The sequence below is a fragment of the Dactylosporangium cerinum genome, from assembly GCF_042653625.1.
Taxonomy (GTDB): Bacteria; Actinomycetota; Actinomycetes; order Mycobacteriales; family Micromonosporaceae; genus Dactylosporangium; species Dactylosporangium cerinum.
On sequence record NZ_JBHSIU010000118.1, the window covers coordinates 1 to 50,722 of the forward strand.

Sequence of the window (50,722 nt, forward strand, 5' to 3'; positions counted from 1 at the left end):
ACGGGGTCATATCAATTGGCACTGGCTTAACAAGCACCCTGTTGAGTTCTCAAACAACCAACGCACACCGCAGAGCCAAACTGTTTCCAGTCCCGCTCACCCAGGGCGCTTCGTTCTGCTTTACTCTAGCACATCCGCTTTGCGGAGTCAAGTCCGGCTCGCCGTACTTTGTCCCGTTTTGCAGACACACAACTGCTCTTCCGGTAACCCGGTCGAGTGTCGTATGGTTGCGGCAGGACGTCCGCTGCGGCTCACTTCCGTGACCCGCGTGCCTCGTCCGCATCCCTGCCGGCTGTAAACCTTACCCGCTCCGCGTCCCGCATCCAAATCGACGCTGTCGACTGGCTGCCGTCCGCCTCGTGGGCATGACCTTCGGCCGGTCACCCGGTCGCTGGTCGTTTGGCTTCTCGGCAGGACGCCCGACGCATGTCGTCCGTTTCCCCGCCGGTCATCTACGTTACCCGGGTTCCCGATCTCCACCAAATCGATCACTCGCTCGGTGGTGTCCGTGGTCCGGTCGCGCAGAGCGCCACCGGGCAGATGCCCCGTGGCGCTCGCAAAAGCTACGTGGAGTGCTGCGACAGAGTCAAATCGAGCCGAGCTCGACCCCGGCGAACGTCCGCTTCCCCTTCCGCAGCACCAGCAGCCCGCCGGCCAGGGCGCGGTCGGCGGCCACGAGTTCCTCCGCGTCACTCACCCGTTCGTTGTTCACGTACGCACCACCCTCCGCGACCGTCCGCCGTGCCTCGTTGCGACTGCTGACGAGACCGGCGGCGATGAACAGGTCGGCGACGGACGTGCCAGGCGCTGCCCGCACCAACCCTGCTTCTGAAAGGGCGGCACGCAGGGTCGACGCGGACAGGGTCGCGAGCTCCCCGCGACCGAACAGTGCCTGCGACGCGGCGATCACCTGCTCGGTCTCGTGCGTGCCGTGCACCATGCGGGTGAGCTCCTCCGCGAGCCGGCGCTGGCCGATCCGCGCCGCGGGCCGGTCCGCCGTCTCCTTCTCCAGCGCCTCGATCTCCTCCCGGGACAGGAACGTCAGCTTGCGCAGCAGCCCGCCGACCAGGTCGTCCTCGAGGTTCACGAAGTACTGGTACAGCGAGTACGGCGACGTCATCGACGCGTCCATCCACAGGCTCCCGCCGCCGGTGGACTTGCCGAGCTTCTCCCCCGCGCTGTTGACCAGCAACGGGGTGGCCAACAGGTGCGCCGACTCCCCGGTGACCCGGCGGATCAGGTCGGTGCCCGCGGTCAGGTTGCCCCACTGGTCGCTGCCACCGGTCTGCAGGCGGCATCCGTGCCGCCGGAACAGCTCCAGGAAGTCCATCCCCTGCAGGATCTGGTAGCTGAACTCGGTGTAACTGATCCCCGCGTCGGAGTTGAGCCGCGCGCTGACGGCGTCCTTGGTCAGCATCTTGTTGACCCGGAAGTGCTTGCCGACGTCGCGGAGGAAGTCGATCGCCGACATCGGCGCGGTCCAGTCGAGGTTGTTGACCATCTGCGCCGCGTTGTCGCCGGTGAAGTCCAGGAACGGCTCGATCTGCCCACGGATCCGCTCGACCCACTCCGCCACCGTGTCCGCCGAGTTGAGCTGGCGCTCGGCGGACGGGCGGGGGTCGCCGATGAGGCCCGTCGCCCCGCCGACCAGCGCGAGGGGGCGGTGCCCGGCCAGCTGGAGGCGGCGCACGGTGATGATCTGCAGGAGGTTGCCGATGTGCAGGCTCGGCGCGGTCGGGTCGAACCCGCAGTAGTACGTCAGCGGTCCCTTCGCCATCTCGGCGCGCAACTCGTCGAGGTCCGTCGAGAGCGCGATCAGGCCCCGCCACTGCAGATCATCAAGCACATCGGTCACGCCCGCGATTCTCGCACCCGCCCACTTCGGTGGCCCAACGCATTCCCGCCGGTGCTGTTCGTTTCCTCTGCGGCAGGTGTACGCCATGTGCCTCGCCCACGGCACTCATCCGATCGTTCGCCGGAAGTGTCGTAGCTGAACGCTAGGGTTGTCCCATGGCGGTTGTGAAGATCAACGCGATCGAAGTTCCTGACGGTGCGGGCCCGGAGCTGGAGCGCCGGTTCGGCGCCAGGCACGGTGCCGTGGAGGGGTCGAAGGGGTTCCTGGGCTTCGAGCTGCTGCGCCCGGTGGCCGGTGAGACCCGCTACTTCGTCTACACCCGGTGGGAGACCGAGGAGGACTTCCAGGCGTGGGCGAAGGGTCCCGCGCTCGAGGCGCACTCCGGTGAGCGGGCCAAGCCGGTCGCGTCCGGCTCGAGCCTGCTGGAGTTCGAGGTCGTGCAGCACGCCGACCCGGCACCCGCCGCCGAGGGCTGACCGTTGGAGCGCTTCGTCCTCTTCCCCGGACGGCATCATCTGCTGACCAGGTTCCAGGCGGACTACCTGCGTGGTCTCGCCGGCGCCGGCGGGCAGACGGTCGTGTGGGCGGTGACGAGCGCCAACCATCAGAACACCAAACGCAACCCCGTCGGCTATGACCGGCGGCAGGCGGCGATCGAGCGGTTCAGCGTCCAGGAGGGCCTGCGGTCCCTGGTCGTGCCGGTGTTCGACACCGCGCACACCGACCGGTTCGCCGGCGTCACCCTCAAGAGTGTCGAGTCGGTGCTCGGGCGGACGCTGACGCCCCGGGACACGGTGGTGGCGTGCTCGACGCCCGAGGTCGCGGCGATGTATGCGGAGTTCGGGTTCGCCATCGCCGGGGTCGAGGCCGAGCAGGACCCGGTGCCGGACCGGCCGTGGGACGTGCTGCTGCGGCTCGCCGCCGGCGACCCGGCGTGGCGGGACCTGGCGCACCCGGCGAGCCTCGACCTCTACGACCGGTATCGGCTCGCCGAGCAGGTCGCCCAGGTCGTCAACGACCCGGTCGTCGGCGAGGAGGGTGGGCTCACCACCACCCGCGACTACCGCACCTACGCCGAGGCGTTCGAGGCGAGCGCCGAGCGCAAGTGGGACCTGGTGCGCCGGCACGTGCGTCCCGGCCGGATCGTCGACGTCGGCTGCGGCGCCGGCGCGGTCCTCGCCCTCGCCGACCGCGAGCCGGCGCTGCGGGAGAGCGACCTCATCGGCGTCGAGGTGGCCCGGCACCTGTTCGAGGAGTGCGTCCACCGCAAGGCCCAGGGCTGGTTCACCAACCCCAACGTCTACTTCTACTGCCGCAACGTGCTCGGCGGCGCCGTGTTCGCGCCGCGGTCGGTCGACACCACGCTGACGTTCGCGCTGACCCATGAGATCTGGTCATACGGGCAGCAGATGACGTCGCTGCGCCGCTTCGCCCAGGCCATCTACGACCACACGGTGCCCGGCGGCGTCTGGATCAACTCCGACGTCTGCGGCCCCGACAACCGCGACCTGCGGGTGCGGCTCGACCTGCAGGGCGCGGCCGGTGGCGCGCCCGCCGACCTGGCGGGCCTGTCCCGGGACGCGATCGCCGCCCTGGTCGAGGGTCTGCCGACCCGGGCCCGACTCGACCGGTTCGCCGCCGACTTCCACTTCCCGCTGCCGTTCGACGCCCGTCCCGACGGCACCATCGACATCGCCCTCGGCGACGCGATGGAGTTCCTCACCCACAAGGACTATCCCGACAACTGGCTGTCCGAGGCGCACGAGCAGTTCTGCGGCCTCGAGTTCGCGGACTGGAAGGCGCTGCTGACCGACGTCGGCTTCGAGGTCGACGGCGCGTCGCACTCGTGGCGCAACGACTGGATCGTCGAGCACCGCCTCGCCCCGGTCGCGCACCTGTCCTCCCAGGACGGCACACCACTGCCGTGGCCCGACACGCACGTGCTGCTGGTCGCCCGCCGCCCGCTCAACACCTGACCCCGGCGCGCCGCCGCGGGTTTCCGCCCCCGGCGCCCGGCTCGGTCCGTTCACTCACCATCCATCGGAGGTGGCTCACGTGAAAGCGCTGCAATATTCCGAGTACGGTCCCTCGAGCGTCCTGCACGTCGTCGACGTCCCCGAGCCCACGCCCGGTCCGGGCCAGGTCCGGATCCGGGTGCGTGCCGCCGGCATCAACCCGTTCGACTGGAAGGTCCGCAGCGGTGCCTTCGGCGACACCACCCCGACCCGGCTGCCGGTCATCCCGCACGGTGACGTCTCGGGCGTCGTCGACGCCGTCGGCCCCGCCGATCCGGGCAGTGCCTCGGGCGGCTCCCCGCCACGGGTGGGCGACGAGGTGTTCGGGCTGGCCGCCGGTGGTGGTGCCGCCGAGTTCGCGGTGCTGAAACTGTGGGTGGCGAAGCCGGCTGGGATGTCGTTCGAGGAGGCCGCCGGGCTGCCCGGCGTCGTGGAGGCGGCCGGGCGGGCGCTCGCGCTGCTCGGCGTCGAGAAGGGCCAGACGGTCGTCGTCAACGGCGCCGCCGGCGGTGTCGGCATCGCCGCGACCCAGCTCGCCGTCGCCCGCGGCGCCACCGTCATCGGCACCGCCAGCGCCCGCAACCACGACTTCCTGCGCTCCCTCGGCGCCGTTCCCGTCACATACGGCGAAGGCCTCGTCGACCGGGTCCGCGCCGCAGCGCCGCAGGGCGTGGACCTCGCCCTCGACGCCGCGGGCCACGGCGCCGTCGCCGACCTGATCACCCTCACCGGCGTCCCCGCCGCCGTGGTCAGCCTCGCCGACTTCGACGCGCCGAAGCTCGGTGCCCGTGTCACCGACGGCTCGGAGGGCCGCGCCTGGCACACCCTGGACGAGGCCGCCGACCTCTACCGCCAGGGCCGCTTCACGATGCCGGTGGAGCGGACGTTCCCGCTCTCCGAAGCGGCCGCCGCCCACGACCTGAGCCAGTCCGGCCACGTCCGCGGCAAGGTCATCCTCATCCCCTGACCTGGCTGTCACCGCACCACACCAGGTGCGCCTCTCCCCCGCACCGCACCCGGGGGGTGAGGCGCACCGCGCCGGGCGGGCCGCAAGCTCAGGTGCCGGGGAGCTCGACCGGTGACGGATCTGGGCGTTTCGGGAAGCGGTCGTCGCCGGACGAGCGGCCGCGCAGGTGGCGGCCCACCCACGGCAGCAGGTGCCGGCGGCTCCAGGCCAGTTCCGCGCGCAGCACCTCGTGCCGGCGTCGGGCCGGGGCGGCCGGCAGCGGCAGCGTCCAGGTGTCGTCGGTGCCGGGCAGGCCGACGGCGTGGGCGAGGGCGGCGGCGATGCGTTCGTGGCCGGCGGTGTTCGCGTGCAGCCGGTCGTCGCTCCACAGCCTCGGGTCGGACGCGACCGGGTATGCCCCGAGGTCGAGCAGGATCGCCCCGCTGTCGGCGCACGCCTTGCGGATCGCGGCGTTGAGGGCGACGACCCGGCCGCGCAGCGGCTTCGCGATCGGCATCACCGGCACCGGGTCGGGCAGCGTGAACGTGAGCACCGTCGCGCCCCTGGCGACCAGGGCCTCCTGCATCGCGAAGAGGTCGCCGGCGACGCCGGCCACGTCGAACGAGCCGCGCAGGATGTCGTTCATGCCGGCGACGACGGTGGCGAGGTCGGGTGCGAGGTCCAGCGCCGGGCGCAGCTGCTCGGCGCGGATGCGGGCGGTGGTGCGCCCGCGGATCGCCAGGTTCGCGTATTCGAGGGGGTGGCCGGGCTGCGCGTGCGCGACGTGCCGGGCGAACCGGTCCGCCCAGCCGCGGTAGCCGCCGGCGCCGTCGGGGTCGTCCATGCCTTCGGTGGTGCTGTCGCCGATCGCCACGTAGCGGTGGAACATCAGGCGCCCCGGCGGGCGTAGTCGTCGCGGGCGTCGAGGACCTCGGTCAGGTGTTCGGCGGCCCAGGCGCGGCAGGCGTCCATGGCCGGGAAGAGGGTGCGGCCGAGCGGGGTCAGCGCGTACTCGACCCGGGGCGGAACCTCGTCGTACGCGGTGCGGGTGATCATGCCGTCGCGTTCGAGGGCGCGCAGGGTCTCGGCGAGGACCTTCGCGGAGACCCGGTGCAGCGGCACCCGCAGCTCGCTGAAGCGGCGCGGGCCTTCCTCGAGGCAGACCAGCACCATCCCGGCCCACTTGTCGCCGATCTGGAACGGGGTGGCGTTCGACGGGCACGCGGGGTCGAACAGGTCGCGTGGCAGCGGCGAGATCACACCGCCGACCGTAACGCACGCCCCGGTTACGTTGCAGTTACCGACGTCTCCCGTTCTACGGTCCCCGCCATGACCTCTTTGGTGGTGTTCGGAGCGGGTGGACGGGCCGGTCGGCGGATCACGGCCGGGGCGCGGGAGCGAGGGCTGCGGGTGACTCCGGTCGTGCGGGATCCGGCCCGGCACACGGACGTGGAGAGTGCGGTCGCCGGGGACGTCACGGACGCGGACAGCGTCGCCGCCGTCGCCGCGGGCCACGACGTCGCGGTCAGCGCCATCTACACCGCGGACGTCGACCCGACGAAGCTGTACGGCGACGGCACCCGCGCGCTGCTCGACGGCCTGGCCCGCGCCGGGGTCGGCCGGCTCCTCGTGGTGGGCGTCGCCTCGACCCTCGAAGGGCCCGACGGGGTGAAGATCTACGACAGCGCCGACTTCCCCGATGCGTACCGGCCGTTCTCGCTCGGTCGCGCGGCCGAGGTGGCCGAACTGGAGCGCGGGCCGGTGGACTGGGTGCTGTTCACGCCGACGATGCAGCTGGTCGACGAGCCCGGCACCGGGTCGTACGCGATCACCGCGGACGGGCGGATCGTCGACGGGATCACGACCTACGCGGACCTGGCGGTGGCGATGCTGGACGAGGCGGTGTCCCCCAAGCACCACCGCGCCCAGCTCACCGTCCGGAGTCAGACCGCGTTCTGATACGTCCGGAACGTCCGCGTCGACAGCCACACCATGGCCGCGGCGAGGGCGAGCAGACCGCCGCCGGCGACCAGGTCGGGTGACTCGCGTCCTGCCTGGAGCGCCCAGTTGACCGGGTTGCCGGCGGCGATCGCCTGCATCCAGCCCGGCATCAGGCTCTTGGCGATGAACGCCGAGGACAGGAACGTCAGCGGCAGCAGCAGTAACGTGTTGAGCCCGATGATCGTCTCCCGCTGCCGGACCAGCATGCCGACCGTGTTGGAGAACGCGCTGAACACGGTGCCGAGCAGCACCGACGCGACGATCAGCAGGACCCCGGGGAAGCTCGCGCCGGCCGCCATGCCGAGCAGCGCGATGATCAGCGACTGCACGGCGGTGCTGATGGCCTGCTCGATGACGGCGGCGTTGAGAATCGCGCCGCGGCTGACCGGGGTGATCAGGAACCGGTTCATGGTGCCCCGGTCGATCTCCTCCAGCACGCCCATGCCGGACCACATGCTGGACGACACGGCGCTCATCACGATCACGCCCGGCACCAGGTAGTCCAGGTAGCTGCCGGTGCCGAAGCCGGGCAGCTCGACGACCCGCCGGAACAGGTTGCCGAACAGGAACAGCCAGATCGCCGGCTGGATGAGCATGATGAACAGGAACGCGGGCAGCCGGACGAGCGCCTGCAACCGCCGCGCCGTCAACCAGAACGTGCCGCTCATGCCGCCACCTCCGCCACGCTCCGGCGCCGGCCCGAGCCAACACCGCGATTCCGGTGACCGGACCCTCCGCCGTGCTCCGGACCACTCACACCGGCCCCTCCGATGCGCTCCGGACCACTCACACCGGCCCCTCCGCCGTGCTCCGGACCACTCACACCGGCCCCTCCGATGCGCTCCGGACCACTCACACCGGCCCCTCCGATGCGCTCCGGACCACTCACACCGGCCCCTCCGATGCGCTCCGGGCCGTTCACGCCGCCACCTCCGCCGCGATGCGCTGGCCGGCGTGCTTGAGGTAGACGTCGTCCAGCGACGGCCGGGCGACGGTCACGCTCGCGACCGGCAGCCCCGCGGTCTCCAGGGCCGCGAGGACCCCCGGCACCGCGGCCGCTCCGTCGTCGGCGCGCGCGGACAGCCGCCGCTGGTCGACGGAGACGTCCCGCAGCCCCGGCAGCGCCGTCACCACCCGCACCGCGTCGAGGGCTTCGTGCGTCCCTCGCAGCTCCAGGTGCACGGCGTCGCCCCGCAACTCCGCCTTGAGCTGCGCAGGTGTGCCCTCCGTGACGATCCGGCCGCCGGCGACGATCGCGACCCGGTCGGCGAGCCGGTCGGCCTCGTCGAGGTAGTGGGTCATCAGCAGGATCGCGAGGTCGGCGCCGGCGAGGCGGGCGATCTCCGTCCACAGCCGGGCGCGGCCCTCCGGGTCCAGGCCGGTGGTCGGCTCGTCGAGGAACAGCACGTCGGGGCGGTGCACCAGGCCGAGCGCGACGTCGAGGCGGCGCTGCATGCCGCCGGACCAGCCGCGGACGGCGCGGTGCTGGGCGTCGGCGACGCCGAACGTCTCGAGCAGTTCGTCGACGCGGCGTCGCAGCGTCGCGCCCCGCATCCCGAAGAGGTGGCCCTGCAGCATCAGGTTGTCCCGGCCGGACGCGGCCGGGTCCAGGCCGGAGCGCTGCGAGACGACGCCAATGACGCGGCGCACCCGCTCAGGGTGGCGCAACACGTCGTGGCCGCCGACGCTCGCCGTGCCCGAGTCGGGGCGGGCGAGCGTGGTGAGGATCTTGACGGTGGTCGACTTGCCGGCCCCGTTCGGGCCGAGCAGGCCGAGCACCTCCCCGGGTTCGACGGTCAGCGACAGCCGGTCGAGCGCCGTGACGTCCTTGGGGTACGTCTTGACGAGGTCGTGTGCCGTGACGGCAGCGGACATGGTGGTCTCCGGTTCCGTGGGTCGGGACCGGTCCTGCGGGAGTTCGCTATCCTGGCGGTTGCACACACCTTCGCCGGGCTCGTTCCCGCGGGATCGGTCGAGGTCAGGCCCCGGCCCGGTGTTCCCGCACCGGACCGGGGCTTTCTGCGTGGTCAGGGATCCATGAACGCCTCGACGTCCAGCTCTCCCGTGTCGTGGTAGTTGCGCCAGGCGGCCATGCCCGGCAGTGTGCCGGCCCGTAGCTCGGCCAGGAGTCCGCGCAGCCAGTCGGCCTCCGCCTGCTCGATCGCGATCGAATACTCGGTCTCGACCAGGAAGATCCTCGGCACCAGGTCCTGGGTCTCCACCAGGTCGGCCCTGGCCTCGGCGAGCCGCCGGTCCAGGACGTCGATGCGCTGCGCGACGAGGTCGATCACCTCGTCGGGTGGGAGCACGCCGAGGACGGACAGGGCCGTCTTGAGCCTCGGGAACTCCCGCTCGGGGACGCCGACGATCTCGCGGAGCCAGTCGAGGGCCTCCTCGTGGCCCGCCTGGGTCAGCTGATACACCGTGCGCTCCGGCCGGCGACCTTCCCGGGTCGTCTCCGCCGCTTCGATGAATCCGTGCTTCTCCAGGTTCTGCACGACGGTGTACAGCGAACCCCACTGGATCTTGAGGTCCTGCTCCTTGCCGCGGCCGCGCAGCTCGGTGGCCATCTCGTAGGGGTGCATGGGCCGCTCGACCAGCATGGCGAGCAGCTGGAGGCCGAGCAGGTTGCCGACCTTGCGTCGCTTCGCCATGCCCCACCCCCGATGCTCGCCGCCGTTTACTCGTCCACGAGCATACGCCGACGAGTGCCCGGTCACAACGTCATGAGTGCGCGAACGCCTCGAACTGCTCGGCCACACCGGACAGGTCGTCCTGGACCGCCTCGCTGCGCTCGTCCCCGACGGCGGTCTCGAGGCGCCAGCGGCGCTGGCCGGGCACGTACGTCACCCGGATCGAGGACCCGTCCCCGCGCCACAGCACCGCCGACAGGTTGTCGGCGTCGAGCCGCCCCAGGAACTCGCGGATGTCGTCGCCGGTCGGGTGGTGCGCGAGCGAGCCGTCGTCGGTCGACAGCCGCGGCACCGGCACCAGCAGCAGCCGGCGCGGCTGCCACAGCGCCGCGGGCTGGTGCCGGCCGGGCCGCTGGAAGCACAGCAGCTCGCACTCGTCGGCGAGCTTGTGCACCAGGTCCAGCGCCTCCTGCGGCGTGTCCGGCCGCAGGCTCAGCAGCACATGTGTGTCCGCCGCGACGACCGGCCCCGCCCACCAGGGCGCGTCGATCCCGGCGAGCACCGCACGGTGGAACCGCTCGACCCCCGGATCGGCCGCGGCCCATCCCGTGTCACCGCGCCGCAGCGCCTCGAACCGGTCGACGCCCTGCTCAACGGTGATCGGCCGGCTCTCGAACCAGACACCGACCTCGATCAGTTCTGCCATGGAAGACCACCGTACGGAACCGCCAAAAACCGGCGCAACTCAGCCACGCAGAGTCTCCGGTCCATCACCCGGTCATTCGGCTCCCGGTCCGGTTCCGGCGGAGGTCCGCAGCGTGATCAGGTCGGCCAGCCCGGTCGCGTCCGGCGTGGCGAACGGCAGCACCCCGCCGTCGTGCAGCACCACCTCCACGACGTCGAACGGCAGCACGCCGGCCCTGCCCCAGTCGGTCACCCGGGTCGGCCCGGCCTGCCGCACCGCCGCGATGTCCGCCCACGAGACCAGGATCGGGGCCTGACCCGCACCGCCGCCCGGATCAGGACCTCCGGCGCCCGGCGGGCCCGCCCCGGTCCGTCCCGCGGTGGGCCGGGCCGGGCCCTGGGGCGCTGCACCGTAGCGGGGCGCGGGCCGGGCCGGCGCCCACCGCGCCGTGGCGTGGCGCACCGCCGCCCGGCGCCGGGCCGCGGCCCGGCGCAGTGGTGACCGGCGCAACCCGACCAGGAGCCCGAGCGGTTGCGGGGCCAGGCACACCGGTACACCCGCACCGAACAGAAACGCCGAGCCGACGCCGAACTCCCACAGCCCGGCGGCGCAGTCCAGTGCCAGGTGCCCGGCCCACACCTGGGCCCCGCCCACATTCGCCGCCCGCTGCCGGCGCCGGCTCCACCACTGCCCGGCCAGCACCGGTGCGACCAGGCCGGCGCACACGGCGGCGAACAGCGCGATCGCCTTCCACAACCCGGCGAGCAGCAGCGCGACCGGGACCGCCAGGACGAGAGCGGCCCACCACGGACGCCCCCGGCCCCCCACCCCGCCATGGTGACGCACGCCGGACCGCACCCGACCTCGGCGAACGCTCCCGCCCCGGCCACCTCACGCCAAATACCGCCCGGGGTTTGTGCCCAGCCGGGCGCGGCGCGAGGATGGGCCATGCTCTCGACCCGGGTCACCCAGCCGGCAGCACCGCCCACCACCTCGTCGACGCTCCCGCCGGCGCGGGGCGTGGCCGGGGCACGGCGGGTGCGGTTCGTGCTCAGCGCCGTCGCCGCGGGCCTCGCCGTGCTCGTCCTGGCTGGGTGCGGGTCCGGGGACCAGGGCACCGCCCAGCCCGCCCAGCCCGCCCCGTCGGGCAGCGCCGCGGGCAGCGCCTCGGCCGGACTCGGTGCGACCTCCGCGGCGGCCGGCCCCTCACCGTCAGGCCCGGTGACGGTCGCGGTGCCGGCCGGCGTGACCGCGGGGATCGTGATCTTCGATCGGCAGTCGGGGACGTTCGTGGTGCAGCAGAAGGCGAGCTGGCGGTTCAGGTCGGCGTCGCTGGTGAAGCTGCTGATCGCGCTGGACTACTTCTGGGACCGGGGGCCGTCCTACACGGTGCCGGCGGCGGACCGGCCGAAGCTCGACATCATGCTGCGCAGCAGCGACGACACCGCCGCGACCGGGTTCTGGAAGGCCCGCGGGCAGCGGGAGATCGTGACCCGGATGGTGCAGCGGCTGGGGCTGCAGGACACCGCGCCGCCACCGGCGAACCAGCCGGGCTACTGGGGGTACACCGCCGTGAGCGCCGGTGACCTGGTGCGGGTGTACCAGTACATCCTCGACAAGGCGCCGGCGCCGGTGCGCGACGTGATCATGGGCGACCTGCACCAGTCGACGAAGTGCGGGACGGACCGGTATGACCAGTCGTTCGGCATCCCGGGTTCGTTCCGGAAACCGTGGTCGGCGAAGCAGGGCTGGTCCGGGTTCGGCGACAACCCGGCGACACCGTGCGTGGCCGACGCGTCGCTGCCCGTCGATGCCGGGCAGGCACACTTCGTGGACGCCGCCACGCCGAACCAGCCGGACATGAGCGGCGAGGTCCTGCACACCACGGGCACGGTCGGTGACGGCGACCGGTACATCGTGGCGGTGCTGTCGGTGCATCCGAACGGGACGCAGTTCGCGAAGGCGGCCGCGGCGTTGACGAAACTGACCGGGTCGCTGCCGCTGCCCGCCGCGGTCAAGGCCGGCTGAGCGGCCCCGCGACGCCGGCGCCGGGGTACCGCTGAACGCGCGGCGCACCGCGTCGTCGAGGTGGACCGTTACCCACCGGACGGGAATTCCTGCGCGGGGCATGTCGAGCGACGCCCGCCGGCACCGACCTGTCCTCAGAAGGCACCGACGCTGAAGGAGCGACGTTTCCGTGAAGTACCTGCTGCTGATCCACATGAACCCGGACGTCTGGGCGACGCTGACGCAGACCGACGTGGACGAGGTGATGGCCGGGCATGACCGGTTCATCACGACGATCACCGAGTCGGGAGAGATGGTGAGCACCCTCGCCCTGGCCGATCCGAAGGAGAGCGCGGTCGTCCGGATCAGGGCCGGGGCGGAGACGGTGACCGACGGGCCGTACGTGGAGGCCAAGGAGTTCCTCGCCGGCTTCTACCTGGTTGAGTGCGAGACGAAGGAACGCGCGGTGGAGCTCGCCGCGATGATCCCGGACGCGAAGTGGAACGCGATCGAGGTCCGCCCGATCGTGTTCAGCCAGTAGGCACGCACCGTCACCACTTCGATCCGCTGCGAACGGGGCGGCCGTTTCTGTCGGTCGCCCTCCGTAGAATCGCCGCGTGGACAGCACCGTGGGGGTTGAGACGACCGGGCCGGCACTCGAGGTCCTGGGGCGGGTGTTCGGCTATGACACGTTCCGGGGCAGCCAGCAGGAGATCATCGAGCACGTCATCGGCGGCGGCGACGCGCTGGTGCTCATGCCGACCGGCGGCGGCAAGTCACTGTGCTACCAGATCCCGGCGCTGGTGCGCGACGGCACCGGCGTGGTGGTGTCGCCGCTGATCGCGCTGATGCAGGACCAGGTGGACGCGCTGACCGCGTTGGGGGTGCGGGCCGGATTCATCAACTCGACGCTCGACTTCGACAGCCGCCGGGCGGTCGAGGCCGCGTTCGTCGGCGGGCAGCTGGACCTGCTGTATCTCGCGCCGGAGGCACTCGCGTCGCCGGGGACGATGCGGTTGCTGGAGCGGGGCAGGATCGCTCTGTTCGCGATCGACGAGGCGCACTGCGTGTCGCAGTGGGGGCACGACTTCCGGCCCGACTACCTCAACCTCTCGGTGCTGCACGAGCGATGGCCGGACGTGCCACGGATCGCGTTGACGGCGACGGCGACGACGGCCACGCACAAGGAGATCGGCACCCGGCTGGGGCTGACCGGCGCGCGGCACTTCGTGTCGAGCTTCGACCGGCCCAACATCCAGTATCGAATCGTGCCGAAGCAGGAGCCGCGGCGGCAGCTGCTGGAGCTGCTGCGCACCGAGCACCCCGGCGACGCCGGCATCGTCTACTGCCTGTCTCGCGCCAGCGTGGAGAAGGTCGCGGAGTTCCTGAAGGACAACGGCGTGCCCGCGCTGCCGTATCACGCGGGGCTCGACGCGCGGGTCAGGGCGGACAACCAGGCGCGGTTCCTGCGGGAGGACGGCCTCGTCATGGTCGCGACGATCGCGTTCGGGATGGGCATCGACAAGCCCGACGTGCGCTTCGTCGCACACCTGGACCTGCCGAAGTCGGTGGAGGGCTACTACCAGGAAACCGGCCGGGCCGGGCGGGACGGCCTGCCGTCCAACGCGTGGCTGGCCTATGGGCTGCAGGACGTGGTCCAGCAGCGCAAGATGATCGAGGGGTCCGAGGGCGACGCCGCGCACCGGCGGGGGCTGGCCCGGCACCTCGACGCGATGCTGGCGCTGTGCGAGACGGTGGAATGCCGGCGGGTGCAGCTGCTGGCCTACTTCGGGCAGCAGAGCGGACCGTGCGGCAACTGCGACACGTGCCTGAGCCCGCCGGAGTCCTGGGACGGCACAGTGCCGGCGCAGAAGCTGCTGTCGACGGTGTTCCGACTGCAGAAGGAGCGCAACCAGAAGTTCGGCGCGGGGCAGTGCATCGACATCCTGCTGGGCAGGAAGACCGACAAGGTCGTGCAGTGGCACCACGACGAGCTGACGGTGTTCGGGGTCGGCGCCGACCTGCGGGAGGCCGAATGGCGAGCGGTGGTGCGGCAGTTGCTCGCGCAGGGGCTGCTCGCGGTCGAGGGTGACTACGGCACGTTGGTGCTCACCGACGACAGCGCCGAGGTGCTCGGCCGGCGGCGGCAGGTGATGCTGCGCCGGGAGCCCGAGCGGCCCGTGTCGGCGGCGAAGGTCGCCAAGCAGCGCAGCGCAGCCGCCGCGACGGAGCTGCCGGCGCAGGCGGCGCCGCTGTTCGAGCGGCTGCGTGCGTGGCGTTCGGCGACGGCGAAGGAGCTGAGCGTCCCGGCGTATGTCATCTTCCACGACGCGACGCTGCGGCAGATCGCCACGGAGGCCCCGACGACGCTCGCGCAGCTGTCGACGATCAGCGGTGTCGGGGAGAACAAGCTCGCCAAGTTCGGTCAGCAGGTCCTCGACGCCCTCGGCGACCCGGAGCCGGCGTGATCGGCGCCGCCGCCCGCACCTCGCCGCGGATGGCACCTGAGCTGCTCCAGGAAGGCACGGCCGGCCGGGCAGACCAGCACCCGAGCTGCTCCAGGAAGGACGAGCGGGCAGACCAAGCACCCGAGCGGGCAAACCAGCACGGGCAGGCAGACCAGCACGAGCACGCAGACCAGCACAGGCAGGCAGACCAGCACGAGCACGCAGACCAGCACGAGCAGGCAGACCAGCACGAGCAGGCAGACCAGCACGAGCAGGCAGACCAGCACAGGCAAGCAGACCCGCACGGGCAGGCAGACCAAGCACCCGAGCGCTCCGAGGAGACGTAGCCGGGCGGGCCGGCGAGCGGCCCACCGCGACCCGTCGCGGTGACAGCACCTCGACCTGCACGCGGGTCACCTCGCCGACTGTCCGCGCCCCGCCGCGGCGGGCATTCGTGACCCGCCGCAGTGGCTTTCGGGACCCGCCGCAGTGGCTTTCCGGACCCGCCGCGGTGGCCCTTCGTGGCCCGACCCGGTGGCGCCGACGACCCGCCGTCACGGCAACCGGCGACCAGCCATGACTCCAGCTCGCCACCCACCACCGTGACCGGGCGACCCATCGCAATGACAGCCGACGACCAACCTCACGGCAGACAGCGACCAGTCGCGGTGACAGCCCGCAGCCCACCACCGTGACAGGCGACCCGTCGCGGTGACAGCCGGCGAACCGCCGAATTCACAGCCGGGGACCCGCCGCGGTGACAGCCGGCGAACCGCCGTCCCCGCCCGCCCACCGGACGGGCCGCCGCTCGGGTAGCGCCGGCACGACCGAGCCGTCGACGAAGATGCCGTGCCACAGGGAGAACGACAGCAGGATCCACAACTTCCGGGCGTTGTCGGCGTCGCCGCGTTCGTGCTGTTTCAGCAGTTCGTGCCCGTATTCGAGGTCGATCAGGTGCCCCGCTCCCGACGTGGACAGCACGTGGTGGGCCCATTCCGCGAGTTCCGTGCGCAGCCACCGCCGGGCCGGCGTCGGGAAGCCGAGCTTCGGCCGGTCGGTGATGAAGTCCGGCACGATGCCCGCGAGGGCCCGGCGCAGTGCGTACTTGGTGGTGCGGCTGCCGGCCGGGACCTTCAGCCGGTCGGGCAGCCGCGACATGACCTCGAACACGCCCCGGTCCAGGAACGGCACGCGCAGTTCCAGCGAATGCGCCATCGACATCCGGTCGGCCTTGGTCAGGATGTCGCCGGGCAACCACGTGTTGACGTCGATGTGCTGCATGGTGGTGACGTCGTCGAGGTCCGCGGCCTCGGCGTAGAGCGCCGCGGTCACGTGCTGGTGACCCACCCCCGGCTCGCCGCGGAGGATCCGGGCCTTCTCCTCGTCGCTGAGGACACGTGCGTTGCCGAAGTAGCGCGTCTCGATCGGCGTCGTGGCCCGCTGCAGATAGCTCTTGCCCTTGACGCCCTCCGGGATCGCCCGGGCCAGGGCACGCAGGCCGCGCTGGAGCGGTGCGCCGAGGCGGCGCACCGGCGCGAGGGACCGCGGCTCCCGGTAGATGGTGTAGCCGCCGGCGAGCTCGTCCGCGCCCTCGCCCGACAGCACCACGGTGACGTGTTCGGCCGCCGTCTGCGCCAGGAAGTACAGCGGGACGATCGACGGATCGGCGACCGGGTCGCCGAGGTGCCAGATGATGCGCGGCAGCGCCTCCATCACCTGCTCCGGCTTGACGATAGTGGGTATCAGGTCGACGCCGAGGTGCCGGGCCGACCGCTCGGCCACGTCGAACTCGGAGTACGCGGTGGCGGTGTCGAAGCCGGCGGTGAAGGCGTGCAGGCGGGGATGGACCTCGGCGGCGAGTGCGACGATCGCGGTCGAGTCGATCCCGCTGGACAGGAACGCGCCGACCGGGACGTCCGCACGCAGATGGCAACGCACGCTCTCCCGCAGCGCGTCGCGCAGTTCGTCCACAATGGACTCCTCCAGGACCGCCGGGTCCGGGCGGAACGTGGGCCTGGCGTATCGCCGGACCACCGGCGGGTAGCCGAGCGCGCGGGTGAGCAGGCCGCCGCTGGGCAGCCGCGCGATGTGCCGGTGCAGGGTGTACGGCTCGGGCACGTACTGCATCGTCAGGTAGAGCGACAGCGCGGTCCGGTCGAGCTCCCCGCCGGCGATCCCCAGCAGCGGCGGCTTCTCGCTCGACAGCCACAGTCCCTCGATGGTCGGCAGGTAGTACAGGGGTTTGATCCCGAACTGGTCCCGCGCCGCGTGCACCGTCTCGGTGGCCGAGTCCCAGAGGGCGAAGGCGAACATGCCGCGGAACCGCTCCAGCGCCGCGTCGCCCCAGTAGTGGTAGGCGGCGGCAACCACCTCGCTGTCGCCGTCGGTGGCGAACTCCGCGTCGTGCCCGCGGATGAGTTCCTCGCGCAGTTCCTCGAAGTTGTAGATCTCGCCGTTGAACACCAGCGTCCACCGGCCCGCGTCCGGCCCGCTCGGCGGGTACTGCAACGGCTGCCGGCTGCCGTGCACGTCGATGATGGCGAGCCGTTTGAAACCGGCCGCCACGCATTGTCCGGACCGTTCCAGGGCCATGTCGTCGGGGCCGCGGTGGTGCAGCAGCTCGAGCTGCCGTTCCACCTGGCCGAGGGTCTCTGGGGAGATAGCGAAGTCCCCCACGTACATCAGGAAGCCGCACATGGCGTCGTTTCCCTTCGGTCGCCTCGCGTGGCAGCGGTGTCGGGCCGCAGACCGCTCTGTCGGCGGTCGCCGGTGAGCCGTCGCCGGTGAGCTCCCGGCGGTGCCGGCCGAGCCCCCGTTCGAACGGCCACAATGCGCCGCGCGATCCAGCCGAACAGAACCCGCCACGTTCGGCGCCCGATTGCCCGGCCGTCATCCGATCGCTCCTCACCAGGGGATACAGGTGGGTGAACCAGCCCAAGGGTGACTATCCGGGCGGCCGGGCCAGCCTGCCGTTTGGCCGGACGACCCCTCGGGTAGCGGCGCGCCGGTCACATCGGTCCGTCCCGGATCGGCAGGAAGCGAACCACCCGTTGTCTTGTTGGGGAGTAGCCAATGCGCCTCGTCCGCGTCCGACGCCGACCCGCACACGAAGCCGGCACCGACGCGCCGAGCCGCTCAGCGCTGGCACGCGGGCTCAGGGGGATGGCCCGGCTCGCCCTGTGCGGTGTCATCTCGGGTCTGGTCGTGGCCGCCGGTGTGCTCCCGCTCGCACTCATCGGCGGCTCCACGGTGAACGCCGGCCGCGACGTGTGGGTGAACCTGCCGTCGAACCTGGCGATGCCACCGCCGCCGCAGGCCACCTACGTCTACGCCAACGACGGCAGGACGCTCATCACCACGTTCTACGACGAGAACCGCAAGGACGTGCCGCTGGACCAGATCGCACCGGTGCTCCAGCAGGCCGTCGTCGCGGCCGAGGACACCCGCTTCTACCAGCACCGCGGTGTCGACGGCAGGAGCGTCCTGCGGGCGCTGGTCTCCAACGGCCGGGGCGGCGCCCAGCAGGGCGCCTCGACGCTGACGATGCAGTACGTCCGCAACGTGCTGAAGAACGACCCGAGCCTGTCGCCGCAGCAGCGGGTCGACGCGGGTGCCGACACGCCCGCCCGCAAGGTGCGTGAGATGCGCTACGCGACGATGCTGGAACAGCACCTGAGCAAGCAGGACATCCTCAAGGGGTACCTGAACATCGCCTACTTCGGGGCCGGCGCCTACGGCATCTACGCCGCGAGCCAGACGTACTTCGGCAAGTCGGCCCTGGACCTGACGCTGCCCGAGGCGGCGCTGCTGGCCGGGCTGCTGCAGTCACCGGACGGCGACAACCCGATCAGCGGCGACCGGACCGCGGCCCTGCAGCGCCGTGCCTACACGCTCGACGCGATGACGAAGATGGGGGTGATCAGCGCCGCGGACGCCGCCGCGGCGCAGGCCCAGGAGCTGAAGATCAACGAGCGCGACCTGCCCAACAACTGCGTGTCCGTCCCGCCGGCGCACAACGACTGGGGCTTCTTCTGCGACTACTTCCGCCAGTGGTGGGGCAGCCAGCCGGAGTTCGGCGCCACCCGCGCCGAGCGCGACGAGACGCTGCGCACCGGCGGCTACACGGTGGTCACGTCGCTCGACCCGGGGATCCAGGCGAGCACGCTGAACCAGTCCCTGAGCGTCTACGGCTACGGCAGCGCGCGGTCGATGCCGCTGGCCGTCGTCACCCCCGGCAGCGGCCGGGTCCTCGCGATGGCCGTCAACCGCCACTACAGCCTGGCTCCCAACCCGCCCCAGCACCCGCGGTACCCGAACAGCGTCAACCAGCTCATCGCGGGCGGTGGCGGCGTCGCCGGATATCAGGCGGGCTCGACGTTCAAGATGTTCACCATGCTCGCCGCGCTCGACGCGGGCCTGCCGCTGAACACCAGGTTCAACGCACCGAGCCGGCTGGCGACCGGGTGGCCGGGCAGCGGGCCGGGCAGCTGCGGAGGCCGGTGGTGCCCCGCGAACGAGTCCCCGAGCTGGATGAACGGGGACCGGACGATGTGGAACGGCTTCGGCCGTTCGGTCAACACCTACTTCGTCTGGCTCGAGCAGCAGATCGGCGCGCGCCGCGTGGTCGAGATGGCGCAGCGGCTCGGCATCACGTTCCGCTCCGGCGCGGACGCCGCGATGGCGGCCAAGGCGGACCAGTGGGGGTCGTTCACCCTCGGCGTCGCCTCGACCACACCGCTCGACCTCGCCAACGCCTACGCCGCGGTCGCCGCCGGAGGCCTGTACTGCCAGCCGCTGCCGGTGCTGTCGATCACCGACACCAACGGCAGACCGGTCGACGCCGCCGCCCCGAAGTGCCGGCAGGTGATCAGCGCCGACGTGGCGGCCGCCGCGACCGACGCGGCCCGGTGCCCGGTCAGCCGGTCGTCGGCGTACAACAAGTGCGACGGCGGCACGGCCGAGAACGTGTCCGGCATCCTCGGCGGCCGCCCGGTCGCGGGCAAGACCGGCAGCTCCGAGTACAACTCGACGGAGACGTTCGTCGGCTTCACCCCGCAGATCGCGGCGGCCGGCATCGCGGTGAACGTGGACAACCCCAACGACCAGGTGGGCAGCGGCGTCGCCGGCTCGGTCAACGCCGCCGTCGCGCAGACCATCGCGGCCGCGCTGCGCGGCCAGCCGGTCCAGGCGTTCCAGCCACCCAGCCGGGTGCGGGCCCTGGGCCGCTGACCGCGCCGGGTCAGGCAGAATACCCGCGCAGGGCGGTCCAGTGGGCGAGCTTGGCCGTCGTCAGCGTGTAGTACCCGACGCCCAGAGCGTCCGCGGGGTCGGCGATCTTCACCGTCCTGCCGCCGTTGCTGTAGCCCACCACCGTGAGGTAGTGGCCGCCCGGGTACGAGTGCGAACCTCCCTTGTCGTCCACAGTGGAGCCGGCGATGTTGGCGACCACGGCGTAGCCGTTGGTGATCGCGTTGACGATGTCCGCCTGCATCCGGTCGATCTCCGCCTGGGTGGCCGACTGACCGGTGATGAAGTGCGACTTGTAGAAGGAGCTCTTCGTGTACGCGTTGAGCGACCGGGTGGTGTCGTCGGCGGAGTTGGTGCCGTTGACGGTCGTGCGCAGGCTCTGGGCGACCTCGGACTGGGACGGGTACAGCTCTCGCGCGGTCAGTGCGATGCGGGTCGCGGCCGGGCCGCAGAAGTAGTAGTTCTCCTGCCAGGCGAACCGGTACGCGAGCTCCTTCGCCGCCGGCGGAGCGGCCGGCGTGGTGGCGGCCGGTGTGGTGGCGGCGGGCGGGGCGGCCGTGGACGGCGCCGCACCGGCGGCCTTCGAGGGGGTGGTCGCGGCGTTGGGCGCCGCCTGCGTCCGCTGCCGGTCACGCGCGGCCGGTGCGGCACCGGACCACGACGGATCCGCGGAGGTCAGCGACTGCGCGTCGGCCATCGGCGCGGGCGCCGAGGCGTGCACGGCCACGCCGACGACCGCCGTCACCGCGAGGACCGCCGCGGCGGCCGCGATCGGCAACACGCGGGAACGTGCCGCGATCGGCAGCACGCGGGAACGTGCCGCGACGGGACTCTGGTGCCTGGGTTTGTACAGGTAGCTCACGGGTACCTCGACAGACATGCTGGATAACGGCTGCTGTTGCCGGTGCCGGACGTGATCCGGGCAGCGGGCCGGCCCGACCGGCGCGGGCCGGTGCGGTGAGGACCGGCGGCTACCGGGCCGGGCCGAGGGTCGAGGTGGTGCGACACGGGTGATACCGGGTCAATGGCTGCACGGTGGTGCTCCTTCCGGTGCCGCCTACCGGGTTAGCTGACGGGTTCGGGCGGGAAGATCGCCCTACCTCGGGGCGCAGGCCCCGCGGATTCACCCCGGTGGTGCTCGGTTCCCCGGCTCGCGTGGACGCGACTCAGCGGATCCGCCGCGGTGTCATCCGAGGTGGGTGACGGTGGGCCGGGCGGATGCGAGGACCCTACCGGGGCGGCGCAAGGGCACCGGATCCCGCCGTGCGGCTCGGCTACCGGGCGAGACGACGGCGTGGCGAACGGACCTGGTGCACACCGTGGGCGGGCCGCCGGTCGGCCGGGTGGCGCCCCCGGTGCACCTCGCCGACCGCGTCCCGGCGCTCTGCGGCCCGCCCGGTCTCCGGTCGGCTGGTCCGCACGCCTGCCAGGACCCCTGGTCAGGGCCACCCCTAAGCTCGCCGGATGCTCCCGGGCGCCGATGATGACCAGCAGCTCAACGGTGCGCAGGTGCGCGGTCCCCGCCACCTCCGCCGCTCCCGCCGGGGGCGGCACGCGACCCGCTTCCGGCTGCGCGCACCCGTGCCGGCGCAGCTGCGCCGGCACGCCGTCGCCGTCGCCGCCGTCGCGGCGGTCGCCCTGTCCGCGACGCTGTCGTCGTCGACCGGGCCGGTCGCCGCGCCGGTGAACGGGGTGGCGCTCGCCGTCGACGACGGACGGTCGGCGGCCGACGCGCCCGCCTCGCGCAGCCGCGCCCGGAAACCCGCCGACGGCGCGGATGCCGCCCCGGCACCGACGACGGCCGCCCCGACGACGGCCGCCAAGCCGCCGGCGTCGCCGTCGCCGGCCGGGCAACCCGCGTCGCCCTCGCCGACCGTGCACGCGCCCGTCGGCGGGCTGACCCAGGCCGAGATGAACAACGCCGTCGCGATCATCGAGGTTGCCCGGCAGCTGAACCTGCCGCGCCGCGCGGCCGTCGTGGGGATCGCCACCGCGCTGCAGGAGAGCCACCTGCGAAACCTCGCGAACCCGAACCTGCCGCAGTCGCTGCAGCATCCCAACGAGGGCGTCGGGTACGACTACGACTCGGTCGGCCTGTTCCAGCAGCGGCCGAGCTGGGGTTCGGTCGACCAGCTGATGGACGCGCGCGAGTCCGCGCGCAGGTTCTTCGCGGCGCTGGCCCGGATCCAGGGCTGGGAGCAGCAGGCCGTCACCGTCGCGGCGCAGCTGGTGCAGCGCTCGGCGTTCCCGGACGCCTATGCGAAGTGGGAAGGGCTCGCCCAGCAGATCGCGGACGCCGTCGGGTAGGGACCGCCTCGCGCGGTCCCGGGTCCTCCGCGATGTCACCCACTTCCCGGCCCGGCCTCGCACGGACGGGCACGACGATGCCCCCATGTCCATGCACAGGCAGAGAACATGAGACGGCCCGGCCGGACGGCCGTTGCGCTGGTCGCGCTCGCGTTGGGAGCGCAACTGGGCCTATCGGCGTGCCACAGTTCGAAGAAGCACACGGCGGCGAAGTGGACCGCTCCCGCGCCGCCGGTGGTCGCGCTGGCCGTCAGCCCGGCGGCGGGTGAGTCGGGGGTGCCGATCAGCACCGAGATCGGCACGAAGGTGAGCGACGGGAAGGTCACCGAGGTCGCCCTGACCGACGCGGCGGGCCAGCGGGTCGCCGGCGAGCTGCGCGACGACGGGTCCTCATGGGTGCCTGCCACCGCGCTGCGCTACGGCACGGCCTACACCGCGAAGGTCACCGCGGCCGGCACCGACAACAAGCCGGTGACCCGGGAGACGGCCTTCACCACGGCGGCGAAGCCCAGCGGCCCGGTCGTCACGTCCGACCTGATGCTGACCAACGGCGGGACCTACGGCGTCGGCATGCCGATCGTCGTGCAGTTCGGCTCCGACGTCCCGCAGGAGTCACGCGCCGCGGTGCAGCAGCGTCTGTTCGTGAAGAGCGATCCGCCGCAGGCCGGTGCGTGGCACTGGTTCGGCGGCCGGCAGGTGATGTACCGGCCGGAGCAGTACTGGCAGCCGGGCACGAAGATCACCGCCCGCAAGGCACTCAACGGCGTGCGGATCGGCGCCGGCCACGCCGACGAGGACTTCGCCGCGACGGTCACCATCGGCCGGAAGCTGACCATCGACATCGACAACGCCACGAAACAGCTGAACGTCTACCAGAACGACGCGCTCGTGCGGAGCATGCCGGTGAGCCTCGGCAAGCCGTCGACGCCGACGTCGAGCGGCGTCACCGTGGTCATGTCGCGGGAGGCCTCGACGGTGTTCCGCACCCCGGAGTACACCGTCGCGGTGCAGTACGCCATGCGGCTGACGTGGGGCGGCCAGTACATCCACGCCGCGCCGTGGTCGGTGGGCGACCAGGGGAGACGCAACGTCTCCCACGGCTGCACCAACGTCTCGACCGCGAACGCGAAGTGGCTGTACGAGCAGACACTCGTCGGCGACCCGGTCACCACGCGCAACACCGGGGTCCCGCTGGATCCCGGTGACGGCTGGACCGCATGGGACCTGTCCTGGGCCGACTACAAGACCTGACGCGCCGGCCCGGCGAGGCTGTTTCCCGCCGGGCACCCGAACCAGCGAACCCGAACCAGCGAACCCGAACCAGCGAACCCGAACCAGCGAACCCGAACCAGCGAACCCGACCAAGGAACTCCGACCAGGGAAATCCGACCAAGGAGTTCGATCCAGAGAGGAAGGACCATGGAAGTCATCCGCGCCTCGAGCCGGGGCCGGCCGGCCCCGCAAGAGTGCTACTCCGGCGTCGTGTGGATCGACCGGGACGTCACCGGTCTGGAAGCGTCCCACCTGCGGGCGTTCCACGCGCAGTTCAGTCCCGGTGCCCGGACGGCCTGGCACCGCTGCCCGTACGAACGGATCCTGACCGTCCTGCACGGCGTGGGCCGGGTGCGGCGCCGGGGCGGCCCGGTCCACGAGGTGCGCGCCGGGGACACCGTCGTCGTCGCGGCCGGTGAGTGGCACTGGCACGGCGCGGCACCGAACACGCCCATGGCCGTGGTGTCGGCACACGAGACCGGACCGGACGGCACCGGCACGGACGGCACCGGCACCGGCACGCAGTGGGGCGAGCAGGTGACCGACGCCGAGTACCGGCTGCCACCGATCACCGCGATGATCCGCCAGCCGGACCGGGACCGGGTCCCGCAGCGCGAGGCGTGCTGGTAGCGCTTCCCGGTTCCGGTGCCGTCCCGCGGCTGTCACGGCCGCGGGGTCCGGGCCCTGGCGGTGTGCCGGCGGTACGCGCTCACGGTCGGGTCGCCGGTCAGCCAGAACCGCCACGGGATGTCGTGCGCGCCGGTGACCCCGACCCGCGGGCCGGCGGAGACGACGGCCGCCGGGGCCGGCGTGGGCGGTCGCAGCAGGGGCGGGTCGCCGAGCAGGTACGTGCCGTAGAACCCACGGTCGATGGCGAGCGCGGCGCACAGCCGGGCCGGCCCGCGGGCCAGCTCCACGTCCGTGCGGGCGGCCGGGCGGCGGGCCCGGGCGGTGGGCAGGCCGTCGACGATCTCGCCGGCGCGCAGGAGCACGGCCGAGGCGACGCCGTCGACGCCGGTGACGACGTTGACGCAGTAGTACATGCCATAGGTGAAGTAGACGTACGCGTAGCCGGCCGGGCCGAACATGACGGCGTTGCGCGGGGTGCGGCCGCGGTGGGCGTGCGAGGCGGGGTCCTCGCCGGTGCCGGAGTACGCCTCGACCTCGGTGAGGCGGACCGTCACCCCGTTGGCGGTGAGGGTGCAGCCGAGCAGGGCCCGCGCGGCGACGTCGACGGGGCCGGTGAGGTCGAGGGTCATCCGGTGATCCGGCCGATCCGCAGGACGAGCGCGTCGACGGCCTCGTCGAACGGCGGCCACGGGAAGCCGGGCACGAACTGGCGCATCATGACCGCGCCGTGCAGCGACGTCCACAGGGTGGTCGCGTCGACGAACGGGTCGGTGCTGTCGGAGCGGCCGGCGGCGACGCAGTTCGCGAGCCCGTCGACGAGCACCTCGAAGGCCTGCAGGCGGCTGCGCCACCGGGGCGGCACGTCCTCCATCCGCAGTGGCAGCTTCAGCTCGGGGCGGCCCTCGCGGAGGCGGCCGAAGAGGACCCGGTAGCGGGCGGGCTCCCGCTGGGCGAAGTCGACGTAGGCGTGGCAGCCGGCCAGCAGCGACGCGACCGGGTCGTCCTGCCGGGTGCCGGTGGTGCTCAGGATCAGCTGGCGGAGCCGCTCGAACGCGATGTCGAGGACGGCCTCGACGATGGCGTCGCGGTCGGCGAAGTGCGCGTAGATCGACGGGGCGGCGATGCCGGCCTCGCGGGCGACGGACCGCAGGGTGATCGCGGCCTCGTCGCCCTCGCGTTCCAGGATGCGTTCCGCCGCGGCGACGATCTCGTCACGCAGGAGGCCGCCCTCGCCCCTGCGGTTGCGAGTGCGGCCTCCCGAGGTGCTCATCGGTCCATCATGCCGGTTGCGGGACGAGGACCGGCACGGCGGGAACCGGTGCGGCGGGCCGGATGACCGCCACCGCCAGGGCCATCAGGAGCGCGATCCCGGCCGCGACGAGGGCACCACGGTCCATCGCGGCGGTGAACGCGGCGTCGGCGGCGGACAGGACGCGCTGCGCGTCGGCCGGCGGCAGGGCGGCCGCGGCGGCGTGCGCGGCCGGCAGGTCGGCGTCCGGCAGGACGAGCGCCGGGTCGCCGCGGTACGCCGAGGAGACCACGGTGCCGAGGACCGCGATGCCCAGGACGCCGCCGAGCTCCCGGATGACGCTGTTGAGCGCGCCGGCCATGGAGCTGTACTCGGCCGGGACGGAGCCGCTGATCTGCAGGCTGGCCGGGGCCATCATCATGCCCATGCCGAGGCCGATGATCCCGGTGCCGAACGCGACCTGCCAGAAGGCGGTGTGCACCGCCGTGGTGGACAGCGACAGCAGGCCGACGACCGCGAGGGACAGGCCGAGGACGAGGGTCCAGCGCACCCCGAGCCGCTTGGACAGCAGCGCCGAGGTCGCCGACGTGGTCGCCATGGCGACGGCGAACGGCATCGCGCCGAGCCCGGCGACGAGCGGGCTGTAGCCGTGCACCAGCTGCAGGTACTGCGACAGCTCGAACAGCGTGCCGAACAGGACGAAGAACACCACGGCGAGGGACAGGGCGGCGAGCAGGAAGGTCCGGTTGGCGAACAGGTCCAGGCGCACCAGCGGCGACGAGGTCCGCAACTGCCAGATCACGAAAAAGACGGACAAAAACGCTGCAACGGCCAACTCCCCGAAGCCGAAGATCGAGGTCCAGCCCCGCGACGGCGCCTGGATCACGAAGTCCACCAGCAAGGCCACCGCGGCGGTGGACAACACAGCCCCGAGCACGTCCAGCCGCCCGGTGCGCACCGCGGGCACCGCCGGTACCAGACGGAAAACGGCGACCAGAGCAGCAGCGACGAGCGGCACGTTGATCCAGAAGGCGCTGCTCCACGAGTAGTGCTCCAGCAGCGCCCCGCCGGTCACCGGCCCGATGAGCACGCCGACGCCGGCCGCCGCCGACCAGGCCGCGAACGCCTTCGGCCGCTCCGCGGGGGTGAAGATGCGGGTGATGATCGCGAGGGTCGCCGGCATGACGAACGCGGCGCCGAGCCCCATCACCGCCCGCCACGCGATCAGTTGCCCAGGCGAGTCGGACAGCGCCGCGATCGCGGACCCGCCGCCGAAGACGACCAGGCCGCCGATGAGCGCCCGGCGCGAGCCGAGCCGGGCGCCGAGGCTGCCGGCGAGGATCAGCGCCGAGGCGAAGACGAGGGTGTACGCGTCGGTGATCCACTGCAGGTCCGACGTGGTGGCGTGCAGCCCGTGCGCCAGGGACGGCAGGGCGGTGTTCAGCACGGAGTTGTCGAGGGTGACGGCGACGAGGGTGAGGCTGAGCACCGCGAGCGCGGCCCACCGGCGCGGATGTTCGGACATTGCAGGCACCCCTTAGGGACGTGTGTTTACGCCCGTAAGGTTAACCACGTCAGCTAACGCCTGTAAAGTTACTTGAACGGGATCCAGGACGTGGCGGTCGTCACCTCCGCCAGAACGTCCGGAATGGGCGTGACGCCGATCCCCGGGCCGGCCGGCACCGCCACATGGCCCGCCTCCAGAACGAACGGCGCGGTGATGTCGCGGGCGTAGTAGCGGTCCGAGGCGGACGTGTCGCCGGGCAGCGTGAACCCGGGCAGCGCGGCGAGGGTCACGTTCGCGGCCCGGCCGAGCCCGGTCTCCAGCATCCCGCCCGCCCACACCGCGACCCCGTTGGCGACGCACACGTCGTGCACCCGCCGCGCCTCCAGGTAGCCGCCGACCCGGCCGGGCTTGATGTTGACGATCGAGCACGCGCCGAGCGCGATGGCGTCCGCGGCGGCGCGGGCGCTGACGATCGACTCGTCCAGGCAGATCGGCGTGCGGACCAGCCGCGCCAGGGCCGCGTGCCCGCGCACGTCGTCCTCCGGCAGCGGCTGCTCGATGAGCAGCAGGTCGAACGGGTCGAGCCGGGCGAGCTGCCGCGCGTCGCCGAGGGTGTACGCGGTGTTCGCGTCCACCTGCAGCAGCACCGCGTCACCGAACCGTTCCCGGACCGCGCGGACCGGTTCGACGTCCCAGCCCGGCTCGATCTTGAGCTTGATCCGCAGATATCCGGCGTCGAGATACCCGGCGACCGCGTCCAGCAGCGCCGGGACCGAGTCCATGATGCCGACCGAGACCCCTGCCGGCACCCGGTCGCGGACCGCGCCGAGGAACCCGCCCAGCGGCGTGCCGGCCGCCCGCAGCACCGCGTCGAGCACCGCCGTCTGCACCGCCGCCTTCGCCATCGGGTGCCCCTTGAACGGCGCGAACAGCGCCTCGGCCGACCAGGCGTCCACGTCGCGGCCCGCGAGGGCGGGCGCGAGGAACCGGCGGATCACCTCGGCCGCGCCGTCGACGTACTCCGAGGAGTACAGCGGCGCCCCCATCGCCACGCACTCGCCCCAGCCCTCGGCGTCCGCGCCGACCGCCCGCACCAGCAGCACGTCCCGCTCCCGTTCGGTCCCGAACGAGGTGCGGAACGGCGCGACCAGCGGCATCGCGATCCGCCGCAACTCCAACCCTGCCAACCGCATCTACGCTTCCTCCAGCACATAGAACCCGTCGCGGGAGACGCCCGCGACCCGCCATCCGGCCGCCAGCCGGCCGACCATCGCCGCGCGCACCGCCAGGCGCCACGCCGTCGCCGCCGCCGGATCGCGCCGCCGCAGGTCCTCCACGTCGGTGGGCACTGCCACGAGCAACCGCGGCGTCGGTACGGCGGCAGCGCCGGCACCGCCGGGCCCGGCGACCGGTGCGCCGTCCGTGGTGCGGTCGAGGAGCTTCGGCGTACCCGCCAGATCCACGACGACCTGATCGCCGTGGGCGGCGGCGACGGCCTCGGGGGAGGCCAGCCGCCACACGAGCAGCAGCCGGTCGCTGAGGTCGCCGCTGTTGATGCCGTCGGCCATCGCGCCGTAGAACTCCGGCAGGTAGCGCACCGCCTGCCCGCCGAGCTTGCCCAGGTTGAAGTACGCGTTGCGCAGGACGAGCGGGTCGTAGGTCCAGCGCACCTCCGGCACGTCCCGGGCCAGGGTCCAGGCCCGCTGGTGCTGTTTCAGCGCGAACCCGACGCCCCGGCCGAGGCCGCCGGGCTCGACCCCGGCGACGAACGAGTGCAGGTGCGGGGTGCCGGTCTCGTCCCGGCCGAAGAAGCCGACGGCCGCCCCGACCAGCCGGCCGGCCCGCAGCGCCCCGGCGACGTAGTTGCCCGAGTGCGCATACGTCCGCAGCAGCCCCGGTGCCGCGATCTCGGCCGGGTGGTCGGCCCGCCACACCCGTTGCAGCAGCAGCGACGTGTCCTCGAACGCGGCCGCGTCCCCGGCGTCGGCGACCTCGATCACCTCGACCCCGGCCCGCTCCCCCGCCGCCCGGGCGCACGCCCACGCGTCCGCCACCAGGGAGTTCACGGCTCGCGGCCGATCGCGTCCACCAGCCCGGCGACGAGCGCGGCCCGGTCCGGCATGCTGGCCAGGTCGGACCACTCCCCCTCGGCGTGCGCGTTGCCGCCGATGACACCGAGGCCGTCGAGGGTCGGCACGCCGATCCCGGCGGTGAGGTTGCCGTCGGAGCCGCCGCCGACCGCCTCGCCCACCAGCGGCGGCAGCCCGAGCTCCAGGCCCACCCGCTGGGCGAGGGCGAACATCGCCGCCGACGCCGACGCGGGCATCGCCGGCCGGGACGGGCCGAGCTCCACCAGCAGCTCCGCGCCCGGCAGCACCGGGCGCAGGCCGCGCAGCGCCGCGTCGACCCGGGCCAGCTCCGCCGGGTCGAACGCCCGCGCGTCGACGCTGAGCCGCGCGCCCGCCGGCACGGTGTTGCTGGTCGTGCCGGCGCTCGAGTCGGTCGGGGTCACGGTCGTGTCCGGCGGGGCGCCGAGCGCCGCGATCCGCAGCACCTGGTGCGCCAGCTCGATCCCGGCGTTGATCCCGAGGTGCGGGGCGACCCCGGCGTGCGACGCCCGGCCGGTGACCCGCAGCGAGTAGTGCGCGATGCCCTTCCGGGCGATCTTCAGCCGCCCCCCGGCGCTGCCCTCCAGGATCAGCGCGCCGGCCGCGCCGGCCGCGGTGTCCTCGATGAGCGCCTGCGACGTCGGCGAGCCGATCTCCTCGTCGGAATTGCACACCACGGCGACCCCGTCGAGGTCCGACCGGGCCGCCAGGTCCGCCAGCGCGTGGAACAGCACGACCAGGCCGCCCTTCATGTCGACCACGCCGGGTCCGGTGCACCGGTCGCCGTCGATCGCGAACGGCCACCGGGCCAGGGTGCCCAGCGGCCACACCGTGTCGAAGTGCCCGACCAGCACGACCCGGACCGGCCCGCCGCCGAAGCGCCACCGCAGGTGCGGCCGGTCCGCGACGACGACCCGCTCCGGCGCCAGCCCGGTGCACCGCTTGCCGAGCTCGGCGACGACGTCGGCGCACCTGGCCAGGGCGTCGAGGTCGGCCGACGGCGACTCGACGGCGACGAGCCCGGCAAGGTCCTCACGCATGACGGGCGCGGCGGCCCGGAGTTGCTCCAACGCGCTCATCGGTCCAACCTATCCGGATCATCCGCCGCGCACCCCCGGTGCGGGATCCCCCGCCACCGGTGCCGGTCCGCCGTCGATGCGGACCGATGGTGCCCGCGGCCGGTTGCGTCGCCGAGAGTCGGACACCCGGCGGCGCACGGGCCGATCCGTCGATAGATTCGGCGCAATCAATCTACCGTTGGGGGGCGGTCGGCTTGCGGGTGAGGCTTCTCGGTCCGGTCGACGTGCTGGTCGGCGGCGCCGCGCGCCCGGTGCGGGGGCAGCGGCGCAAGGCGGTCCTCGCAATCCTCGGCCTGCACCCGGGCGAGGCCGTCAGCACCGGCCGCCTCGTCGACCTGGTGTGGGGCGACGCCGCCCCGCCGAACGCGGTCAACGCGTTGCAGAGCCACGTGTCATACCTGCGGCGCACCCTCGACGACAAGGCCGCCGTCACCGCCCGCCCACCGGGCTACCTGCTCGACACGGGCACTGACGGCACCGACGTCGCGGTCGCCGAACGGCTCATCGCCGCGGGCCTGCACGCCGCCGGTCCCGCCACCCGCGCCCGGCACCTGCAGGCCGCGCTGGAGCTGTGGCGGGGCGCGCCCCTGGCCGACGCCGGCGGGCTGCCGTGGCTCGACGAGCAGGCCGAGCGCCTCGGCCAGCTGTGGCTGCGCGGGCGGCGCGCCCTGATCGAGGCCCGGCTCGACCTCGGCCAGCACGCGGACCTGCTGCCCGACCTGGAGCAGCTGACCCGGGAGCACCCGTTCGACGAGCAGTTGCACGGGCAGCTGATCCTGGCCCTGTACCGGCTGGGCCGCCAGGCCGACGCCCTCGCCGCGTTCCGGCGGCTGCGCCGCACGCTGCACGACGACCTCGGCATCGAACCCGGCGCGGCAGTGCGGGACCTCGAGTCCGCGATCCTGCGCCAGGACCCGGACCTGGACGCCCCGCCCGCCGCCGACGGGCCCCTCGAACCGGCCGGCGCGGCCCCCGCCGCCGGCCCGGTGCCGGCGCAGCTGCCGCTGACCGTGCCCACCTTCGCGGGGCGGGCCGGGGAACTCGCCGACCTCGACCAGCTGCTCACCGGCGAGCGCGAGGTCGCGGTCGCCGCCGTCACCGGCACCGCCGGCGTCGGCAAGTCCGCGCTCGTCGTGCACTGGGCACACCGCGCCGCCGGGCAGTTCCCCGACGGGCAGCTGTACGTCAACCTGCGCGGCTTCGACCCCGGTGGCCGCCCCGTCGAGGTGTCCGACGCCCTGCGCGGCTTCCTCGACGCGTTCGGCGTCGCCGCCGCCAGGGTCCCCGCCGACGTCGCCGCGCAGGCCGCGCTGCTGCGCAGCCTCCTGGCCGGCCGGCGGGTCCTCATCGTGCTCGACAACGCCCGCGACGCCGGGCAGGTCCGCCCGCTGCTGCCCGGCGCGCCCGGCTGCCTCACCGTCGTCACCAGCCGCGACGCGCTCGGCTCGCTCGTCGCGCTCGAGGGCGCGCTGCCCGTCACCGTCGGCCTGCTCAGCGACGGCGAGGCCGGCGACCTGCTGATCCGCCGCCTCGGTGCGGCCCGGGTCGCCGCCGAACCGGCCGCCGTCGCCGAGATCGTGACCCGCTGCGCGCGGCTGCCCCTCGCCCTGGCCGTCGTCGCCGGCCGCGCCGCGACCCGCCCCGAGCTGCCCCTGGCGGACCTCGCCGGGTCCCTGCGCGCCGCCGGCACCCTCGACGCGATCGCCGGCGACGACCCGGTCAGCGACCCGCGGGCGGTGTTCTCCTGGTCCTACCGGGCGCTGCGGCCGGCCGCCGCGGAGCTGCTGCGCCGCCTCAGCCTCGCCCCCGGCCCCGACCTCGGCGCCGACGCGATCGCCAGCCTCGCCGGCGGGCCCGCCGCGGCGGCCGGCGCTTCCAGGGGCCGTATCGAAGTGGATGGCCGGGCTGCGGCGGACTCAGACGCCTCGCCCAGGCCGGCCCGGCGCGCTGCGCCAGACCGGCCCGGCCCAGGCGCTGGACCCACGCCGGTCACACCTGGACACAACACCGGTAACCAGGCGCGCCCGGCGCGGCCCGACCACTCGCCCGGGCCGGCCCGGCGCGCTGCGCCGGACCGGCCCGGCCCAGGCGCTGCGCCTCGCCTCGCTCCAGCCCCCACCTCGATGCAGCCCCTGGCCGAGCTGCTGCGCGCCAACCTCGTCGCCGAGCCCGCCCCCGGCCGGTTCTGCCTGCACGACCTGCTGCACGCGTACGCCGCCGAACAGGCCGCCGTCCACGACGCCGCACCCGGCTACCGGCTCGCCGTCCACCGGCTGCTCGACCACTACCTGCACACCGCCGACGCCGCCGCGCGGCTGCTCGACCCGACCCGCACCGGCGAGCCGCTCACCGGCCCGCAGCCCGGCACCGTCGTCTCCCGCCTCGCCACCCGCGACGAGGCCCTCGCCTGGTTCGACACCGAACGCCGCCCGCTGCTGTCCGCCGTGCACCTCGCCGCGGAGGCCGGCCTCGACGCGCACACCTGGCAGCTCGCCGACGCGACGACCACGTACCTCGACCGCCGCGGCCGCTGGCACGACCTCACCGCCACCCAGGAGGCGGCGCTGCGGGCCCGCCGCCGCGCCGGCGACCGGGCCGGCCTCGGCGACGCCGCGTGCGCGCTCGGCCGCACGTACGCCCGCATCGGCCGCCACGAGGACGCCGAACACCACCTCGGCGCCGCGATGTGGATCCACGAACAGTTCGGTGACGCGGCCGGCCTGGCCCGGGCCGGTCACCACCTCGGCTGGCTCGCCCACGACCTGCGCCGCTACCCCGAGGCCCTCGCCCTCACCGGCCGCGCCCTGCGGCTCTTCGACCGGCTCGGCGACCGGCTCTGGCGGGCCCGGGCCCTCAACGCCACCGGCTGGATCCACGGCCGCCTCGGCGAGCACCGCGAGGCCCTGCAACGCTGCCGCGAGGCGCTCACCGAGACGATCGCGCTCGACGACCGGCACGGCGAGGCCGGCGCCTGGGACGCCGTCGGGCACGCCCACCAGCACCTCGGCGACCCGCGCCAGGCGATCGCCTGCTACGGCCACGCGCTGCGGGCGTATCGCGAGCTCGGCGACTGCTCCGGCGAGGCCGGCGTCCTGGCCCACCTCGCCGACGCCCACGACGCCGCCGCCGACCCGGTCACCGCCGCCGACCACCGCCGCCGCGCCCGCTCGATCCTCGCCGCCCTCAACCCGGCCCCCTGACCGTCAGGTCGTCAGGGGGTGGCGCGGCGCAGCGCGGTCCAGGAGAGCAGGGCCAGCAGCCCGGCCACGACCGACGGCCAGCCGGCGACCAGCGGCAGCGCGCCCTGGTCGGCGAGCCACGCGCCGACCGCGGGCCAGCGCCCGTACTTCGTGACCAGCCCCGCGGTGCCGCCGAGGACGATCACGACGGCGCAGATCGCGCCGAAGACGCCGTTGGTGTGCCAGCGCACGTAGACGGTGCCGAGGGCGATCCCGATGACGCTCATCAGCAGCATCGGCACGGCGTAGATCAGCAGCTGGGCCGGCACCCCGTACCCGTCGATCAGGCCCAGGCCGAAGAACCGCAGCCGCAGCCCCCAGCCGTCGGTGGCGTTCTCCACGGCCTGCAGGACGACCAGCAGCACGGCGTAGATCGCGGTCTGGGCGAGGGTGAACAGGCCGAGCGCGGTGGCGAACTCGCGCCGGGTGACGCTCATGCCGAGGGCGAACGGGAACTGCTGGGCCACCGCGACGGCGCCGAAGGCCAGGCCGGTGATGTAGACGCTGGCCAGGCCGCCGGTGACCGGACGGTCGCCGATCTCGTCGCCCATCGAGCCGAAGACGAGCAGGTTGACGGCGAAGGCGATGCCGAGGACCACGAGGGGCCAGAGCAGCCCGTCGCGGCGGCCCGCCGCCTGCAGGCGGGTGACGGCGAAGACGCGGTTCATGAGACGGCCTCCCGGGCGGTGATGCGGACGACGAGCTGCTGCAACGAGACGGGCTCCAGCTGGACGCCGGCCTCGCGGGCCCGGCCGGCGGGGACGTCGCCCCGCACGGTGGCGCGGGTGAGCGGGCCGAGGTGCTCGCGGTGCAGCTCGTCGGCGTTGACGGTGAGCTGGTCGACGGCCGACGCCGGGCCGGTGAGGGTGACGACCTGGCCGCGCAGCGCGTCGGCGGCCTCGTCCAGGACGAGCCGGCCGCGTTCGATGAGCAGCACGTGCTCGATGAGGTCGCTGACCTCGTCGATGAGGTGGGTGGAGAGCACGACGGTGCGCGGGAACTCGGCGTAGTCGGCGAGGAGCCGGTCGTAGAACAGCCGGCGGGACGTGGCGTCCAGGCCCAGGTACGGCTCGTCGAAGAACGTCAGCGGGGCGCGGGAGGCGAGCCCGACGATGACGCCGAGCGCGGACAGCATGCCGCGGGACAGCTTCTTCACCGGCCGGCCCACCGGCAGCTCGAAGTCGGCGACGAGCGAGCGGGCGAAGGCCTCGTCCCACGCGGGGAACAGCAGCCGGCCGGCGAGCAGGACGTGGCGGACCCGGAACGTGTCCGGGTAGCGCTGGCTCTCCTTGACGAACGCGACCTGCTTGAGCACATCGCTGTTCTCGACGGGGTCGGCGCCGAAGACGCGGATGGTGCCGCCGGTGGCGAACTGCTGCCCGGTGAGCAGCTGCATGAGGGTGGTCTTGCCGGCACCGTTGCGGCCGAGCAGGCCGTAGATGCCGTTGCGCCGCAGCTCGAAGCTGACGCCGTCGAGCGCGGCCACGGATCGGTAGTGCTTCGACACGTCCTGCACGGAAACGACCGGGGTCATCGCTGCTCCTTGTTGGCGCCGAGGTAGCGGTCGATCATCATCTTGAGCTCGGCCGGGTGGATGCCGAGCTTGGCCGCCTCGGCCAGCAGCGGCTGCAGGTACTGCTCGCCGAACTGGTCCTTGCGGCGCTGCCGGAGCTTGGCCTGCGCGCCGGGGGAGACGAACATGCCGATGCCTCGCTTCTTGTAGAGCACACCGTCGTCGACGAGCTGGTTGACGCCCTTGGCCGCGGTGGCGGGGTTGATCCGGTGGAAGGCCGCGAGCTCGTTCGTCGACGGGACCTGCGCCTCCTCGGGCAGCGATCCGTCGATGATCGACGTCTCGAGCTGCGCGGCGATCTGCAGGAAGATCGGCCGTCCGTCATCCATCGGCGTGGTTCGTCGGTTCATTACTCATGTAATGAACCATGCAACCTCGCCGGGTGCGTGTCAACGGGTAGCGTCGAGGTGTGCAGAAGATGGCGTGGCTGGCCGTGCGCGACCGGGATCCGGCGGCGGCGCTCGGGCTCACCGAGCTCGGCGAGGTCGACTGGCGCTCCGGCGTCGACCTGGCGTATTTCACCGACGACCGGGTGATCGTGACCCCGCAGCTCGACGGTTGGATCCTGGTCCTGGGCATGGCGCTGCTGAAGGACCGGCCGGACGTGACGGGGCTGTCCGCGACCCTCGGCACGGAGGTGCAGTTCTTCTCGTCACATCGGGGGCTGCAGGTGTACCGGTGGCAGCGCGCCCGCGAAGGTGACCTGCTGCGCTCGTTCGCCTCGGCCGAGGGCGAGATCGACGAGGTGGGCGAGGCGTCGGACCTGGAGCGGTCCTTCGGCGAGCTCGTCGACGACGGCGACGTTCACCGGGTCGCGGCGCGGTGGAGCGTCGACCCGGGCACGGTGAACGTCCCGGTGCGGGTGTTCAGCACCGGGACGGTCCGTCAGGACGGGCGGTAGCGGGCGGTCAGCTGCCGCCGCGCCGGCCGCGGCTGCGCCACGAGAACGGGCCGGGCAGGTCGTAGCGGTGCGCCCTGGTCTTCGAGTTCCACGACCACTTGCCGATCTTCAGGCCCCAGGAGGACAGGCCCTTCGGGGTGAAGTTCAGCACCAGTGGGCCGAAGCGCATCGCCTTGCGGAACAGGATCGGCACGGGTCCTCCTCGGGGGGTGTGCCATCCAGGATGAACCATGCGCGCCAGGGCCCGGGTTGAGGGGTCCGTCTACGTTGGACGTATGGCACAACAGGTGAAATACGACCGGCGCGAGCAGTACGAGCAGATCGTGTCCGGGCTCCTGCCCGGCGAGACCATCATCGCCGTCTACGACGCGGTCGGCATCGGCACCGGGTTCATCGGCCTCACCGACCGCCGGGTGATCCTGCAGGACAAGTCGTTCGTCGGCAAGCGCCTCGCCCTCACGTCGATCCCCTACGCCAAGGTCACCGCGGTCTCCATCGTGAGCAACAAGTCCTGGGCCGGCAGCTTCTTCAGCAGCGGCAACATCGCCGTGCACGTCGGCGCCCACATCTTCGAGATCGAGGTCCGCGGGGTCGAGAAGACCCAGCACATCCACAACGTGATCCTGCACTACGCGACCGGGCACTGACGGCCCGCCCGGTCAGGGGATCAGGACGATCTTGCCGGTGGTGTGGCCGAGCTCACCGTAGCGGTGCGCCTCCGCGACCAGGTCGAGCGGGAAGACCCGGTCGACGTGGACGGTGAGCCGGCCGTCGAGGACGAGGGCGGTCAGATGCTCCAGACCGGCCCGGTCGGGCTCGGCGAGCAGGAACACGCCGCCGGCCTCGGTGACCGCGTCGGCGTCGACGCCGTTGAGCGCGATGAGCGCCCCATCCGGGGCCAGGGCCGCCGCGAGGGCCGGGATCTGCCCGGCGACGGTGGCGACGGCCACGTCGACGTCCTTCACCCCTCCGAACACGACTGCCGGGCCACCGGCGCGGTGGTCGTGGACCTCGTCGGCGCCGAGGGACCGCACGAAGTCGTGTTTCGGGGCTGACGCCGTGCCGATGACATACGCGCCGCGGCACTTCGCGATCTGGACCGCGAGATGCCCGACACCACCGGCCGCCGCCGGGATCAGCACGCGCTGCCCCGCAAGGACCCCGGCGGTCTCGACCAGGACCTGCCAGGCGGTGAGGCCGGCGAGGGCGAGCCCACCGGCCTGCTCGTGGCTCAGGTTCGGCGGTTTGAGGGCGAACTGCCGGGCGGGTCCGGTGACGTACTCGGCGTAGGCGGCCGCCTCACCGGGGAAGCGGGGCATGCCGAACACCTCGTCGCCGACGGCGAACCGGGTGACACCGGTGCCGGTGGCGGCGACGACGCCGGACAGCTCCCAGCCGACCGTGAACGGCGGGACGCCCAGGACGCCGCCGCCGGTGCGGACCTTCCAGTCGACCGGGTTGACGCCCGCGGCGCGCATCTCGACCAGGATCTCCGTCGGGCCGGGCACCGGGATCTCGGCCTCGACGATCCGCAGCACCGACGCGTCACCGAGGACGTCCTGTGTCACACGTCGCATCATTCGGACGGTAGCACCGACTCCGCGGACCAGGTCCGCCACCGGTCGAGCTTGTCGGCGGCGACGGCGAGCTGGTCGGACACCGGCCCGGGACCGGTGGAACCCGGGGTGGTGCGCGCGGCGAGGGCGCCGGGGACGGAGAACACGGACCGGACGTCCGGGGTCAGGTGCGGGCTGACGGCGTGCAGGTCCTCGTCGGAGACCTCGTCGAGGCCGACGTCGCGGGCCGCGGCGATGACGACGAGCTTGCCGGTGATCTCGTGCGCGTCGCGGAACGCCACACCCTGCCGGACCAGCCACTCGGCGACCTCGGTCGCGAGGGTGTAGCCGACCGGTGCCTGCTCGGCGAGCCGGTCGACCCGGACCGTCATCGTGGAGATCATGCCGGCCAGGGCCGGCAGCACCAGCTCGAGCGTGTCGACCGCGTCGAAGACGGGTTCCTTGTCCTCCTGCAGGTCCCGGTCGTACGCCAGGGGCAGGCCCTTCAGCATCGCCAGGACACCGGCGACGTGACCGATGAGCCGGCCGGACTTGCCGCGGGCGAGCTCGGCGATGTCGGGGTTCTTCTTCTGCGGCATGATCGACGACCCGGTCGCGAACGCGTCGTCGAGCTGCACCCAGCCGAACGCCGGGGTCGTCCACAGCACGACCTCCTCACCGAGGCGCGACAGGTGCACGCCGGTGAGGGCCGCGATGAACAGGAACTCCGCGACGAAGTCCCGGTCGGAAACGGCGTCGATGGAGTTCGCCGCGGCCGAGCTGAAGCCGAGCTCCTTCGCCACCTGCGTCGGGTCGAGCGGCAGCGACGACCCGGCGAGCGCACCGGCGCCGAGCGGGCTCACCGCGGCCCGCACGTCCCAGTCCCGCAGCCGGTCCAGGTCCCGCAGCAGCGCCTGCACGTGGGCGAGCAGCTGGTGGCCGAACGCGATCGGCTGCGCCGGCTGCAGGTGCGTGAACCCCGGCGCGGGCGTGTCGACGTGCCGGGCGGACTGCTCGACGAGCGCGTCGGCGAGCTCCACGATCCGGGCGGCCACCCCGCGGGCGTGGTCGCGCAGGTACAGCCGCAGGTCGGTGGCGACCTGGTCGTTGCGGGACCGGCCGGCGCGCAGCTTCCCGCCGAGGGCGCCGAGCCGCTCCAGCAGCCCCCGCTCCAGGGCGGTGTGCACGTCCTCGTCGTCGACGGTCGGCCGGAAGTCCCCGGCGGCGCAGGCCGACTCGAGGTCGTCGAGGGCGGCCAGCATCCGGCCGAGCTCGTCGGCGTCGAGCAGGCCGGCCCGGGCCAGGACCCGCGCGTGTGCCCGTGACCCGGCCAGATCGTACGGCGCCAACCGCCAGTCGAACTGCACGCTCACCGACAACCGGGCGAGCGCCTCGGCGGGACCGCCGGCGAAGCGGCCGCCCCAGAGGCGGGTCGGGGACTCAGAAGACGAAGTTGCCACGCGACGATCCTTCCATAGCGCAAGATCGCGTCACTTTGACGGGCCTTCGAGGTGCGCCCAGTCGGTGAGTTTCGCCGCGAGGAGCTCGCCGGCGGTCGGGCGTCCCTGCGGGTCGGGTGCCTCGCGGGCGACGACCATGATGGTGTCGTCGCCCGCGATGGTGCCCACGATGTCCGGCAGGCCGGTGCGGTCGATCGCGCTGGCCAGGAACTGCGCGGCGCCGGGCGGCGTGCGCAGCACGACGAGGTTGCCGGAGCAGTCGACGCCGGTCAGCAGCTCCCGCAGCAGCCGGATCAGCCGGGTCGGCGCCTCCTCGGCCGGGCGCAGCGCCCGCTCGCCGTCCTCCGGGATGAGGTACTCGCCGCGGACCTTCACGGCCCGCAGCTCCTCCAGGTCCCGCGACAGCGTCGCCTGCGTCACCTGGATCCCGTCGCCGGCGAGCAGCTCGGCCAGCTCGGTCTGCGACCGCACCGCCGACCCGCGGATCAGCCCCGCGATCCGGTCGTGCCGCGCCGCCTTGGAGACGGGTGTGCTCACGGCGCCTCCTCTGTTGTGCCCGCGATGAGCGGGCCCCCGCTGCGCTCCGGCACGATGCTTCCACTGCTTGTTCCCGCGATGAGCGGGCCTCCGCTGCGCTCCGGCCCGCTCACGCCAGCAGCCAGGCCAGGAGCGCCTTCTGCGCGTGCAGCCGGTTCTCGGCCTCGTCCCAGATCGCGCTCTGCGGCCCGTCCATGACCTCCGAGGTGATCTCGTCACCGCGGTGCGCGGGCAGGCAGTGCAGCACGATCGCCTCGGGCGCGCCCGCCATGAGCGCCGCGTTGACCTGATACGGCAGGAACGGCGTGATCCGGTCGAGCCCGTCGGCCTCCTGCCCCATCGACGTCCAGGTGTCCGTGACGACCACGTCGGCGCCCTTGACCGCGTCCGCCGGGTCCGGGACCCACTCGACGGGCCCCCGCAACCGGGCGGCGTCCAGGATCGCCGGGTCCGGTTCGAAGCCGGCCGGGCCGCTCAGGCGCACCGCCATGCCGGCGGTCGCGCCGGCGAGGGCGTAGGAGTTGGCCATGTTGTTCGCGGTGTCGCCGAGATACGTGAGCACCCGGCCCTGCGTCGAACCGAGCCGCTCGCGGACCGTGAGGAGGTCGGCGAGCAGCTGGCACGGGTGGAAGCCGTCGGTGAGCGCGTTGACCACCGGCACCGTCGCGTGCCGCGCGAGCTCCGCGACCCGGGCGTCCACATTCGACCTGATGACGATCGCCGACACGTAGCGGGACAGGACCTTCGCCGCGTCGCCGATGTCCTCGCCGCGCCCGAAGTGGGTGCTGAGGGCATCGATGATGAGCGGCGCGCCGCCGAGCTCGGCGATGCCGGCCTCGAACGACACCCGGGTCCGCAGCGACTGCTTCTCGAAGATGACGGCGACGGCCTTCGGCCCGGCGAGGGGTTTGTGACCGTACCGGTCGGCTTTCATCGCCGCCGCCAGGTCCAGGATCTCGGCCTGCTCGGCCGGGGTCAGGTCGTCGTCACGGAGGAGGTGCCGGGGCGGGTGGTGCGCCATCAGGCCTGCACCGCGTCCAGGGCCGGGCCGAGCGCGGCGACGAACGCGTCGGCCTGCCCGTCGGTGAGGATCAGCGGCGGGGCGATGCGCAGCACGTCCGGCTGGGCCGCCTGGGCGAGGAAGCCGGCGTCGCGCAGCACCGCGGCGAGGGCTCCCGCCGCGGGGCCGTGCAGGACGATGCCGAGCAGCAGCCCGGCGCCGCGGACCTCCTTGGTGAGGGGGTGCGCGAGGGCCTCGACGCCGCGGCGGATCCGTTCGCTGAGCTGCTTCACGTGGTCGAGGAGCTGCTCGGACTCGATGGTGTCGAGCACGGCGAGGGCGGCGGCGCAGCAGACCGGGTTGCCGCCGAACGTCGAGGCGTGCATGCCGGGGCCCAGGAGCGTGGCCGCGTCGTCGAAGGCGATCATCGCGCCGAGCGGCAGCCCGCCGCCGAGGCCCTTGGCGAGGGTGACGACGTCGGGACGGACCCCTTCGGCCTGGTGGGCGAACCAGTACCCGGTCCGGCCGATCCCGGTCTGCACCTCGTCGAGGGCGAGCAGCGCGCCGTGCCGGGCGGTGATCTCCCGGGCGGCGGTGAGGTAGCCGGCGGGCGGGACGACGACGCCCGACTCGCCCTGGATCGGTTCGAGCAGCACCATCGCCGTGGCGTCGTCGACGGCGGCTTCCAGCGCGGCGACGTCACCGTAGGGGATGTGCACGACCTCGCCGGGCAGCGGCCGGAACGGGTCCTGCTTCGCGGGCTGCCCGGTGAGCGCGAGGGCACCCATCGTGCGGCCGTGGAACCCGGCCTGCGCGGCGACGATCTTCGTGCGGCCGGTGCGCCGGGACAGCTTGAACGCGGCCTCGTTCGCCTCCGCGCCGGAGTTGCCGAAGAACACGGCCCCGGGCCGGCCGGCGAGGTCCAGGAGCCGCTCGGCGAGCGCGACCACCGGCGGCGAGGCGAACAGGTTCGACACGTGCCCGAGGGTCGAGATCTGCGCGGTCACGGCCGCGACGACGGCCGGGTGGGCGTGGCCGAGGAGGTTGACCGCGATCCCGCCGAGGAGGTCCACATAGGAGCGTCCGGCCTCGTCGACCACCACGGACCCGCTGCCGCTGACGAGTCCCAGCGACGGCGGACCGTACGTGTTCATCACCGACGCCTCGAAGCGCTGAACCAGCGTCATTCTGCCACCACCATGGTCCCGAACCCCTCCGATGTGAAGACTTCCAGCAGCAGCGAGTGCGGCACCCGGCCGTCGACGACGTGCGCGGCCGGCACCCCGCCCTTGACGGCGCGCAGGCACGCCTCCATCTTCGGCACCATGCCCGACTCCAGTGTCGGCAGCAGGTCCGCGAGCTGGTCCGCGGTCAGTTGTGAGATCAGCGATTCCGGGTCCGGGTAGCGGGCGTAGAGCCCCTCCACGTCGGTCAGGACGACGAGCTTGCGCGCCTTGAGCGCGATCGCCAGGGCCCCGGCGGCGGTGTCCGCGTTGAGGTTGTGCAGCACGCCGTCGGCGTCCGGCGCGACCGTCGACACGACCGGGATGCGGCCGGCCGCGATGAGGTCCGCGACGGCGCCGATGTTGACGTGCTCGACGTCGCCGACCTGGCCGATGTCGACCGGTGAACCGTCGATGATCGCGGGCCGCCGCACCGCGGTGAACAGCCCGGCGTCCTCACCGGACATGCCGACCGCGTGCGGGCCGTGCTCGTTGATGAGCCCGACGAGCTCCCGGCCGACCTGCCCGACGAGCACCATCCGGACCACGTCCGCGGTCTCGGGGGTGGTGACGCGCAGGCCGCCCTTGAACTCGCTGGCGATGCCGAGCCGCTTGAGCATCGCCGAGATCTGCGGGCCGCCGCCGTGCACGACGACCGGCTTGATGCCGACGTGCCGCAGGAACACCATGTCGGCGGCGAACGCCCGCTTCAGCTCGTTGTCGAGCATGGCGTTGCCACCGTACTTGACCACGATCGTGGAGCCGGAGAACCGCTCCAGCCACGGCAGCGCCTCGATGAGCGTGTTCGCCTTGCCCAGCGCGATCCCGAGGTTGCGCCCGTTCACGATGAATATGCCGAGTTCTCGTGCACGTAGCCCATCGACAGGTCGTTGGTCCGGACCGTGGCGCTGGCGTCGCCGGCGTGCAGGTCGACGGTGACGGTGACCGCGCGGGCGCTGAGGTCGACCGTCGCGCGGTCCTCCCCCGCGGCGCCGCCCTTGCAGATCCACACGCCGTTGATGGCGACGTCGACCTCGTCGGGCTCGAACGCGGCCGCCGTGGTGCCGATCGCGGCCAGGATCCGGCCCCAGTTGGGGTCGTTGCCGAAGAACGCGGTCTTCACCAGGTTGTTGCGGGCGATCGACCGGCCGACCTCGACCGCGTCGTCCTCGCCGGCCGCGCCGGTGACCTCGATCGCGATCTCCTTCGTGGCGCCCTCGGCGTCGGCGATGAGCTGCGTGGCCAGGTCGGCGCAGACCGCGGTGACGGCCTCGGTCAGCTCCTCCTGGGTCGGCTGGATCCCGGCCGCGCCGCTGGCCATGAGCAGCACCGTGTCGTTGGTCGACATGCAGCCGTCGGAGTCGATCCGGTCGAAGGAGACCCGGGTCGCCGCCCGCAGCGCGGCGTCGAGCACGTCCGCGTCGGCGACGGCGTCGGTGGTCAGCACCACCAGCATCGTGGCGAGGCCCGGCGCGAGCATCCCGGCGCCCTTGGCCATCCCGCCGACGGTGAACCCCTGCCCGCTGCGGACGGCGGTCTTGGACACGGTGTCGGTGGTCATGATGGCGGTCGCGGCGGCCGCCCCGCCGTCCCGGGCGAGCCCGCGGGCGGCGGCGTCGACCCCGGACAGCAGCTTCTTCAGCGGCAGCCGCTCCCCGATGAGGCCGGTGGAGCACACGGCGACGTCGCCGGCGCCGACCGGGAACCGCGACGCCCGCCCGGACAGCACGGCCGCGGTGTGCTCCGCGGTGGCGTGGGTGTCCTGGAAGCCGGCCGGCCCGGTGCACGCGTTGGCGCCGCCGGAGTTGAGGATGACGGCCCGCACGATGCCGGCGCGCAGCACCTGCTGGCTCCACAGCACCGGCGCGGCCTTGATCCGGTTGCTGGTGAACACGGCCGCCGCGGTCCAGTCCGGCCCGTCGTTGACGACGAGCGCCACGTCCAGGGCGCCCGCGGTCGCCTTCAGCCCGGCCGCGACACCCGCGGCCCGGAACCCCTTGGGGGCGGTGACAGTCATGACGTCACCTCCGCTGCGCTCCGGCGCCGTCCTGACCTGAGGCTGCGATCATGGTTCACGGTTCCTCCGCTACGCTCCGGCCCGCTCACGGCGCGATCCCGTCGGCGGTGAGCCCGGCCGTCTCCGGCAGCCCGAGCATCAGGTTGGCGTTCTGCACGGCCTGTCCCGCGGCGCCCTTGACGAGGTTGTCGATCGCGGACACGACGATGATCCGGCCGCTGTCGACGTCGACGGTCGCCTGCAGGTGCGCGGCGTTCGCGCCGAACGTGCTCGCCGTGTGCGGCCACTGCCCCTCGGGGAGCACCTGCACGAACGGCTCGCCGTCGTAGGCCGCCGCCAGGACCTCGCGCGGGTCGGCGCCCGTCAGCGGCCGGGCGGTCACGGTGGCGAGGATGCCCCGGGGCATCGGCGCCAGGACCGGCGTCATCGACAGCGTGCGCGCCCCGGTCGCCTGCTTGATCTCCGGCACGTGCTGGTGCGCGCCCACCTTGTACGGCGACAGCGACCCCATCACCTCCGAGGCCAGCAGGTGCACCTTCGCGGAGCGGCCCGCGCCGGACGTGCCGGACGCGGCGACGACCACGACGTCCTCGGGGTCGGCGACCCCGGCCGCGATCAGCGGCGCGAGGGCCAGGGTCACCGACACCGCATAACATCCGGTGTTGGCGACCCGGCTCGACGCGGCGATGCGGTCCCGCTGGCCGGGCAGCTCGGGCAGGCCGTAGGTCCAGGTGCCGGCGTGCGCTCCGGGGTAGTACCTCGTCCAGTCGGTCGCCTCCCGCAGCCGGAAGTCGGCGCCGATGTCGACGACCTTCACCGTGTCCGGCAGCTGCGCGGCGAGGGCCGCGGACTCGCCGTGCGGCAGCGCCAGGAACACCAGGTCGGCGTCGGCGAGCACGTCCGGCTCGGTCTTCGCCAGCACGACGTCCCGCAGCGAGCGCACGTGTGGGTGCACCGCGCCGATCCTCGATCCGGCCTGCGCGAACCCGGTGGCGACGGCCAGGTCGAGGTGGGGATGCCCGGCGATCAGCCGGAGCAGCTCCCCGCCCGCGTACCCGGACGCACCGGCGACAGCGACTCGTATTCCCATGCGTTGCACTGTATCTCTATGCATCGCCGTGTTTCAAGCGGATTGCGGCGAGCATCACCGCCCCGGGCGGCGATTCACATCGCGCTCACCCGGACCGGTCGATCGGGGGATCTGGCGGGTGGGCTACTCGGGGTCGAGGACCCTGGCGAGCTGGGCGCGGTTGCGGACGTTGAGCCGCCGGTAGAGCCGGGTCAGGTTCGCCTCGACCGCCTTGATCGACAGGAACAGCGCGCGGGCGATCTCGCGGTTGGTGGCGCCGGCGCGCACCAGCTCCACGATCCGCCGCTCGGTCTCCGACAGCCCCGCGCCCCGGCCGCCGTCGAGCCGGGCCAGGTCGGCCGCGGCGACCTCGCGCCACGGGTGCGCCTCGGCGGCCGCATACCGGCGCACCGCCTCCGACAGCGCCGCCCGGGCCGCGCCCCGACGGTGGGCACGGCGCTCCAGGCCGCCGAGCGTGTAGTAGGCCCGCGCGACCTCGAGCGGATACGGGTGGTCCTGCCACTCCTCGATCGCCCGGTGCAGCGTCTCGGCGGCCTCGCGGGCCTCGCCGGTGGCGGCGGTGAGGACCGCCCGGGCCCGGGCCAGGCCGAGGAACACGATGGTGCGGTCCAGGTGCCGGGCGTGCTTGTTCACCTCTTCGAGGACCTCGGCGGCCTCGGCGCGGGCGCCGGCACCGACGAGCGCCTCGATGAAGTCGGCGTGCCACGGCAGGACGCCCGGGTCGAGCCGGCCGAGCCGCTGGTCCAGGGCGTACGCCTCGCGCATCGCCTCGGCCGCCGCGACCGGGTCGCCGCGCAGCACGTGCACGAGGCCCGACGCGGCGTAGGCGAGCTTGATCCAGTCCTCGTCGCCGGCGGCGAGGCAGGCGGCGAGACCGCGCTCCGCGTAGCCGGCGGCGGCGGTCGCGGTGCCGCCACCGCTCTCCGCGAGCGCGGCGACCAGGTAGCCGGGGCCCGGGGTGGTCTCGACGTCGACATACAGCCGCACGCACTCGCGGCCCGCGGCGACCGCGTCGGCGCAGCGGCCGGCCCGCCAGTAGACGCCGGCCACGGACACCAGCACGGAGGCCAGGTCACGCACGGTGCCAGCCCGCTCCACGGCGATGCGCAGCGCCTCGATGCGGCGCACCGCCTCGGCGGTCTCGCCCTTGAACAGCCGGCTCATCGCGGCGACCTGCCGGGCCGCGACCGTCGCCGGGGTCAGCGACAGCCCACGGGCGAGCTTCCCGGCCCGTTCGAGGTACTCGTCGCCCTGGGTGCCGAGCAGGATGTTGCCCTTCCAGCTGAGCACCTCGACGAGGCGTTCCATGTCACCGCACAGCTCGGCGGCCTCCTCGGCGCGCTTGAGCTCCGCCAGGGCGCCCTCGCCGTCGCCGTCGTAGTAGGCCTTGACGCCCTTGTACAGCCGCACGTGAGCGAGCAGGTCGGGGGTGTCGACGGCCTCGACGAACGCGGCGTCCAGCAGCGGGCCGGAGTTGGAATGGTCCTCGCCGGACATCTCCACCAGCAGCAGCCGCGCGCCGATGCGGGTGCGCCGGTCCGCGGCGTCGCGCAGCGCGGCGGTCGCGTGCCGCCGGGCGTCGACGGGCGAGCCGGCCGCGTACGCGTACTGCGCGGCGCTGAGCCGGCGGACCGCGCCGACGCCGGGGGTGTCGCGCGGGGTGCGGTCCGCGGCGAGCGCGGCGAGGTCGGCGGCCATCGCCGGGGCGCCGCGCAGCCGGGCGGCGGACGCGGCGTCGGCGAGGCACTCCGCGAGGGCCTCGTCCGGCTCGGGGCGGGCGGCGGCGAGGTGCCTGGCCCGGTCGACCGGGTCGGAGACGGTGTCGGCGAGCCGCTCATGCGCCTCGCGCCGGGCGGCGGCGGTCGCGTCGGCGTACACCATCTCCCGCAGCAACGGGTGGCTGAACCGGATCGCACCCTCGCCGTCGACGTCCAGCACCGACGAGGCGAGGGCCGCGTCGAGGTGGTGCTCGGCGAGGCCGCACCGCCGCAGCAGCGCCAGGCTGGGGCGGGCGGCGGCGGCCACGACCAGCAGCGCCGGCCAGTCGGGCGCCGGCAGCGCGGCGAGGCGCGCGGCCAGGAGCTCGCGGAGCCGGTCCGGCACGGGCAGCGGGTCGGTGGTGGGGAACGGCGTGCTGCCCAGGGCCCGGCCCAGCTCGACGGCGTAGAGGGGGTTGCCGGCGCTGGCCTCGTAGATGCGGTGCAGGTGCGCCCGGCCGGCCTCGGCACCGAACCGGGCGCGCAGCAGGTCCGCCACGTCGCTCTCCGGCAGCGGCGGCACGGGCAGCGTCGTGCCCGGCGGCGGGCACAGGTCCAGGCGGGTCGCCGGGTCGCCGTCGGGGACCCGTTCGGCGGCGAGGATCCGCACCGGCGTCTCACCGATCCGGCGGGCGACGAACCGCAGCACCTCGGCGCTGGGTTCGTCGATCCACTGCACGTCGTCCAGGACGAGCAGCACGGCGCGTTCCGCGGCGAGGGCGCGCAGCAGCTCCAGGACGGCGAGGCGCACCGCGAGCTGGTCGTGCGGGGTCGCCGGCAGCGCGCTCCTGAGCAGGGCGCCGTCCAGCGCGGCCCGCAGGTGCGGCGGCAGGTGCTCGGCGGCGTCGGGGGCGCCGTCGAACAGGTCGACCAGCGCGAGGTAGGGCAGGTCGGCCTCGGCCTCGGCGGCCGCGGCCCGCAGCACGAGGGCGTCGGTCTCCCCGCCGGCGATGGCGTCGAGGATGGTGGACTTGCCGATCCCGGCGGGGCCGTAGAGCAGCACGCCGCCGCCGCCCGTGAGCCGCTCGCGGGCGTGAGCCAGCAGTTCAGCGCGGCCGAACGGCGCGGCCGGCCAGGTGCTCACCACCACTGCTCCACTCCTCGATGCCATTCAGACGCCGAGTCTCTCCCGAACGCCATCTCGCCGCAACGCCTGCCCAACGCGGACGGACCTCCGGGCGACGCGATGTTGAACACTGTCAGCGGAGCCGGTCGCAGGGCAGGACCGCCTCCCAGCCGAGCATCGGCCACTGTGCGGTATGGACCGTCACCCTCCGCAAATGTGGCTCCGCTTGGCATTGCGTGCGCGCCTCGGCAACGGTCGTGTCCCAGCGCGGCAGGCCGTCGGTGTAGCCGCCCGGTCGCAGATTGGCGATGCCGACGACGGCCACGAGTGTCGCCAACGCGACAAACGGGACGCTTCTCGACGGCGGGCCGGCGGGCACGGCGAGCGCGACCGCGGCGGCGATGTTCGGCAGGGTGATCAGCACCAGGTAGCGGCCCTCGGGGGCGCCGTGCACGGCGAGCTGGAACGCCCCGGCGAACGCGGCGAACCCGGCGAGGAACGCGGCGAGCCGCCACCGCCGCTCCGAGGTCCCGCGGAGCAGGGCGACGGCGACGACCGCGATCGGGACGGCGAGGCCGAGCAGGACGAGGGCGCGGTGCCCGAAGGGGTCGGTGACGGGCGGGGCCAGCCACGCGTCGCCGAGGAACGAGCGCGGCACCCCCCAGCGCAGGTAGGTCCCGGCGACGGAGAACGGGTCCAGGTCCGGTCGCTCCCCGACGGCCCGCCGCGACCCGCCGAGCAGCAACGACCCGAGTTGCAGCGCCACGCCGGGCAGCAGGGCGAGGGCGCGCAGCACCGAGTCGCGGTCCCGCCGTCGCGCCGTTCGCAGCAGCGCCACCGGCACGAGCAGCAGCCCGAGCATCGAGCTGAGCGCCGCCAGGCCCGGCAGCGCGACGGCGGCGGCGCGGGCGGCCCGGGTCGTGGGGGTCCACAGCAGCATCCACAGTCCCGCGTACACGAGGGGGAACTGCAGCTGGGCGAGGGTGTTCGGCACGTAGCCCATCGGCACGGCCGCGCTCGCGCCGATGACCAGGCCCGCCGCGGGGCCGAGCCGGTCCCGGGCGGCGGCCGCGACGAGACAGGCGAGCGCCGCGGTGAGGGCGGCGGCGGTGCCGGCGTTCAGCGCCGCCGCCCACGGGACCGGGAACAGGGCGATGAGCGCGAAGCAGGCGCGGGCCACGGTGTGGAAGTAGCCGTTGAAGGGCGTCGCGAACGGTTCGTACCAGGGCAGGGTGAGCGCGTCGGTCAGGAACTCCTGCCCGTCCTCGGCCCAGACGCTGTTGAAGCCGCCCCGGGACAGGCTGATGACGACGAACACCGGGAAGGCCCAGCGGAGCATGGTCACACAGGTCAAACGAACGGGCGCCCCGCACCGTGGTGCGAGGCGCCCGCAGGAGGTACCCGGGCCTTACAGCTTGCCGTCCTTGACGGCCTGGGTCACCCAGGGGATGACCTCGTCGAGCATCTCGTCAAGCGAGGTGTTGGCCTCGTAGCCGAGGATCTCCTTGGCCTTCGACACGTCCGGGACGCGCTTCTGCACGTCGTACTCGTACGGGTCGTCGGACACGACGCTGAACGGCACGTCGGCGCCCTTGATCTTCTTCCAGATCACCTCGGCCAGTTCGAGCACCGTGGTCGACTCGGCGGTGGAGATGTTGAAGTCCTGGTTGACCGCGTCCTCGTGCTCCATCGCGGCGATGATGCCCTTGGCCAGGTCACCACCGTAGGTGTAGTGCCGGACCTGGTCACCGGCGCCGAGGATGTGCAGCGGGTCCTGCCCCTTCACGATCTTCTGCACCAGGTCGGGCACGACGTGCGACATGGCGAGCTTCACGTTGCCGGACAGCACCTCGACCTCGCCGAGCGCGCGGCCCTCGCCGACGCCGACGCAGTTGAACGGCCGCACGATCGTGTACGGCAGCTTGTACTGGTCCCAGGCGGCCTTCGCGTAGTACTCCACGGCCAGCTTCTGGAAGCCGTAGGACGACAGCGGCGGCGGCACGAGCCGCTCGTCGCCCTCCTTCGACGGCCAGTGCGTCGTGGACTCGAACACCATCGACGACGACAGGTAGGTCATCTTCTTGAGGGTGCCGTCGCGGTGCGCCTTGATCGCCGCGTCGCACGACGAGGCCATGATCCGCTCGTTGGTCGCGAGCAGGTCGTAGGCGTAGGCGTGGAAGTAGGAGATGCCACCGATCATCGCCGCGCCGGCGATGAAGTGGTCGCAGCCGTCGAGGAGCTCGGTGACCAGGTCGACGTCCCGCGCGTCGCCCTCCACGAACCGGTAGTCGGGGTGCGAGTCGTAGCTGCGGGTGACCGGACCGTACTTCGAGTAGTTGTCCAGGCCGACCACCTGATAGCCGCGGGACAGCAGCTCCTCCACGACGTACCCACCGATGAACCCGGCCGAACCGGTGACCAGGACCTTTGCCACAAACACTCCTTAGTTCTGAACGGCGTTGCTGGAAAAGTTGGCGCGGGCGGCCTGTGCGTCGTCCCGCGCCGCCGACGACGCGGGCCGCTTCGCGACCTGCTCCATCGTGAGCCGGCGACCGAACGCGAACCGCCACCACTTCAGATAACTGGGCAGGAACCGGCCGACGTCGAACCGGGACTCGCCCAGCTGCCGGTCGAGCCAGATCGTCGGGATCTCCGCCACCGGCAACCGCAGCCGGGCCGCCTTCGCGGTCAGCTCGATCCCGATCTCGAACCCGGTCTTGCTCTCGATCCCGACCTGCCGGACGAACGTCGTCGAGTACGCCTTGAAACTGTTCGTCGCGTCCCGGGTCCCGACCCGCGCGAACAGGTGCAGGGACCGCCCCGCGCCGCGGGACAGCGCCCGCTTGAACCGGGGACCGCCGACCTGCTGCCCACCGGGCATGTACCGCGACGCCGCCGCCACGACCACGCCCCGCTCGACGAGCCGGGCGAGGTCCTCGATCTGGCGCGGGTCGTCGGAGCCGTCGGCCATGGTGACCACGGCGACGGGGGCCTGCGCCACGTCGATACCGAAGCGGATCGCGTTGGCCGGGCCACGACCGTACGTGTTGAGCACGGTGCGGACGCGGGGGTCGCGGGCCGCGACGGAGTGGGCGAAGGGCACCGTGGTGTCCTCCGGCATGTCGTGCACGACGAGGACCTCGGCCGGCATCAGCACGGCCCGCAGGATCCGCTCCAGGCAGGGCACGATCGCCTCGCCCTCGTTGTACACCGGGATCACCACAGACACCTGCGGCATGAGGGTCATACGCGAACCCCCTTGTTGGTGATGCCCCACATGTCCGCGACCGGGATGTCGGTCTGCAGGTCACGGTA

Annotated in this window: 47 protein-coding genes and 1 riboswitch; of the genes, 14 read left to right on the plus strand and 33 right to left on the minus strand. The window is 73.1% G+C overall.

Annotated elements, in window-relative coordinates:
- Positions 1 to 586: 586 nt before the first annotated feature.
- Positions 587 to 1,855 (minus strand): tyrosine--tRNA ligase, encoded by a 1,269-nt coding sequence (gene tyrS, locus ACFPIJ_RS56570; protein WP_380127861.1) that lies wholly within the window; start codon positions 1,853 to 1,855, stop codon positions 587 to 589.
- Positions 1,856 to 2,010: 155 nt separating this feature from the next.
- Here tyrS and ACFPIJ_RS56575 point away from each other — a divergent pair, with 155 nt between their 5' ends.
- The 3 genes from ACFPIJ_RS56575 (at position 2,011) to ACFPIJ_RS56585 (ending at position 4,837) form a co-directional block, all read left to right on the plus strand.
- The gene (locus ACFPIJ_RS56575; protein WP_380127862.1) at positions 2,011 to 2,331 is read left to right on the plus strand and encodes an antibiotic biosynthesis monooxygenase family protein; all 321 of its coding nucleotides are present in this window, start codon (positions 2,011 to 2,013) and stop codon (positions 2,329 to 2,331) included.
- 3 nt (positions 2,332 to 2,334) lie between these two features.
- Positions 2,335 to 3,831: a class I SAM-dependent methyltransferase gene (locus tag ACFPIJ_RS56580; RefSeq protein WP_380127863.1), complete on the plus strand. Its 1,497-nt coding sequence runs from the start codon at positions 2,335 to 2,337 to the stop codon at positions 3,829 to 3,831.
- Between the two features lie 79 nt (positions 3,832 to 3,910).
- Entirely contained in the window at positions 3,911 to 4,837 is a 927-nt protein-coding gene (locus tag ACFPIJ_RS56585) for an NADP-dependent oxidoreductase (RefSeq protein WP_380127864.1), read from the plus strand.
- An 88-nt stretch (positions 4,838 to 4,925) separates the two neighbouring features.
- Here the strand turns inward: ACFPIJ_RS56585 and ACFPIJ_RS56590 are convergent, their stop codons facing one another.
- Both ACFPIJ_RS56590 and ACFPIJ_RS56595 read right to left on the minus strand, forming a co-directional pair.
- Entirely contained in the window at positions 4,926 to 5,705 is a 780-nt protein-coding gene (locus tag ACFPIJ_RS56590) for an SGNH/GDSL hydrolase family protein (protein WP_380127865.1), read from the minus strand.
- The gene (locus ACFPIJ_RS56595; protein ID WP_380127866.1) at positions 5,705 to 6,076 is read right to left on the minus strand and encodes a winged helix-turn-helix transcriptional regulator; all 372 of its coding nucleotides are present in this window, start codon (positions 6,074 to 6,076) and stop codon (positions 5,705 to 5,707) included. The genes ACFPIJ_RS56590 and ACFPIJ_RS56595 overlap by 1 nt, the downstream gene beginning before the upstream one ends.
- Positions 6,077 to 6,145: 69 nt before the next feature.
- Between ACFPIJ_RS56595 and ACFPIJ_RS56600 the strand changes: the two genes are divergently transcribed.
- Positions 6,146 to 6,775 carry an NAD(P)-dependent oxidoreductase gene (locus ACFPIJ_RS56600; protein WP_380127867.1) on the plus strand — a complete coding sequence of 210 codons (630 nt, stop codon included), beginning with the start codon at positions 6,146 to 6,148 and terminating at the stop codon, positions 6,773 to 6,775.
- Here ACFPIJ_RS56600 and ACFPIJ_RS56605 read toward each other — a convergent pair.
- The 5 genes from ACFPIJ_RS56605 to ACFPIJ_RS56625 all read right to left on the minus strand — a co-directional run bounded on the left by ACFPIJ_RS56605 (position 6,760) and on the right by ACFPIJ_RS56625 (position 10,963).
- Positions 6,760 to 7,485, minus strand: coding sequence for an ABC transporter permease (locus ACFPIJ_RS56605; protein WP_380127868.1), 726 nt, complete (start codon positions 7,483 to 7,485; stop codon positions 6,760 to 6,762). The two genes, ACFPIJ_RS56600 and ACFPIJ_RS56605, sit on opposite strands and share 16 nt — an antisense overlap.
- A 250-nt stretch (positions 7,486 to 7,735) precedes the next feature.
- Positions 7,736 to 8,692, minus strand: a complete 957-nt coding sequence (locus tag ACFPIJ_RS56610; RefSeq protein ID WP_380127869.1) for an ABC transporter ATP-binding protein — start codon at positions 8,690 to 8,692, stop codon at positions 7,736 to 7,738.
- Between the two features lie 152 nt (positions 8,693 to 8,844).
- Entirely contained in the window at positions 8,845 to 9,471 is a 627-nt protein-coding gene (locus tag ACFPIJ_RS56615; RefSeq protein ID WP_380127870.1) for a PadR family transcriptional regulator, read from the minus strand.
- Between the two features lie 70 nt (positions 9,472 to 9,541).
- Positions 9,542 to 10,156: a hypothetical protein gene (locus ACFPIJ_RS56620; protein WP_380127871.1), complete on the minus strand. Its 615-nt coding sequence runs from the start codon at positions 10,154 to 10,156 to the stop codon at positions 9,542 to 9,544.
- Between the two features lie 72 nt (positions 10,157 to 10,228).
- A complete protein-coding gene (locus tag ACFPIJ_RS56625; protein WP_380127872.1) occupies positions 10,229 to 10,963 on the minus strand; it encodes a hypothetical protein in 735 nt (244 codons plus the stop codon).
- A gap of 120 nt (positions 10,964 to 11,083) precedes the next feature.
- Between ACFPIJ_RS56625 and ACFPIJ_RS56630 the strand changes: the two genes are divergently transcribed.
- From ACFPIJ_RS56630 to recQ, 3 genes are all read left to right on the plus strand, one after another.
- The gene (locus ACFPIJ_RS56630; protein ID WP_380127873.1) at positions 11,084 to 12,163 is read left to right on the plus strand and encodes a hypothetical protein; all 1,080 of its coding nucleotides are present in this window, start codon (positions 11,084 to 11,086) and stop codon (positions 12,161 to 12,163) included.
- 169 nt (positions 12,164 to 12,332) lie between these two features.
- Positions 12,333 to 12,683, plus strand: a complete 351-nt coding sequence (locus ACFPIJ_RS56635) for a YciI family protein (protein WP_203850057.1) — start codon at positions 12,333 to 12,335, stop codon at positions 12,681 to 12,683.
- A gap of 88 nt (positions 12,684 to 12,771) precedes the next feature.
- A complete protein-coding gene (gene recQ, locus ACFPIJ_RS56640; RefSeq protein WP_380127902.1) occupies positions 12,772 to 14,610 on the plus strand; it encodes a DNA helicase RecQ in 1,839 nt (612 codons plus the stop codon).
- Here the strand turns inward: recQ and ACFPIJ_RS56645 are convergent.
- Both ACFPIJ_RS56645 and asnB read right to left on the minus strand, forming a co-directional pair.
- A complete protein-coding gene (locus ACFPIJ_RS56645; RefSeq protein ID WP_380127874.1) occupies positions 14,568 to 14,882 on the minus strand; it encodes a hypothetical protein in 315 nt (104 codons plus the stop codon). The genes recQ and ACFPIJ_RS56645 overlap by 43 nt on opposite strands.
- Positions 14,883 to 15,324: 442 nt before the next feature.
- Positions 15,325 to 17,286, minus strand: a complete 1,962-nt coding sequence (gene asnB / locus ACFPIJ_RS56650) for an asparagine synthase (glutamine-hydrolyzing) (RefSeq protein ID WP_380127875.1) — start codon at positions 17,284 to 17,286, stop codon at positions 15,325 to 15,327.
- 465 nt (positions 17,287 to 17,751) lie between these two features.
- Here asnB and ACFPIJ_RS56655 point away from each other — a divergent pair, with 465 nt between their 5' ends.
- Complete coding sequence (locus tag ACFPIJ_RS56655; RefSeq protein WP_380127876.1) at positions 17,752 to 19,818, plus strand: transglycosylase domain-containing protein; 2,067 nt, start codon at positions 17,752 to 17,754, stop codon at positions 19,816 to 19,818.
- 10 nt (positions 19,819 to 19,828) lie between these two features.
- Here the strand turns inward: ACFPIJ_RS56655 and ACFPIJ_RS56660 are convergent, their stop codons facing one another.
- Positions 19,829 to 20,698 carry a C39 family peptidase gene (locus tag ACFPIJ_RS56660; protein ID WP_380127877.1) on the minus strand — a complete coding sequence of 290 codons (870 nt, stop codon included), beginning with the start codon at positions 20,696 to 20,698 and terminating at the stop codon, positions 19,829 to 19,831.
- Positions 20,699 to 20,875: 177 nt separating this feature from the next.
- Positions 20,876 to 21,018, minus strand: a riboswitch (cyclic di-AMP (ydaO/yuaA leader).
- A gap of 282 nt (positions 21,019 to 21,300) precedes the next feature.
- Between ACFPIJ_RS56660 and ACFPIJ_RS56665 the strand changes: the two genes are divergently transcribed.
- The 3 genes from ACFPIJ_RS56665 to ACFPIJ_RS56675 all read left to right on the plus strand — a co-directional run bounded on the left by ACFPIJ_RS56665 (position 21,301) and on the right by ACFPIJ_RS56675 (position 24,045).
- Entirely contained in the window at positions 21,301 to 22,143 is an 843-nt protein-coding gene (locus ACFPIJ_RS56665; RefSeq protein ID WP_380127878.1) for a hypothetical protein, read from the plus strand.
- A gap of 108 nt (positions 22,144 to 22,251) precedes the next feature.
- Positions 22,252 to 23,394 carry a L,D-transpeptidase gene (locus ACFPIJ_RS56670; protein ID WP_380127879.1) on the plus strand — a complete coding sequence of 381 codons (1,143 nt, stop codon included), beginning with the start codon at positions 22,252 to 22,254 and terminating at the stop codon, positions 23,392 to 23,394.
- 168 nt (positions 23,395 to 23,562) lie between these two features.
- A complete protein-coding gene (locus ACFPIJ_RS56675) occupies positions 23,563 to 24,045 on the plus strand; it encodes a cupin domain-containing protein (RefSeq protein WP_380127880.1) in 483 nt (160 codons plus the stop codon).
- 32 nt (positions 24,046 to 24,077) lie between these two features.
- Here the strand turns inward: ACFPIJ_RS56675 and ACFPIJ_RS56680 are convergent, their stop codons facing one another.
- From ACFPIJ_RS56680 to ACFPIJ_RS56705, 6 genes are all read right to left on the minus strand, one after another.
- Positions 24,078 to 24,674 carry a DNA-3-methyladenine glycosylase gene (locus ACFPIJ_RS56680; RefSeq protein ID WP_380127881.1) on the minus strand — a complete coding sequence of 199 codons (597 nt, stop codon included), beginning with the start codon at positions 24,672 to 24,674 and terminating at the stop codon, positions 24,078 to 24,080.
- Positions 24,671 to 25,315, minus strand: a complete 645-nt coding sequence (locus ACFPIJ_RS56685) for a TetR/AcrR family transcriptional regulator (RefSeq protein ID WP_380127882.1) — start codon at positions 25,313 to 25,315, stop codon at positions 24,671 to 24,673. The genes ACFPIJ_RS56680 and ACFPIJ_RS56685 overlap by 4 nt, the downstream gene beginning before the upstream one ends.
- A gap of 7 nt (positions 25,316 to 25,322) precedes the next feature.
- On the minus strand, positions 25,323 to 26,819 hold the full coding sequence (locus tag ACFPIJ_RS56690) for an MFS transporter (protein ID WP_380127883.1): 1,497 nt from the start codon (positions 26,817 to 26,819) through the stop codon (positions 25,323 to 25,325).
- Positions 26,820 to 26,887: 68 nt separating this feature from the next.
- Positions 26,888 to 27,994 carry an o-succinylbenzoate synthase gene (gene menC, locus ACFPIJ_RS56695; RefSeq protein WP_380127884.1) on the minus strand — a complete coding sequence of 369 codons (1,107 nt, stop codon included), beginning with the start codon at positions 27,992 to 27,994 and terminating at the stop codon, positions 26,888 to 26,890.
- A complete protein-coding gene (locus ACFPIJ_RS56700; RefSeq protein ID WP_380127885.1) occupies positions 27,995 to 28,867 on the minus strand; it encodes a GNAT family N-acetyltransferase in 873 nt (290 codons plus the stop codon). It lies immediately after the preceding gene.
- A complete protein-coding gene (locus ACFPIJ_RS56705; RefSeq protein ID WP_380127886.1) occupies positions 28,864 to 29,988 on the minus strand; it encodes a M20/M25/M40 family metallo-hydrolase in 1,125 nt (374 codons plus the stop codon). Before ACFPIJ_RS56705 ends, ACFPIJ_RS56700 begins: the two co-directional genes overlap by 4 nt.
- Before the next feature lie 200 nt (positions 29,989 to 30,188).
- Between ACFPIJ_RS56705 and ACFPIJ_RS56710 the strand changes: the two genes are divergently transcribed.
- Positions 30,189 to 33,188 carry an AfsR/SARP family transcriptional regulator gene (locus ACFPIJ_RS56710; RefSeq protein WP_380127887.1) on the plus strand — a complete coding sequence of 1,000 codons (3,000 nt, stop codon included), beginning with the start codon at positions 30,189 to 30,191 and terminating at the stop codon, positions 33,186 to 33,188.
- Between the two features lie 11 nt (positions 33,189 to 33,199).
- Here ACFPIJ_RS56710 and ACFPIJ_RS56715 read toward each other — a convergent pair whose 3' ends face one another.
- From ACFPIJ_RS56715 to ACFPIJ_RS56725, 3 genes are read right to left on the minus strand one after another with little or no spacing between them, the layout of a single operon-like run.
- The gene (locus ACFPIJ_RS56715) at positions 33,200 to 33,895 is read right to left on the minus strand and encodes a hypothetical protein (RefSeq protein WP_380127888.1); all 696 of its coding nucleotides are present in this window, start codon (positions 33,893 to 33,895) and stop codon (positions 33,200 to 33,202) included.
- Complete coding sequence (locus ACFPIJ_RS56720) at positions 33,892 to 34,761, minus strand: ABC transporter ATP-binding protein (protein ID WP_380127889.1); 870 nt, start codon at positions 34,759 to 34,761, stop codon at positions 33,892 to 33,894. The genes ACFPIJ_RS56715 and ACFPIJ_RS56720 overlap by 4 nt, the downstream gene beginning before the upstream one ends.
- Positions 34,758 to 35,129 (minus strand): GntR family transcriptional regulator, encoded by a 372-nt coding sequence (locus tag ACFPIJ_RS56725; RefSeq protein WP_380127890.1) that lies wholly within the window; start codon positions 35,127 to 35,129, stop codon positions 34,758 to 34,760. Before ACFPIJ_RS56725 ends, ACFPIJ_RS56720 begins: the two co-directional genes overlap by 4 nt.
- A gap of 89 nt (positions 35,130 to 35,218) precedes the next feature.
- Between ACFPIJ_RS56725 and ACFPIJ_RS56730 the strand changes: the two genes are divergently transcribed.
- The gene (locus ACFPIJ_RS56730; RefSeq protein WP_380127903.1) at positions 35,219 to 35,701 is read left to right on the plus strand and encodes a hypothetical protein; all 483 of its coding nucleotides are present in this window, start codon (positions 35,219 to 35,221) and stop codon (positions 35,699 to 35,701) included.
- A gap of 7 nt (positions 35,702 to 35,708) precedes the next feature.
- Here ACFPIJ_RS56730 and ACFPIJ_RS56735 read toward each other — a convergent pair whose 3' ends face one another.
- The gene (locus ACFPIJ_RS56735) at positions 35,709 to 35,894 is read right to left on the minus strand and encodes a DUF4236 domain-containing protein (protein ID WP_203850031.1); all 186 of its coding nucleotides are present in this window, start codon (positions 35,892 to 35,894) and stop codon (positions 35,709 to 35,711) included.
- A gap of 82 nt (positions 35,895 to 35,976) precedes the next feature.
- Between ACFPIJ_RS56735 and ACFPIJ_RS56740 the strand changes: the two genes are divergently transcribed.
- On the plus strand, positions 35,977 to 36,348 hold the full coding sequence (locus ACFPIJ_RS56740; protein WP_203850030.1) for a PH domain-containing protein: 372 nt from the start codon (positions 35,977 to 35,979) through the stop codon (positions 36,346 to 36,348).
- A 12-nt stretch (positions 36,349 to 36,360) separates the two neighbouring features.
- On the opposite strand, the gene ACFPIJ_RS56745 is transcribed toward ACFPIJ_RS56740, so the two are convergent.
- From ACFPIJ_RS56745 to ACFPIJ_RS56800, 12 genes are all read right to left on the minus strand, one after another.
- Positions 36,361 to 37,278: an NADP-dependent oxidoreductase gene (locus ACFPIJ_RS56745; RefSeq protein WP_380127891.1), complete on the minus strand. Its 918-nt coding sequence runs from the start codon at positions 37,276 to 37,278 to the stop codon at positions 36,361 to 36,363.
- Positions 37,278 to 38,717, minus strand: coding sequence for an argininosuccinate lyase (gene argH / locus ACFPIJ_RS56750; RefSeq protein ID WP_380127892.1), 1,440 nt, complete (start codon positions 38,715 to 38,717; stop codon positions 37,278 to 37,280). The genes ACFPIJ_RS56745 and argH overlap by 1 nt, the downstream gene beginning before the upstream one ends.
- 30 nt (positions 38,718 to 38,747) lie before the next feature.
- Positions 38,748 to 39,254 carry an arginine repressor gene (gene argR, locus ACFPIJ_RS56755; RefSeq protein WP_380127893.1) on the minus strand — a complete coding sequence of 169 codons (507 nt, stop codon included), beginning with the start codon at positions 39,252 to 39,254 and terminating at the stop codon, positions 38,748 to 38,750.
- 109 nt (positions 39,255 to 39,363) lie between these two features.
- Positions 39,364 to 40,275, minus strand: a complete 912-nt coding sequence (argF, locus tag ACFPIJ_RS56760) for an ornithine carbamoyltransferase (RefSeq protein ID WP_380127894.1) — start codon at positions 40,273 to 40,275, stop codon at positions 39,364 to 39,366.
- Entirely contained in the window at positions 40,275 to 41,441 is a 1,167-nt protein-coding gene (locus tag ACFPIJ_RS56765) for an acetylornithine transaminase (protein ID WP_380127895.1), read from the minus strand. The genes argF and ACFPIJ_RS56765 overlap by 1 nt, the downstream gene beginning before the upstream one ends.
- Positions 41,438 to 42,322, minus strand: coding sequence for an acetylglutamate kinase (argB, locus tag ACFPIJ_RS56770; protein ID WP_380127896.1), 885 nt, complete (start codon positions 42,320 to 42,322; stop codon positions 41,438 to 41,440). The genes ACFPIJ_RS56765 and argB overlap by 4 nt, the downstream gene beginning before the upstream one ends.
- A complete protein-coding gene (argJ, locus tag ACFPIJ_RS56775) occupies positions 42,319 to 43,494 on the minus strand; it encodes a bifunctional glutamate N-acetyltransferase/amino-acid acetyltransferase ArgJ (protein ID WP_380127897.1) in 1,176 nt (391 codons plus the stop codon). Before argJ ends, argB begins: the two co-directional genes overlap by 4 nt.
- 85 nt (positions 43,495 to 43,579) lie before the next feature.
- The gene (gene argC, locus ACFPIJ_RS56780) at positions 43,580 to 44,584 is read right to left on the minus strand and encodes an N-acetyl-gamma-glutamyl-phosphate reductase (RefSeq protein WP_380127898.1); all 1,005 of its coding nucleotides are present in this window, start codon (positions 44,582 to 44,584) and stop codon (positions 43,580 to 43,582) included.
- 123 nt (positions 44,585 to 44,707) lie between these two features.
- Positions 44,708 to 47,425, minus strand: coding sequence for an AAA family ATPase (locus tag ACFPIJ_RS56785; protein ID WP_380127899.1), 2,718 nt, complete (start codon positions 47,423 to 47,425; stop codon positions 44,708 to 44,710).
- Between the two features lie 115 nt (positions 47,426 to 47,540).
- A complete protein-coding gene (locus tag ACFPIJ_RS56790) occupies positions 47,541 to 48,752 on the minus strand; it encodes a hypothetical protein (RefSeq protein WP_380127900.1) in 1,212 nt (403 codons plus the stop codon).
- Positions 48,753 to 48,815: 63 nt separating this feature from the next.
- The gene (locus ACFPIJ_RS56795; protein ID WP_327009561.1) at positions 48,816 to 49,841 is read right to left on the minus strand and encodes an NAD-dependent epimerase/dehydratase family protein; all 1,026 of its coding nucleotides are present in this window, start codon (positions 49,839 to 49,841) and stop codon (positions 48,816 to 48,818) included.
- 9 nt (positions 49,842 to 49,850) lie between these two features.
- The gene (locus ACFPIJ_RS56800) at positions 49,851 to 50,654 is read right to left on the minus strand and encodes a glycosyltransferase family 2 protein (protein ID WP_380127901.1); all 804 of its coding nucleotides are present in this window, start codon (positions 50,652 to 50,654) and stop codon (positions 49,851 to 49,853) included.
- Between the last annotated feature and the right edge of the window lie 68 nt (positions 50,655 to 50,722).

Bases quoted from the DNA above. Each gene is read 5' to 3' on its own strand.
- ACFPIJ_RS56765 (WP_380127895.1), bottom strand. From the start codon at position 41,441: ATGACGCTGGTTCAGCGCTTCGAGGCGTCGGTGATGAACACGTACGGT.
- argF (WP_380127894.1), bottom strand. From the start codon at position 40,275: ATGGCGCACCACCCGCCCCGGCACCTCCTCCGTGACGACGACCTGACC.
- ACFPIJ_RS56610 (WP_380127869.1), bottom strand. From the start codon at position 8,692: ATGTCCGCTGCCGTCACGGCACACGACCTCGTCAAGACGTACCCCAAG.
- menC (WP_380127884.1), bottom strand. From the start codon at position 27,994: ATGCGGTTGGCAGGGTTGGAGTTGCGGCGGATCGCGATGCCGCTGGTC.
- ACFPIJ_RS56670 (WP_380127879.1), top strand. From the start codon at position 22,252: ATGAGACGGCCCGGCCGGACGGCCGTTGCGCTGGTCGCGCTCGCGTTG.
- ACFPIJ_RS56575 (WP_380127862.1), top strand. From the start codon at position 2,011: ATGGCGGTTGTGAAGATCAACGCGATCGAAGTTCCTGACGGTGCGGGC.
- ACFPIJ_RS56705 (WP_380127886.1), bottom strand. From the start codon at position 29,988: ATGAGCGCGTTGGAGCAACTCCGGGCCGCCGCGCCCGTCATGCGTGAG.
- ACFPIJ_RS56665 (WP_380127878.1), top strand. From the start codon at position 21,301: ATGCTCCCGGGCGCCGATGATGACCAGCAGCTCAACGGTGCGCAGGTG.
- ACFPIJ_RS56725 (WP_380127890.1), bottom strand. From the start codon at position 35,129: ATGGATGACGGACGGCCGATCTTCCTGCAGATCGCCGCGCAGCTCGAG.
- ACFPIJ_RS56675 (WP_380127880.1), top strand. From the start codon at position 23,563: ATGGAAGTCATCCGCGCCTCGAGCCGGGGCCGGCCGGCCCCGCAAGAG.
- ACFPIJ_RS56620 (WP_380127871.1), bottom strand. From the start codon at position 10,156: ATGGCAGAACTGATCGAGGTCGGTGTCTGGTTCGAGAGCCGGCCGATC.
- ACFPIJ_RS56655 (WP_380127876.1), top strand. From the start codon at position 17,752: ATGGCCCGGCTCGCCCTGTGCGGTGTCATCTCGGGTCTGGTCGTGGCC.
- ACFPIJ_RS56600 (WP_380127867.1), top strand. From the start codon at position 6,146: ATGACCTCTTTGGTGGTGTTCGGAGCGGGTGGACGGGCCGGTCGGCGG.
- ACFPIJ_RS56730 (WP_380127903.1), top strand. From the start codon at position 35,219: ATGGCGTGGCTGGCCGTGCGCGACCGGGATCCGGCGGCGGCGCTCGGG.
- ACFPIJ_RS56685 (WP_380127882.1), bottom strand. From the start codon at position 25,315: ATGAGCACCTCGGGAGGCCGCACTCGCAACCGCAGGGGCGAGGGCGGC.
- argC (WP_380127898.1), bottom strand. From the start codon at position 44,584: ATGGGAATACGAGTCGCTGTCGCCGGTGCGTCCGGGTACGCGGGCGGG.
- ACFPIJ_RS56680 (WP_380127881.1), bottom strand. From the start codon at position 24,674: ATGACCCTCGACCTCACCGGCCCCGTCGACGTCGCCGCGCGGGCCCTG.
- ACFPIJ_RS56800 (WP_380127901.1), bottom strand. From the start codon at position 50,654: ATGACCCTCATGCCGCAGGTGTCTGTGGTGATCCCGGTGTACAACGAG.
- ACFPIJ_RS56745 (WP_380127891.1), bottom strand. From the start codon at position 37,278: ATGCGACGTGTGACACAGGACGTCCTCGGTGACGCGTCGGTGCTGCGG.
- ACFPIJ_RS56590 (WP_380127865.1), bottom strand. From the start codon at position 5,705: ATGTTCCACCGCTACGTGGCGATCGGCGACAGCACCACCGAAGGCATG.
- ACFPIJ_RS56630 (WP_380127873.1), top strand. From the start codon at position 11,084: ATGCTCTCGACCCGGGTCACCCAGCCGGCAGCACCGCCCACCACCTCG.
- ACFPIJ_RS56690 (WP_380127883.1), bottom strand. From the start codon at position 26,819: ATGTCCGAACATCCGCGCCGGTGGGCCGCGCTCGCGGTGCTCAGCCTC.
- argJ (WP_380127897.1), bottom strand. From the start codon at position 43,494: ATGACTGTCACCGCCCCCAAGGGGTTCCGGGCCGCGGGTGTCGCGGCC.
- ACFPIJ_RS56715 (WP_380127888.1), bottom strand. From the start codon at position 33,895: ATGAACCGCGTCTTCGCCGTCACCCGCCTGCAGGCGGCGGGCCGCCGC.
- ACFPIJ_RS56615 (WP_380127870.1), bottom strand. From the start codon at position 9,471: ATGGCGAAGCGACGCAAGGTCGGCAACCTGCTCGGCCTCCAGCTGCTC.
- ACFPIJ_RS56605 (WP_380127868.1), bottom strand. From the start codon at position 7,485: ATGAGCGGCACGTTCTGGTTGACGGCGCGGCGGTTGCAGGCGCTCGTC.
- ACFPIJ_RS56740 (WP_203850030.1), top strand. From the start codon at position 35,977: ATGGCACAACAGGTGAAATACGACCGGCGCGAGCAGTACGAGCAGATC.
- ACFPIJ_RS56720 (WP_380127889.1), bottom strand. From the start codon at position 34,761: ATGACCCCGGTCGTTTCCGTGCAGGACGTGTCGAAGCACTACCGATCC.
- asnB (WP_380127875.1), bottom strand. From the start codon at position 17,286: ATGTGCGGCTTCCTGATGTACGTGGGGGACTTCGCTATCTCCCCAGAG.